This is a genomic window from Enterocloster alcoholdehydrogenati, from assembly GCF_013282095.1.
Taxonomy (GTDB): domain Bacteria; phylum Bacillota; class Clostridia; order Lachnospirales; family Lachnospiraceae; genus Enterocloster; species Enterocloster alcoholdehydrogenati.
The window spans coordinates 115343-173013 of sequence record NZ_BLTJ01000006.1; the positions used below are offsets into that span (position 1 = coordinate 115343).

Annotated in this window: 48 protein-coding genes and 1 pseudogene (2 of these 49 running past the window's edge); 38 read left to right on the forward strand and 11 right to left on the reverse strand. The window is 46.6% G+C overall.

What is annotated here, in order from left to right; translation table 11 throughout:
- The 7 genes from HW447_RS08525 to HW447_RS08555 all read left to right on the forward strand — a co-directional run.
- Positions 1-1111, forward strand: the 3' portion of a protein-coding gene (locus HW447_RS08525; RefSeq protein ID WP_176254891.1) for an O-antigen ligase family protein. 518 nt of this gene lie to the left of the window's left edge; 1111 of the gene's 1629 nt are visible here — the last part of the coding sequence; its start codon lies off the left edge, out of view; its stop codon occupies positions 1109-1111.
- Between the two features lie 32 nt (positions 1112-1143).
- The gene (locus HW447_RS08530) at positions 1144-2283 is read left to right on the forward strand and encodes a glycosyltransferase (RefSeq protein WP_176254892.1); all 1140 of its coding nucleotides are present in this window, start codon (positions 1144-1146) and stop codon (positions 2281-2283) included.
- Positions 2284-2480: 197 nt separating this feature from the next.
- Entirely contained in the window at positions 2481-3884 is a 1404-nt protein-coding gene (locus tag HW447_RS08535) for an exopolysaccharide biosynthesis polyprenyl glycosylphosphotransferase (protein WP_176254893.1), read from the forward strand.
- Between the two features lie 26 nt (positions 3885-3910).
- On the forward strand, positions 3911-5188 hold the full coding sequence (locus HW447_RS08540) for a glycosyltransferase family 4 protein (RefSeq protein WP_176254894.1): 1278 nt from the start codon (positions 3911-3913) through the stop codon (positions 5186-5188).
- Entirely contained in the window at positions 5160-6383 is a 1224-nt protein-coding gene (locus tag HW447_RS08545) for a glycosyltransferase family 4 protein (RefSeq protein WP_176254895.1), read from the forward strand. The genes HW447_RS08540 and HW447_RS08545 overlap by 29 nt, the downstream gene beginning before the upstream one ends.
- The gene (locus HW447_RS08550) at positions 6380-7156 is read left to right on the forward strand and encodes an ABC transporter permease (RefSeq protein ID WP_176254896.1); all 777 of its coding nucleotides are present in this window, start codon (positions 6380-6382) and stop codon (positions 7154-7156) included. Before HW447_RS08545 ends, HW447_RS08550 begins: the two co-directional genes overlap by 4 nt.
- Entirely contained in the window at positions 7156-8400 is a 1245-nt protein-coding gene (locus tag HW447_RS08555) for an ABC transporter ATP-binding protein (protein ID WP_176254897.1), read from the forward strand. The genes HW447_RS08550 and HW447_RS08555 overlap by 1 nt, the downstream gene beginning before the upstream one ends.
- A gap of 606 nt (positions 8401-9006) precedes the next feature.
- On the opposite strand, the gene HW447_RS17990 is transcribed toward HW447_RS08555, so the two are convergent.
- Together HW447_RS17990 and HW447_RS18385 are read right to left on the reverse strand one after the other, a co-directional pair.
- The gene (locus tag HW447_RS17990; RefSeq protein ID WP_243176251.1) at positions 9007-9240 is read right to left on the reverse strand and encodes a hypothetical protein; all 234 of its coding nucleotides are present in this window, start codon (positions 9238-9240) and stop codon (positions 9007-9009) included.
- Positions 9241-9408: 168 nt separating this feature from the next.
- Positions 9409-9864, reverse strand: coding sequence for a helix-turn-helix domain-containing protein (locus tag HW447_RS18385; protein ID WP_308464084.1), 456 nt, complete (start codon positions 9862-9864; stop codon positions 9409-9411).
- 331 nt (positions 9865-10195) lie between these two features.
- Here HW447_RS18385 and HW447_RS08565 point away from each other — a divergent pair, with 331 nt between their 5' ends.
- The 8 genes from HW447_RS08565 (at position 10196) to HW447_RS08600 (ending at position 20995) form a co-directional block, all read left to right on the forward strand.
- Positions 10196-12532, forward strand: coding sequence for a glycosyltransferase (locus HW447_RS08565; RefSeq protein ID WP_176254898.1), 2337 nt, complete (start codon positions 10196-10198; stop codon positions 12530-12532).
- A gap of 54 nt (positions 12533-12586) precedes the next feature.
- Positions 12587-14401 (forward strand): hypothetical protein, encoded by a 1815-nt coding sequence (locus HW447_RS08570; RefSeq protein WP_176254899.1) that lies wholly within the window; start codon positions 12587-12589, stop codon positions 14399-14401.
- A 47-nt stretch (positions 14402-14448) separates the two neighbouring features.
- Positions 14449-15153, forward strand: coding sequence for an acylneuraminate cytidylyltransferase family protein (locus HW447_RS08575; RefSeq protein WP_176254900.1), 705 nt, complete (start codon positions 14449-14451; stop codon positions 15151-15153).
- A 396-nt stretch (positions 15154-15549) separates the two neighbouring features.
- Positions 15550-16620 (forward strand): mannose-1-phosphate guanylyltransferase, encoded by a 1071-nt coding sequence (locus HW447_RS08580; RefSeq protein WP_176254901.1) that lies wholly within the window; start codon positions 15550-15552, stop codon positions 16618-16620.
- Between the two features lie 11 nt (positions 16621-16631).
- Positions 16632-17666 (forward strand): GDP-mannose 4,6-dehydratase, encoded by a 1035-nt coding sequence (gene gmd / locus HW447_RS08585; RefSeq protein WP_176254902.1) that lies wholly within the window; start codon positions 16632-16634, stop codon positions 17664-17666.
- 15 nt (positions 17667-17681) lie between these two features.
- Positions 17682-18626: a GDP-mannose 4,6-dehydratase gene (locus tag HW447_RS08590; protein ID WP_176254903.1), complete on the forward strand. Its 945-nt coding sequence runs from the start codon at positions 17682-17684 to the stop codon at positions 18624-18626.
- Positions 18626-20323: a phospho-sugar mutase gene (locus HW447_RS08595; RefSeq protein WP_176254904.1), complete on the forward strand. Its 1698-nt coding sequence runs from the start codon at positions 18626-18628 to the stop codon at positions 20321-20323. The genes HW447_RS08590 and HW447_RS08595 overlap by 1 nt, the downstream gene beginning before the upstream one ends.
- Positions 20324-20440: 117 nt before the next feature.
- On the forward strand, positions 20441-20995 hold the full coding sequence (locus HW447_RS08600; RefSeq protein WP_176254905.1) for an NUDIX hydrolase: 555 nt from the start codon (positions 20441-20443) through the stop codon (positions 20993-20995).
- 13 nt (positions 20996-21008) lie between these two features.
- On the opposite strand, the gene HW447_RS18000 is transcribed toward HW447_RS08600, so the two are convergent.
- Complete coding sequence (locus tag HW447_RS18000; protein ID WP_243176253.1) at positions 21009-21242, reverse strand: sigma-70 RNA polymerase sigma factor region 4 domain-containing protein; 234 nt, start codon at positions 21240-21242, stop codon at positions 21009-21011.
- 600 nt (positions 21243-21842) lie between these two features.
- On the opposite strand from HW447_RS18000, the gene HW447_RS08610 reads away from it, so the two are divergent.
- Both HW447_RS08610 and HW447_RS17875 read left to right on the forward strand, forming a co-directional pair.
- Positions 21843-23642, forward strand: coding sequence for a clostripain-related cysteine peptidase (locus HW447_RS08610; protein ID WP_243176254.1), 1800 nt, complete (start codon positions 21843-21845; stop codon positions 23640-23642).
- A 23-nt stretch (positions 23643-23665) separates the two neighbouring features.
- Positions 23666-24577 carry a glycoside hydrolase family protein gene (locus HW447_RS17875; protein WP_207714801.1) on the forward strand — a complete coding sequence of 304 codons (912 nt, stop codon included), beginning with the start codon at positions 23666-23668 and terminating at the stop codon, positions 24575-24577.
- Positions 24578-24699: 122 nt separating this feature from the next.
- Here the strand turns inward: HW447_RS17875 and HW447_RS08620 are convergent, their stop codons facing one another.
- Together HW447_RS08620 and HW447_RS08625 are read right to left on the reverse strand one after the other, a co-directional pair.
- Positions 24700-25431 (reverse strand): LytTR family DNA-binding domain-containing protein, encoded by a 732-nt coding sequence (locus HW447_RS08620; RefSeq protein ID WP_176254906.1) that lies wholly within the window; start codon positions 25429-25431, stop codon positions 24700-24702.
- Positions 25428-25991, reverse strand: a complete 564-nt coding sequence (locus tag HW447_RS08625) for a hypothetical protein (RefSeq protein ID WP_176254907.1) — start codon at positions 25989-25991, stop codon at positions 25428-25430. Before HW447_RS08625 ends, HW447_RS08620 begins: the two co-directional genes overlap by 4 nt.
- Before the next feature lie 188 nt (positions 25992-26179).
- On the opposite strand from HW447_RS08625, the gene HW447_RS08630 reads away from it, so the two are divergent.
- Positions 26180-26803 (forward strand): undecaprenyl diphosphate synthase family protein, encoded by a 624-nt coding sequence (locus tag HW447_RS08630; protein ID WP_176254908.1) that lies wholly within the window; start codon positions 26180-26182, stop codon positions 26801-26803.
- A gap of 167 nt (positions 26804-26970) precedes the next feature.
- On the opposite strand, the gene HW447_RS08635 is transcribed toward HW447_RS08630, so the two are convergent.
- From HW447_RS08635 to HW447_RS08645, 3 genes and pseudogenes are all read right to left on the reverse strand, one after another.
- Positions 26971-27285 carry a hypothetical protein gene (locus HW447_RS08635; RefSeq protein WP_176254909.1) on the reverse strand — a complete coding sequence of 105 codons (315 nt, stop codon included), beginning with the start codon at positions 27283-27285 and terminating at the stop codon, positions 26971-26973.
- A 185-nt stretch (positions 27286-27470) separates the two neighbouring features.
- Positions 27471-27839 (reverse strand): annotated as a pseudogene (locus HW447_RS08640) (hypothetical protein); the annotation flags it as partial.
- A 434-nt stretch (positions 27840-28273) separates the two neighbouring features.
- Complete coding sequence (locus HW447_RS08645) at positions 28274-29596, reverse strand: cell wall-binding protein (RefSeq protein WP_176254911.1); 1323 nt, start codon at positions 29594-29596, stop codon at positions 28274-28276.
- A 346-nt stretch (positions 29597-29942) separates the two neighbouring features.
- Between HW447_RS08645 and HW447_RS08650 the strand changes: the two genes are divergently transcribed.
- From HW447_RS08650 to clpX, 11 genes are all read left to right on the forward strand, one after another.
- Complete coding sequence (locus tag HW447_RS08650) at positions 29943-31949, forward strand: thiamine pyrophosphate-binding protein (protein ID WP_176254912.1); 2007 nt, start codon at positions 29943-29945, stop codon at positions 31947-31949.
- 20 nt (positions 31950-31969) lie between these two features.
- The gene (locus tag HW447_RS08655; RefSeq protein ID WP_176254913.1) at positions 31970-32929 is read left to right on the forward strand and encodes an NAD-dependent epimerase/dehydratase family protein; all 960 of its coding nucleotides are present in this window, start codon (positions 31970-31972) and stop codon (positions 32927-32929) included.
- Complete coding sequence (locus HW447_RS08660) at positions 32926-34059, forward strand: class I SAM-dependent methyltransferase (protein WP_176254914.1); 1134 nt, start codon at positions 32926-32928, stop codon at positions 34057-34059. Before HW447_RS08655 ends, HW447_RS08660 begins: the two co-directional genes overlap by 4 nt.
- A 9-nt stretch (positions 34060-34068) precedes the next feature.
- Entirely contained in the window at positions 34069-35001 is a 933-nt protein-coding gene (locus HW447_RS08665; RefSeq protein ID WP_176254915.1) for an NAD-dependent epimerase/dehydratase family protein, read from the forward strand.
- Positions 35002-35019: 18 nt separating this feature from the next.
- Complete coding sequence (locus HW447_RS08670; RefSeq protein WP_176254916.1) at positions 35020-35982, forward strand: glycosyltransferase family 2 protein; 963 nt, start codon at positions 35020-35022, stop codon at positions 35980-35982.
- Positions 35983-35987: 5 nt separating this feature from the next.
- Entirely contained in the window at positions 35988-38210 is a 2223-nt protein-coding gene (locus HW447_RS08675) for a glycosyltransferase family 2 protein (protein WP_176254917.1), read from the forward strand.
- Positions 38207-39196: a glycosyltransferase family 2 protein gene (locus HW447_RS08680; protein ID WP_176254918.1), complete on the forward strand. Its 990-nt coding sequence runs from the start codon at positions 38207-38209 to the stop codon at positions 39194-39196. The genes HW447_RS08675 and HW447_RS08680 overlap by 4 nt, the downstream gene beginning before the upstream one ends.
- A gap of 242 nt (positions 39197-39438) precedes the next feature.
- Positions 39439-40863 carry an undecaprenyl-phosphate glucose phosphotransferase gene (locus tag HW447_RS08685; RefSeq protein ID WP_176254919.1) on the forward strand — a complete coding sequence of 475 codons (1425 nt, stop codon included), beginning with the start codon at positions 39439-39441 and terminating at the stop codon, positions 40861-40863.
- A gap of 18 nt (positions 40864-40881) precedes the next feature.
- The gene (locus HW447_RS08690) at positions 40882-42936 is read left to right on the forward strand and encodes an LCP family protein (RefSeq protein WP_176254920.1); all 2055 of its coding nucleotides are present in this window, start codon (positions 40882-40884) and stop codon (positions 42934-42936) included.
- Between the two features lie 175 nt (positions 42937-43111).
- Positions 43112-44443 carry a S1C family serine protease gene (locus HW447_RS08695; protein ID WP_176254921.1) on the forward strand — a complete coding sequence of 444 codons (1332 nt, stop codon included), beginning with the start codon at positions 43112-43114 and terminating at the stop codon, positions 44441-44443.
- A gap of 131 nt (positions 44444-44574) precedes the next feature.
- Positions 44575-45951 carry an ATP-dependent Clp protease ATP-binding subunit ClpX gene (gene clpX / locus HW447_RS08700; RefSeq protein WP_390471207.1) on the forward strand — a complete coding sequence of 459 codons (1377 nt, stop codon included), beginning with the start codon at positions 44575-44577 and terminating at the stop codon, positions 45949-45951.
- A 23-nt stretch (positions 45952-45974) separates the two neighbouring features.
- On the opposite strand, the gene HW447_RS08705 is transcribed toward clpX, so the two are convergent.
- Positions 45975-47723, reverse strand: coding sequence for a S8 family peptidase (locus HW447_RS08705; RefSeq protein WP_176254923.1), 1749 nt, complete (start codon positions 47721-47723; stop codon positions 45975-45977).
- A gap of 220 nt (positions 47724-47943) precedes the next feature.
- Here HW447_RS08705 and HW447_RS08710 point away from each other — a divergent pair, with 220 nt between their 5' ends.
- A complete protein-coding gene (locus HW447_RS08710) occupies positions 47944-48414 on the forward strand; it encodes a signal peptidase II (RefSeq protein WP_176254924.1) in 471 nt (156 codons plus the stop codon).
- A 29-nt stretch (positions 48415-48443) separates the two neighbouring features.
- On the opposite strand, the gene HW447_RS08715 is transcribed toward HW447_RS08710, so the two are convergent.
- Positions 48444-48806, reverse strand: a complete 363-nt coding sequence (locus HW447_RS08715; RefSeq protein WP_176254925.1) for a TIGR04086 family membrane protein — start codon at positions 48804-48806, stop codon at positions 48444-48446.
- 289 nt (positions 48807-49095) lie between these two features.
- Here HW447_RS08715 and scfA point away from each other — a divergent pair, with 289 nt between their 5' ends.
- From scfA to HW447_RS08745, 6 genes are all read left to right on the forward strand, one after another.
- Positions 49096-49242, forward strand: a complete 147-nt coding sequence (gene scfA / locus HW447_RS08720) for a six-cysteine ranthipeptide SCIFF (RefSeq protein WP_066550148.1) — start codon at positions 49096-49098, stop codon at positions 49240-49242.
- A 124-nt stretch (positions 49243-49366) separates the two neighbouring features.
- Complete coding sequence (scfB, locus tag HW447_RS08725; protein ID WP_176254926.1) at positions 49367-50764, forward strand: thioether cross-link-forming SCIFF peptide maturase; 1398 nt, start codon at positions 49367-49369, stop codon at positions 50762-50764.
- A gap of 3 nt (positions 50765-50767) precedes the next feature.
- Positions 50768-51904: a tRNA guanosine(34) transglycosylase Tgt gene (tgt, locus tag HW447_RS08730; RefSeq protein ID WP_176254927.1), complete on the forward strand. Its 1137-nt coding sequence runs from the start codon at positions 50768-50770 to the stop codon at positions 51902-51904.
- 52 nt (positions 51905-51956) lie between these two features.
- Positions 51957-52235, forward strand: a complete 279-nt coding sequence (gene yajC / locus HW447_RS08735; protein WP_176254928.1) for a preprotein translocase subunit YajC — start codon at positions 51957-51959, stop codon at positions 52233-52235.
- A gap of 212 nt (positions 52236-52447) precedes the next feature.
- A complete protein-coding gene (locus HW447_RS08740) occupies positions 52448-53062 on the forward strand; it encodes an HAD family hydrolase (RefSeq protein ID WP_176254929.1) in 615 nt (204 codons plus the stop codon).
- Positions 53063-53367: 305 nt separating this feature from the next.
- Positions 53368-54258, forward strand: a complete 891-nt coding sequence (locus tag HW447_RS08745; RefSeq protein ID WP_176254930.1) for a S8 family peptidase — start codon at positions 53368-53370, stop codon at positions 54256-54258.
- Between the two features lie 77 nt (positions 54259-54335).
- On the opposite strand, the gene HW447_RS08750 is transcribed toward HW447_RS08745, so the two are convergent.
- A complete protein-coding gene (locus HW447_RS08750; protein ID WP_176254931.1) occupies positions 54336-55196 on the reverse strand; it encodes a class I SAM-dependent methyltransferase in 861 nt (286 codons plus the stop codon).
- 425 nt (positions 55197-55621) lie between these two features.
- On the opposite strand from HW447_RS08750, the gene nagE reads away from it, so the two are divergent.
- Together nagE and HW447_RS08760 are read left to right on the forward strand one after the other, a co-directional pair.
- Positions 55622-57094 (forward strand): N-acetylglucosamine-specific PTS transporter subunit IIBC, encoded by a 1473-nt coding sequence (gene nagE, locus HW447_RS08755; RefSeq protein WP_176254932.1) that lies wholly within the window; start codon positions 55622-55624, stop codon positions 57092-57094.
- Between the two features lie 225 nt (positions 57095-57319).
- Positions 57320-57671 carry the beginning of a cell wall-binding protein gene (locus HW447_RS08760; RefSeq protein WP_176254933.1) on the forward strand. Its footprint extends 1019 nt past the window's final position, so 352 of the gene's 1371 nt are visible here — the first part of the coding sequence; the start codon lies at positions 57320-57322; the stop codon falls past the right edge of the window.

Consider the following 57671-nt stretch of genomic DNA (forward strand, 5'->3'; position numbering starts at 1 on the left):
TGTTTGTTTCTTGGGAATCCTGCATTTCTTTAATTTGGATCCGCTTGGTTTTAAAAAAAATATTTCACCGGACGATTACAATATATTTGTGTCAACTTTTGGGAATATCAACACGTACACTTCTTATCTTGCGTTGCCGATAGGAGTAAGCTCTGTTTTATTTGCGATTGAAAAGAACCTAAAACGGAAAATATGGTATTATATCTGTATGACGTTGGCGTTTATGGCAATTATTATGGGAGTCAGTGACAACGCGTATCTGACATTGTTTGCGCTTTTAGGACTGCTACCGCTATACTTATTTGGGGATCGAAAGGGGATCAATGCCTACGTTGCTATTCTGTCTACATTTTTTACAGTTATTTTAACTATCGACTGGATTGAAAGCATAATGGGAGATAAAGTGCAGGAAATCAGTGGAATTTTTAATTTTTTTACCCGAATCCCGGGGCTTTGGATTGTGGTGCTGGTATTGTGGGGAATGACGGGAATTTCATATCTGCGTAATCGAAAATTGGATCAACAGGGAAAGAAAGCAAAAGCTACTAATTTATACAGATATTTATGGTTGATTTTGGTATTGGGGGGAGTATCGGCGATTCTGTTTGTACTCTATGACGCTAATTTTATGGGAAATGGAGCACGATATGGAGCGGCGGCCAATTATTTTGTATTAGATGATACCTGGGGAACCGGCCGTGGCTATGTTTGGAAACTAGCTTGGAAGATATATAAAGATTTTCCTATTGTGCACAAGCTTTTTGGCTATGGACCGGATACTTTTGGGGTAATCACTGTTCAGAATTTTTGGGAAGATATGATGAAAATTACAAATCAGAAGTACGAAAATGTTCATAATGAATATTTGCAGTACTTGGTGACGATAGGTATTATTGGTCTTATAGCCTATCTGACATTTTTGGGAACGGCTTTGGTTCGTATGATTCACATTGGACACCGAACGCCGGTAGTAATGGCTTTCGTATTTGCTGTTATTTGTTATTGTGTACAGGCTGTAGTAAATATAAGCGTTCCGATGGTAATGCCGATAGTGATGCTTTTGATTATGATGGGAATTGCGGCTGGCAGAGAAGAATGCGGTGTTTCCTAAGCTTTTTGAAACTAAAAGGAGCTTGTGTTTTTATGGATAAAATAAAAGTGCTTCAGGTAAACAAGCTATATTATCCAGAAGTTGGCGGAATTGAGAAAACATTGCAGCTTATAGCAGAAGGGCTGAATGAGAAAACAGATCTGGAAGTGCTGGTATGTCAGAAGAAGGGAAAAGGAATAACGGAACAAATTAATGGAGTACGAGTTCATCGAGCCAGCAGCTTTGGGGTTGTCGCGTCAGTTCCAATTTCAATTTCTTTTATTTGGAAGTTAAGACAAATGTCCAAAGGAGTGGATATTGTACATTATCATATGCCTTTTCCTTTGGGAGACTTGGCCTGTTTGCTGTCAGGGTATAAAGGTAAGGTAGTAGCATACTGGCACAGTGATGTTGTAAAACAGAAAAGATGGATGTTTCTGTACCGGCCGGTAATGAATGCGTTTCTAAAACGTGCGGATGTGATTTTTATTGGAGCAAAGGGAGTGGCGGATGGGTCAAAATATCTGAGACCTTATTTGGATAAATGTCATGTGGTGCCTTTTGCGGTAAGTGAAGATATTCTGCAAGATGGCAAGGTTTATTTAGAAAAAAATGGTTATTTAAGAAATAATGAAAACCTTCATATTTTATTTGTAGGTCGTCTCGTGTACTATAAGGGTATTTCTGTTCTTATTGATGCAGTAAAACAGCTTCCATACTATATAAGATTGTCCGTGGTGGGAGATGGCATTTTGGAAGAAGAGATGAAGCGGAAATGCCATGACCTCAATATAGAAAGCAGGGTGAATTTTTTTGGAAAGGTAACAAATGAACAGCTGAGGAAATGTTACAAAAATGCAGATGTGTTTGTATTGCCTTCAACTCAACGAAGTGAGGCATTTGGGCTTGTCCAGCTGGAGGCAATGGCCTATGGTATTCCCATCATAAATACAAATTTAAAAAGTGGAGTACCAGAGGTCAGTGTTCATAAGGAGACAGGATTAACAGTGAATCCGAAAGATTCAGCTCAGCTTGCAGAGGCATTACAATGGATGTCAGAACATCCGCAGGAGCGGATTGATATGGGGAAAAGAGCGAGAAAGCGTGTTGAGAAATATTATTCGGAAACAGCATTGTTTTCTAAACTGATGAAGGAATACGAAGAAGTTTTATGGTGTAAAAAACAAAGATAGGCGTAAAAAGAAAAAGGGAACCGAAGTCACTATAATACCAGGGACTGCGGTTCCTTTGACTTATGAGGAATAATATACCAAAATTAATAAATAATTAAATAAAAACCAATTTTTATTGACATTGTAAAGTTGCGCTTGAAAGAGTTAAATGCTATACTGTATTGAGGTTTATCATGTATAGAAATAGGGAGGATTCTATGAAACAGAGGGAACAGTTTAAACGTATAATTAAATTTATGTCCTCTCTTACGGTTATTGCATTGCAGATGTCTTTGTACTGGATTGTCTGGCTATATCATTATAACAGCAATATTGAACTCCCCTTCTTTAGAAAAGGCAATTGGCTTATGGTAGCTTTATATGGGGTTCTTCTGTTTTTCTTTGTTCACATTTATGGCGGACTGAAAGTTGGATATCTGAGAAAGGGAGAGATTATTTATTCGCAGATATTGGCTCTTTTTTGTGTAAATGCCGTGACATATATTCAGATCTGTCTGTTGGATCGCCATTTTGTAAATGCTGTTCCTTTGGTCGTCATGATGATATTACAGATAGTGGTTATTGTTCTGTGGGCCAGCTTGTTCCAGCGGTTCTATTCAAAAATGTTTCCGCCGAGAAAAATGCTACTGATTTATGGTGAACGTTCGGCTTTTGGACTGATGAATAAAATCAGTACAAGAGATGACAAATATAATATATGTGAAACGGTGAATGTAAAGCGTGGTATGGAATATGTGTCGGGCAGGATTAGAGAATACGATTCCGTGATTATTGGTGATATTCCTTGCCAGGCGCGAAACCACATTTTAAAATATTGCTTTGAACATTCCATACGGACTTATATTTTACCGAAAATTTCAGATATCATGCTTCGTGGAGCGGATGACATAAACTTATTTGACAGTCCCCTGCTGCTGGCGCGAAATCAGGGATTTACCTTTGAGCAAAAGGTAATGAAACGAACGATGGATCTTATACTGTCACTGATAGGTATTATAATTTCATCTCCGCTAATGCTATTGACTGCTTTTGCAATTCTAATTCAGGATGGCGCTCCAGTGATTCATAAGCAGACCCGGCTTACTATGGGAGGAAAGGAATTTTGTGTTTATAAGTTCAGAAGTATGATTAAGGATGCTGAGAAGGATGGTATTGCTAGGCTTTCAGCAGAAAAAGATGTACGGGTTACGCCAGTAGGCAGGGTAATACGCCGAGTACGTCTGGATGAATTACCGCAGTTGTTCAATATTTTGAAGGGTGATATGTCTTTGGTGGGTCCCAGACCAGAACGTCCCCAGATCGCTGCGGAATATAGGGAATATATGCCGGAGTTTGATTACCGTTTGAAAGTAAAAGGTGGTCTTACGGGTTTCGCACAGATATATGGTAAATATAACACAACACCATATGATAAGCTGAAGCTAGATCTGATGTATATTGAAAATTATTCTTTTCGTCTGGATCTAAAACTTATTTTCATGACGGTGAAAATACTTTTTATGAAGGATAGCACAGAAGGTGTGGCAGAAGGACAAACAACGGCAACATTGGTGGATGAAGGGTATACCAGAGAACGGTCAGATGGGTATGGCCGATATTAGGCATTAGGAAAGAATAGGAAAATAAAATGAGCCTGTTAAAAATAGTAGTAAATACAACGGACCACTTAAAACCGGTTCTTCTAAAAATATTTCCCCACGAGTTGCTACGCATCATGAAGGGGAGAGTGATAAAAAAAAGTCATCAAAAACTTTTGAAGGTAACATTGAAGCCTTTTGACAGAAAACGTTTTCAAGACGGCGTCAATCTCATTGGCAATATAAAGGCAGATACAGGACTGGGACAGAGTTGCCGACTGGTAGCTGCGGAACTAGATAAGAGTAGCATCCCATATTCCGTGTACCAGTATGAGCAGTTAGGAATTATGTCCAGTACAGATATGCAGTTTGCTGGAAAAATCAGTTGTGAGCTTCCGTATAATATAAATCTGATTCATATTAATCCTCATGAACTGGGGCTTGCGTTTCAGCAGTTGGGACATAGTGTGTGGGATGGACACTACAATATCGGTTTTTGGTTGTGGGAATTAGAAGAATTTCCAGAAGAATGGACCCCTTGTTTCAGATGCCTTGATGAAATCTGGACTCCGTCTGAGTTTATCAGCCAGGCAGTCCGTAAAAAAACAAGTCTTCCAGTGAAAACGGTACCATACCATGTAGAAACGAGGATGGATCAGGTTTATGAAAGAACTGAGTTTGGACTTCCAGATGATATGTTTCTCTTTCTCATGATGTATGACAGAACCAGCATGACAGAAAGAAAGAATCCTGAGGCAGTAATACAAGCTTATAAAAAGGCCTTTACCAGACAAGACAAAGCAGGACTGGTGATTAAGATTAACAACTGTACACATGAGGAAATTAATGTTCTTAAAAAAAGTCTGGAGGATTATCCTAATGTATTTTTCATCTCTCAGATCATGGACAGGAGTCATGTAAACAGTCTGATTCGTTGTGTGGATGCAGTGGTATCTTTGCATCGGGCAGAGGGATTTGGATTGGTTCTGGCAGAAGCAATGATGCTGGGAACGCCTACTATTGCAACGAACTGGTCTTCCAACACAGAATTTATGACTTCAGATACTTCCTGCTTGGTAGACTGCCAGCTGGTAGAACTAAAAAAAGATTTGGGACTTTTCAAAAAGGGAAATCGCTGGGCAGAGCCAGATGTGGAGCAAGCAGCAGACTATATGAGGTGCTTGTATCATGATCCTAAATACGCACACGAAATGGCTGAAAGAGCCAAAGCATATATTGAAGAAAGGCTTAGCATGAAGCAGATTGTAGGGATTATAGAGGAAAGAATTGGGGAGATCTATGAAGCAGCAATTAAAGAAGGTAATTAAGAGAATAGTGCCAGAATCAGTATTAGTCTGGTGGCAAACAAGGTCTTCAAGATATTTGGAACAATCTGATATAATTAAATATGATTCTCAATTTTTCAAGAGAGGAATAAATCTTATAGGCCCAATGCAACAAAATTCTGGATTGGGACAAAGTTGTCGGCTGTTGGAACGAGCTATCAATGCTAGTGGTATTATGTATGAAGTGTTTCCGTATTCATCGGAACTAAGTCCTAGAAAATTTAAGCTATTTTCCACCAAATTAGTGTATAGTATTAATATTTTTCACATAAATGCTCATGAGTTCTGCCATGCTTTTTATCAATTGAAAAAAAAATCTTGGGATAGGCATTATAATATTGTGTATTGGTTGTGGGAATTGGAGGATTTTCCAGACAGCTGGGTGCCATATACGAGAATGATTGATGAGATATGGACACCAGCAGAATTTGTCAGCAACAGCATCAGAAAAAAGGTTAAAATTCCAGTAAAGACAGTTCCATATTGGCTACAAGTAAAAATAGACAATCAAATAACTCGTAAATATTTTGGACTGCCGGAAGAAAAGTTCCTTTTTTTTGTAGCATATGATAAAAATAGTGTTGCAGAACGAAAGAATCCTCAGGGATGTATAAATGCATTTAAGATTGCTTTTAGGCCCAATAATAGAGATGTTGGCTTGGTGATAAAGATTAATCATGCAACAGAGACAGATGTAGAACAATTGAAGGAAGAACTGACCGGTTACAATGTGTATTTTATTAAGAAAACATTGTCAAAGCTAGAAATGGATACTATGATTTCACTTATGGATGTATATATATCTTTGCATAGAGCGGAAGGATTTGGTTTAATATTAGCAGAGTCCATGGCTTTGGGAACTCCGGTTGTTGCTACAGATTATTCAGCTAACACAGAATTTATGAATAGTGAAGTTGCCTGTATGATTGATTATCAGAAAGTAATATTAAAAGACGATGTATGGCCATATGAAAGGGGAAATTGCTGGGCAGAGCCAAATGTGGAGCAGGCTGCAGAATATTTGAGAAAATTGTATGAAGATTCTACCTATTACAATGAAATAAAAATAAGGGCTCAGAAATATATAACTGAGTGGTTGGGTGAGAAGAGAATCACAGAAATTATCAAGTCTAGATGTAAAGAGATATTTAACTTAGAGAGAGAGAATGAGAAATGAATACATTAAAAGAGTTGTATGCTTATAGAGAAATGATATTTAGTCTTGTGCGCCGAGATTTAAAGGGACGTTATAAAGGTTCCGTTTTAGGCTTTTTATGGACATTTTTGAGTCCTCTTTTACAATTAGTTGTTTATACATTTGTTTTTTCTACGATTATGAGAGCAGGAGTTGAAGATTATTATTTATTTTTATTTGTCGCGCTTGTTCCATGGACATTTTTCAGTGCGTCCATATCTGGGGGGGCAACTTGTATTACAGGGCAGAAAGATATGGTAAATAAAATATATTTTCCAAGGGAAGTGCTACCAATATCTCATGTAATTAGCCAGTTGATTAATATGTTACTGACATATTTGGTGGTGATAGCAGTGTTAATTGTTTCAGGAAAGGGAATTAATGTTGCTATATGGATATATTTTCCGGTTGTAGTTTTTCAAGAGGTTTTGTTAGCGTTTGGATTAACAATGCTTTGTTCAGCGATTAATGTTTATTTTAGGGATTTACAATATATTTTGAATATCGTTGTTTTAGCATGGCAATTTATGAGTCCGGTAATGTATGCTGCAGATCAAGTTCCTGAAAAATGGAGAACATTATTTTACTTAAATCCGATGACTCCTATTATTGAGGCATACAGGGATATTTTTTATTATAAGCAATCTCCTCAAATGAGTGATTTTATTTTGGGGGCTTTAATGGGATGTATCATGTTATTAGTAGGATGGATTTCTTTTGATAAACTGAAGAAACACTTTGCGGAGGTAATGTAATGCAACAGGAATATGCAATAGAGGTTAAAAATATTACTAAGTCTTTTAAGGTATACTTGGATAGAAGCAATAATTTAAAGGATTTTGCTATTCATAGCAGTAGAAGAAAATTTGAAAACAGGGAGGTATTAAAAGGAATTAGTTTTAAAGTAAAAAAGGGAGAAGCTATTGGATTAGTTGGGAGAAATGGCTGTGGTAAGAGTACAACGCTTAAGCTTTTAACCCGTATAATGTATCCCGATACAGGGGAAATAAAGATTAATGGAAGGGTATCAAGCCTAATCGAATTAGGGGCCGGATTTCATCCTGATATGAGTGGACGCGAAAATATTTATATTAACGCATCAATTTTTGGATTATCCAGAAAAGAAATAGATAAAAGAGTAAAAAAAATAATAGCCTTTTCAGAATTAGAAGATTATATTGATAACCCAGTAAGAACGTATTCTTCTGGAATGTATATGCGATTGGCATTCTCTGTAGCAATTAATGTAGATGCAGACGTTTTATTAATTGATGAAATATTAGCTGTAGGGGATGCCAATTTTCAGTCTAAATGTTTTCAAAAGTTACGCGATATTAAAGAAAGTGGAACGACGATTGTGATTGTTTCACATGCACTTGGTCAAATTGAATCAATCTGTGAAAGATCTATATGGATTGAAGATGGAAAAATCAAGGCAGAAGGTGAACCAAGAAAAGTGCATAGACAATATTTGCAGTATATGGGAATGGAACGTAGGGAAGATAAAGACGAAGAAGAAAACAATAAAAATGTAGACGTTACTATTAATAGAGAAGGTAATCATAAGGTTGTATTTGAAAAGATACAAATATTTGATTCAGATGGAAAAGTGTGTCACCAGTTTGAAAGGGGAGACGATATTATTATTGAAGCGCAGTACCGTGTATTTGAGAAAATACACAATGCGTATTTTGCATTGGATTTAATTAGAGAAGATGATAATATGTACTGTTTTGCTTCTAATACTAATTTTTCTCTAAAGAGAAAAGTAAATCTAATGTCTGATGGAAAATTGCAGATTAGACTCAACAAAGTTCCTCTTGTTCCACAAAGATATTTTATAGATTTAATTTTAAAAGAAGGTAATACAAAACCTATTGATATCGTACGTCACGCAGTCGACTTTGAAATGTTTTCATATGAAAAATGTGGTGGCATCACATATATTGATACAGAATGGGATTGGACAGATAAAGATATTGAAAATTCTTTGAACTAGTAATAAGGGCGTTTCCTGTATAATTTAAAATGTGGACGTTGAAAATTAAAAATACCTCAGAATACAATAAAACTACTGATTGGCAGGTTAGCAAAAATCTTATTGAACAGAGAGGTATCTAGAATGAAGTCTACCACACAGAACAAAAAAATACGTGAATTTCAAAAGTAAATTACGTATGCAAAACAAAAATTCCACATATGCCTTGAAAATATCATATTTCCTATATTTTAAAGATATGAAATCATGAGTTTTTGTGGTAAGATAACTACAAATCATTGAAAATAATCGTTTTTGCGATATGGCAAACAAGTCTCTGAAAGGGGATTTTTGAGACTGACTTTTACAGGCTTCTATGAAAGAATGAAAGTTTGCTGTGTCCTGCGGCGTTTTTCACTGATTGGTTTTATTTCAGCAGCTTCGGTGATAACGTTACTTCGTCAGGGGCAACGTACCGGAGCTGCAGTTTTTTCATTATCTCTTCTCCTGCCGATTCGTCTCAAGGCTTTGCGGATCATCAAATTCACCGCCGCGATCTGTTAAGACGACCAGGAGGAGAAACATAAATTCAATGCTGCGGCCCAAGGCCTTCTGCAGACGTTCAAATTACAGCTTTACAGCGCTTTCTGCACAGAGGTTCACGAGTCTGTCGATCAGAAGCTGTGTTTGAGGGAAATAGAGAGTCAGGATACATTTCGTGGATTCATGTGCAGATTTGACCGTATCCACTTCCCGAAAGTCTAGTTCGTCTGTATGAGCCCCTTTGAAATCAGCAAAGGTGCGCCCGATCAAGACCTCCCGGATCTGGGTCTGATGGGGCTTTCGCTTTTTAAACTTCACTTTCCTTTTCAGGTCGACATTCCGACTTAGGAGAATTCCATTGTCGATGTAGGAATAAAAGGTTAGACACATTGAGTTCGGGATGATTGGTCAGGATCATGTAGGGAGACTCTCCCTGTCCGATCAGAGGAGTGACAATGCGATCAATCAGATGGAGCGCCTTCCTTGTCAGGTTGATTCCTTCTCGGAAGGAAGTACGCAGTCTTCATAGAGTCGCTGTGTAGCTTTTGCGTGGTAGTCATATTTGCTGTGGATGGAGCATTTGTTTCTGGGTTTGTAACAACCGCTGCAGACAAAAGGAGCCCGTTCGATTCGTTGGCAATGTTCCGGTTCAAAACTGCTGCAAACGCGATTACATTTATGACAGGATTTGCATTTGATATCACAGACGAGCAGTTTGCTGCAGGCATTGGTCTTCTTACAATAAAAACGGTGGATACAGAAGTTATAGGAATTATTGAAACTGCCGCGATTCCAGAGTTTTTTAGAGATGGTGGAAGGATCTTTGCAAAGGAATTTTGCGATTTCTCGAAAAGATTTACCGTTATCTAAACTGTGTTCGATATAGAGCCAGTCTTTCAGGGTTAAGTGTTTGTGATGCCCAGGTATCAAATTTGGCATCATGAGCCTCCTTTAGCCGCCGCAAGGAACTAAAAGAAGGATACATGAAAAGACATGAGAATAACAAGAGATAAATGAAAGAGTAAGTTCTACATTTGCGAGACTAAGTTCTACTTGCCAGATGAATAGTAGAATTTAAATAAATAGTTCAGGAATAGATTTCTATGGAGATTTTATGCTGACGAACATAGAAATCTATGGTATTATGAACATGGATGGTACAATGACCAGATTTGCATGATTTGATTGAATGGGTTCAACGAAGTGCAACATTCTCAAGTTCTTGGAGGAGAGGAGAAACTTGAGATTACATGATTTTATATAGGAGATTAAAATGAAAAAAATTGCGTTAGTTAATCATCGATATGGTTTAGAGGTAACAGGCGGGTCTGAATTAGAGTGCCGTTTACTGGCAGAAAAGTTGAAAAAATATTATGAAGTGGAAGTGTTGACAACATGTGCAATTGATGATGGAACATGGAGCAATTTTTATCCAGAAGGCGTGCAGAACGTTGATCAAATTGTTGTCAGGCGTTTTTCGACGTCTCATGATAGAATATGGGAAAACTATGAAGAACGCTTAAATAATATGCTTGCACTAGAGTCTAATTATAAGTTTGAAGATGAAGTGCAGTGGATTATGGATCAGGGGCCATATACACCAGCATTGTTTGAGTATATTCATAGAAATTATCAAAATTATGATGTTATTATTTTTATGACATACTTATACTATACAAGTGCTATATGTATGTTAGGTATTCCTAATGCATTGTTTATCCCTACAGCACATGATGAACGAGCTATTCATTTACCATTTTATAAACGGGTCTTTGATGAGCCAAACGGGTTTTTCTTCAATGCTGAAGAGGAAAGAAAGTTTGTAGAGAGACAGTTCCCAAATGTTAAAAATAAACCAAGCACAACGGGCGTTTTTGGTTTAGACTTGGTGCAGGAGGAAACTTTACCGGACATAAGAGAAAAATTTGGCTTACAAATGCCATATATTATATATGCAGGACGGATCACGCCAGCTAAGGGTTGTGATGAAATAATAAGCAATTTTCTTACATATAAACAAAGAAACAAAAATGACTTAAAGTTAGTATTGATTGGAAAAAAAGATATGGATCTTCCAAATACAGAAGATATTTTGTTTCTGGGATTTGTTTCTGACGAGGAAAAGTTGGCACTAATGCGTGATGCACGTTTATTTGTCATTGGATCACATTTTGAAAGTTTATCTATAGTCGTATTAGAAGCATTATCTGTAAAAACTCCTGTTTTGGTTACAGCTAAATGTGAGGTATTAAAAGGCCATGTATTAAGGAGCAAAGCTGGATTTTATTATAATGATTATAATGATTTTGAAAATGCTATTAATAAAACATATCAAGATAATGCAGAATACTTGACTATGGGAGAAAGGGGAAGAAATTATGTAGAAGATAATTATTCATGGAATAAAATCCTTGAATCAATGAGACGTATTATAGATAATGTTGGTTTTTGCAAAAAAGAACTTTCGGATAAAAAAGAAGAATTACTAGATGTATCCATAATTAATAGGAAGGTATTGCCTGCGTTTCAAAAAAATAATATAGCTATTGTTTTGGCAACAGATAATAATTATGCTGCTATTTTATCGGTTGCACTTCAGTCGATAATTGAAAATTCTGCAGAAAGCAATAACTATGATATACTTATTTTATCAGATCGAATTACCGAAAATAATAAAAAAATGCTTGAGTATATGTTGACGGAAAGAGAAAATTTTTCTCTGCGCTTTATAGAAGTATCTCATATATTAGATAAGTATAGTTTTAAGTTTAATAATGCACAGTTATCGCGTGCAACGTTTATGCGCTTATTGATTCCAAAAGTGTTTTGTGAGTATTCAAGGATATTATATTTGGATTGTGATTTAGTTGTTTTAGAAGATACAGCTGAATTATATAGAGCAGAGTTAGATAATAATATAGTAGGTGCGGTAAGAGATCCCCATATAATTGAAGTCTGGAGATTTAGAGATGAAATAAAAAAACATATTATGGAAGATGTTAAACTTGATACACCAAGTGATTATTTTAACGCAGGAGTAATGCTGGTAGATGTGACAAAATGGAGAGAAATTTATACATCAGAACAATTATTAGAGATAGCAATATCCAAGAAATGGATGTGGGAGGATCAAGATGTTTTAAATTATACATTACGTAATAAGGTGAAATATTTGGATGCAAGCTGGAATGTTTTTTGGGTTCTTTGCCCTAGGGTGCAACAAATAATGGAGACTAATGTGGCATATTTTGCTGCACTTAATACTCCTAAGATTATTCATTTTGCAGCTGGTTCTATGCCCATTAAACGTTTAGGAGAAAGATATTCTTACTACTATTGGAAATATGCTAGAAACACTCCGTTTTATGAACTGTTGATTGAAATAATGAATAAAAAGGAAGTACAGATGCCTAAGGTAGTAGAGGTTAAAGGAAATGTATTAATTAGGAAGATGAGAGGGGTATGCAGGAATATTGGAGAATTTGGTTTTGTGTACACAGCTAGGTTATTTAAAATATATTTGAAATCAATATTTGTTACTAATACGCATAATCGTCATACATATATTCAATCACAAGCTATTGAACTTCAGAAAAAAGGAAATTTATAAGTATAATAGTAAAATAAAAAACTTTTATAAATAGTAAAGATCGTGAGGTGTGAGATGGGGAAGGTATACTTTTTTTGTGATTCACAAAGAAATATATTATCAGCTTATTTTCTGAAAAAAATATATTTTAATTCGGATGAATACGAAACGATATTATTAGTTTCCAACAATTCGAATAATTCGGTTGCTTGTGCACAAAGAATACTAAAAATGGGGGAATGGAAACAGGTAGAGATAATTGAGGAAGCCTTTAAAGACGAAATATATTTAAAAGAAAGAGCAGAATATTATAAGATTAATCATGGAGATATTGTAGGTGTATTTGCATTACAGAATAGATTTGCCAGGGCACTTTATCAGCAAGCTACATTAGTGGATGCATCAGTTATGTTAATTGATGAGGGCGTGATTTTGTTTCACGATTTTATAAATTGGCAGAAAAATCATAGGGATGGAATGTTTGCAGACATTGATGTGGAGAAAAGGTCTATTATAGCATGGTGTTATGATCCACAAATGTATAATTTGCCCGACAATTTTGATGTTAAAAGAATAAAAATCAGAGAGTACTTAGAGGATGTTATATTATGTAAAAAGATGCAGTCGGAAATAAAATATATTTTTAATGTACAAAATGAGAAAGCTGCACAAATTATATACTTTGATCAATATTATGCTTTAAGTGGAAGAACTAGTGCAGAAATTGAACGATATTTTCTCGAAATGATTTCCATAATATGTTCATCATTTGATTTTTTTATTAAGCCTCATCCAATGGAGAGGGGGTTTAATGAAAAATATAAAAATATTAGCGGATCCATTATGCAGTCACAAAATAGTCCTTGGGAGGCAATATATTTTGTAAATTATTATAAGCAAGAAAATAAAAAATTGATCTGCATAGCAGGAGAAAGCACAGCAATATCGTCACCACTACTTATGTTTGGAGATAATAATTATAAACTGATTATTTTGAAAGACATTTATAATAGTTTTATTTTATCCTCAACATTATGGTCTCCAGATAAATATTTCGATACATTACGAAGCTTATATAATGAAAATCTTTATATGCCAAACAGCTTTGGCCAATTGGATTATGTTATAAGAGAAATAATGGAAAGCGGGGATAAGAGAGAAAATGAACTTTTAAATAAAACAGAAATGACTTTGAGTAAATTAAGTAAAGAAGTAATTGGTTATAAGCCAACAGTAATTACCCCACAGCTCCAAGTGTTAGATAATAATATTTTGCTAGAAAGCCTTACTGTTGAATATGTTTTGAAAGATGGAACCTTTGATTTTAGCTATGAAATTCCAGAGAAAACATTTAGAAAAGAAAATAGGTTTAGATGGATACCCCATCAAAAATGTTTTATACGATTTAAAAATTTGAGAATTACTATTGTTGTAAATGGTTTGGAAGAAGAACTGATGATTGAAAACTTTATTCCAGAGCAAACAATAGTATTAACTTCAGATGGGTACGGTGAACTTAGTTCTTGCTATCCATCTTTTATAATAAAATTGGAGGAGCGGAAACCTGAAAAAATAAGAATTAGGGGAACATGGAAATTTGACTTTAATCGTGAACGAGTATTAGGCGCTTTACAATTATGTAATGAACAAAAGGTTTCTTTATTGAAATCTCAATATGAAGATAAAATCAAACAATTAAACATGAATATTGATAATTTGGAAAAAATAATTAAAAAACAGGAAGATACAATTGGAGTACTGAAAGATAATGTGCATAATTTGAAAAAAAATTATGATTTGTGGGAGCGCTTGGACAATAAGTCAGATATTTTAGAGCAAAAGATTGATAATCTGGAAAGTAGAAAAAACTTTATATTTAGGAAGAAGTAGAAGGCGTATTTGGGAATTATTTAATAGTATGTTAGGAGAAAAAGTATATGAGTTTTACGGCGATTATTCCAGTGAGAGAAGGAAGCAGACGTTTAAAAAATAAAAACATTGCACCATTTGCAGGAACAAATTTACTAATTAACAAAATAAACCAACTGAAAGAAGTAAACGAAATAGAACATATTGTAGTTTCTTCAGACTCTGATATGATGCTAAAAATGGCAGAATCTAGAGGTGTATTAACACATAAAAGATCTATAGAGTATTGTGATGAGAAAACTAAAACATTTGGGGAAGTGGTTGCATATATTTGTAATAATGTAAAAGGTGATGATATTCTTTGGGCGACTTGTACAGCGCCGTTAGTATTCCCCAAACATTATCGAGAGGCGATTAAATTATATAAAAAAGCAATTAAAGAGGGGTATGATTCGTTGGTTTCTATGGAAAAATTTAGGCGTTATTTATGGGATGACAATGGGCCTATAAACTACAGGTTGGGAATTGAACATGTTCCTTCTCAAGAACTGTCTCCGCTTTATTATGCAACAGATGGAATACTAATTGCTCCGCGTGAAAAAATGGTAGAGTGGAAATATTTTCATGGAAAACATCCATATCGTTATATATTAGATAAAAGAACCAGTATTGATATAGATGATGGTTTAGATTTGGCGTGTGCGCGGGCATGGTTAGATATGGATGAGTCAGTATCGCAGATAGATCCATATTGTATTGATGCACTACAGTAAATATTAGAAAGCATTCTACAATGCGTTGGTAAATACCAATCAGGGCGAGCAAAAGCGTTAGTTTGGAATAGCCATACTATAAGTGATAAGTAATCGTATATGAGTTTACTAGCCTGGGAAACTGTTTAAACAAAACTTGAAACGGTTTGAGTAGTAAATTCGGTCGTATATTGTATTTGCTAGAGGATTGCTAAATTCTATAATGCGAGTATGATGTTAAAAGAATTCTTAGCTACAGAGCAGTTTCAGAAGTAGCAGGAAAGTTTTAAGCGGTTAGCTCAATATTTTTGCGTAAGAAAATTGAAAGCCATTTACCAGTTGAAAAAGCCTACTAAATCTGCTAGACTAACTATAGTTTTACTATAAAATAGTTACAGTTTCAAAGAGGAGTATACCATGAAAGTTACAGCACTGATCATGGCCGGTGGACGGGGAGAGCGTTTCTGGCCGCGAAGCCGCAAAAGCCTGCCAAAGCAGTTTTTGTCTCTGACAGATGATGGAAAGACGATGATACAGCTGACAATTGAGCGCATTTTACCGTTAGTTCAGTTAGAAGATATTTATATTGCAACCAACAGAGACTATAAAAAACTTGCTCTGGAGCAGCTGCCGGGAATTCCTGAGGAAAACATCCTCTGTGAGCCCATTGGACGTAATACAGCACCTTGTATCGGGCTGGGGGCAGTTCATATGGCCAAGAAGTATGAGGATGCAGTTATGCTTGTTCTTCCATCAGACCATCAGATAAAGTTTACAAAGATGTTTCTGACTACTCTTCGGGATGCCTGTAGCCTGGCCGAGAAAAACAAGAATCTTGTTACTGTCGGTATCACCCCGGATTATCCGGAAACTGGATATGGGTATATTAAGTTTGATTCTCACGAGGTAGAAGGCAGAGCCTTTAGAGTAGATCGATTTGTGGAGAAACCTACGCTGGAGGTTGCAAAGGAATACTTGGCTACGGAGGAGTATCTCTGGAACAGCGGAATGTTTGCCTGGAAGATTTCTTCTATCTTAAAGAATATACAGCAGTTTATGCCCGATACCTATAATCGTCTGCAAAGGATTAGAGATGTTATCGGAACACCTGAGCAGGAGGTAGTGCTTGATAGGGAATTCCATGCTATGGAGTCTCAGTCCATTGATTATGGCATTATGGAGAAGGCAGAGGATATATATATTCTTCCCGGCACCTTTGGCTGGGATGATGTGGGATCCTGGCTGGCAGTGGAGCGAATCAAAAAGACAAATGAGTTTGGAAATGTGGTAAACGGGAACATTATTACAGTAAATACCAGAGACTGCATCATTCAAGGTGGAAAGAAACTGATTGCCACAGTTGGTTTGGAGGATCTGATTGTAGTGGATACGGAAGACGCTACACTGATTTGTGCCAAGGACAGCGCTGGAGATATAAAGAAGGTTTTGGAAAACCTGAAAATATGCAATAGAGATGAATATATTTAAGGAGATAAAAAATGAAAAATACATTGATTACAGGAATTACAGGACAGGACGGTTCTTATCTGGCAGAGCTTCTGCTTGAGAAGGGCTATAATGTTTATGGAATCATGAGAAGAAAGAGCGTTGTGGATTACGGAAATGTGGAGCATATTAAGGATAAAATTCATTTTATCTATGCAGATATGACAGATGTGATTTCTCTGATCAGCGCTATGAGAATTTCACAGGCAGATGAGGTTTACAATCTGGCAGCACAGTCTTTTGTGGCAACCAGTTGGGAGCAGCCGATTGCTACGGCTGACATTGATGCTGCTGGTGTCACAAATATGCTGGAGGCTATTCGAACAGTAAAACCGTCTGCTCATTTTTACCAGGCTTCTACCAGTGAGATGTTCGGGCTGGTTCAGGAGATGCCTCAGACTGAGAAGACACCATTTTATCCCAGAAGTCCCTATGGTGTTGCCAAGCTGTACGGTCACTGGATTACCAAGAATTATCGTGAGAGCTATGGGCTGTATGCCTGCAGTGGTATTTTGTTTAATCATGAGAGTGAGCGTCGGGGCAAGGAGTTTGTTACCAGAAAGATTACAGATGCAGTTGCAAGAATTAAGCAGGGCATTCAGGAATACATGGAACTTGGAAATATGGATTCCAAGCGTGACTGGGGGCATTCTAAGGACTACGTCCGTGCTATGTGGCTTATGCTGCAGCAGGAAACACCAGATGATTATGTGATCGCTACCAATGAGACTAGAACTGTCCGCGAGTTTGTGGAGACTGCATTTGCTCATGTAGGTATCCAGGTAAAGTGGCAAGGGGAAGGCGTAGACGAGGTAGGAATCAACGCTGAAAACGGCCAGGTGATTGTTAAGGTAAATAAGAAATTCTTCCGTCCGGCAGAGGTTGATGTATTGCTGGGAAATCCTGCTAAGGCAGAGGAAAAGCTTGGATGGACAAGAGAAATCCCATTTGCAGAACTGGTAACAAGAATGGTAGATAATGATATGTCTCTGGTTGCAGAGGAAATTAAGATTGCCAATTTAAAATAAATATTGAGGAAAACTATGAAGAAAGCATTGATTATAGGTGCGGCAGGCTTCGTAGGCAACTATTTGATAGACCATATACAGAAAGACTGCGTATGGTCTATTGTTGTTACTAAGATGCCGCAGGAAATGATAAAACGGGACAGCGTTGAGGTTTGTGATCTGAATATTTTGGACAGAGAGGCAGTCTCTTCGCTGCTGAATGAGAAAAGACCAGATTACATTTTCCACTTGGCAGCCCAGAGCTCAGTGGCGTTATCCTGGAAGAATCCGGGACTTACAGTAGATGTGAATGTAAAGGGCAGTTTAAATGTACTGGATGGGGTGAGAGAACTGGATTATAGTCCCAGGATACTTTTGATCGGGTCTGGTGAGGAGTATGGCCATGTAAGGTGTGATGAGATTCCTATAAAGGAGAACAATGTACTTCGTCCTGGAAATATTTATGCAGCAACAAAGGCCTGTCAGAATATGATTGGACAGATTTATGCTCAAGCATATGGAATGGATGTGATGATGGTTCGTGCATTTAATCATGTGGGACCTAACCAGACATCGGCATTTGTAGTGTCAGATTTTTGCAGACAGGCAGCAGAAATTGAGAAGGGGTTACGGGAACCGGTGATCAGTGTGGGGAATCTCAGTGCGAAACGAGATTTTTCGGATGTGCGTGATGTGGTACGGGCCTATACAGCGCTGATGGAACATGGAGTTTCTGGAGAAAGTTATAATGTAGGATCGGGTCATGCTGTAGCTATTAAGGATATATTAGATATGATTTTGCACTATGCAAATGCGGATATTACCATAAATGTGGATCCGGCTCGTCTGCGCCCTGTGGATGTACCTGTGATTGAGGCAGATGTATCCAAACTGAAGGGGTGTACGGGATGGAGACAGGAGATTTCTTTGGAAAGAACAATTGAGGAAACCCTAGAGTATTGGCGGAAGGAGCTGGCTTGATGGTTACAACAGAACAAATGCAAAAGGAATACACTCGCTGGATTGATTATGCAGTAGAGGACACAGATGTAGCAGAAGAATTGAAGCAGATGGCAGGAGATTATGCAAAGCTTGAGGATGCTTTTTACCGCAATCTTGAGTTTGGCACCGGTGGCTTGAGGGGAGTAATTGGCGCAGGAACGAATCGTATGAATATTTATACAGTGGCAAAGGCTTCTCAGGGGTTGGCAGCTTATGTGAAGAAACAGGGGGGCCACGAAAAGGGCATTGCGGTCAGCTATGATTCACGGATTAAGTCGGATCTGTTTGCGAGAGTTGTGGCTCAGGTGTTTGCCGCAAATGGGATTCAGGTATATCTTTATAATGAACTCATGCCAACACCATGTTTGTCTTTTGCGGTTCGCAAATTGGGGTGTGCAGCAGGCGTTATGGTGACTGCCTCGCATAACCCTTCTAAATATAATGGATATAAGGTATATGGTTCTGATGGTTGTCAGATTACTACCGAGGCTGCTGCTGCAATTTTGAGCGAGATTGAGGCTGTGGACGTGTTTGACGGCGTTTCACGAATGAACTTTGATGAGGCAGTGGGTAGTGGGCGAATTCACTGGATAGACTCGGAGGTTGTAACAGATTTTGTAGATTTTGTAAGGTCTCAGAGTGTGCTTGGCTCTCAGGATGTGGTTGATAGGGATGTAGCGATTGTTTATTCGCCTTTAAACGGTACAGGACTTAAACCGGTGCTTCGGACGCTTAAAGAGAGCGGATTTACCAATATTACTGTGGTGAAGGAACAGGAGAAACCGGATGGTTATTTTCCGACCTGTCCATATCCCAATCCTGAGATTCGAGAGGCTATGGATCTGGGAATTGAGTATGCCAGACGGTATAATGCAGATCTTTTGCTGGCTACGGATCCGGATTGTGATAGGGTGGGAATTGCTGTAAAGGATGAAAAGGGCAATCATGTGCTTTTAAGCGGAAATGAGACAGGTATGCTGCTTCTTGACTTTATTTGCGGGCGCAGGATGGCCAATGGTACTATGCCGGAAAATCCGGTGATGATAAAAACCATTGTAACCATCGATATGGCGGAGCGGATTGCAGATCACTATGGAGTAAGTACTAGGAATGTTCTTACAGGTTTTAAATTTATTGGTGAGCAGATTGGATTACTGGAAAAGGAAGGACAGGAACAGCGGTACATCTTTGGTTTTGAGGAGAGCTATGGTTATCTCAGCGGATCCTATGTAAGAGATAAGGATGGGGTGGATGCCGCTTTTATGATCTGTGAAATGTTTGCTTATTATAAGGCTCAGAATATCAGCTTGTGGGAAAGACTGCAAAAGCTGTATCAGACTTATGGATACTGTTTGAATACGCTTCATTCTTTTACTTTTGAGGGATCAGCTGGATTCCGAAAGATGAAGGAAATTATGGCGACTCTGCGGAAAGGCATAGAAATTATCGGAGGCAAAAAGGTATTGCGTTGTCTGGATTATTCGGAGGGGCTGGATGGTCTGCCTAAATCCGATGTGCTGAAATTCATCTTGGAGGGGAACTGCTCTGTTGTGGTACGTCCTTCCGGAACAGAACCTAAGATGAAGGTGTATGTGTCGGTGAGTGCAGAAGATATGGAAGAGGCATCCTGCGTTGAGAGGAGGATGCAGGAGAATATGAAAGGGATTTTTGAGTAAAATATTCTCACATTCCTTCTGCTTTCTCCGTATAGTAAGGCGGGCTATAGTGAGACTGCTGTCAGTAGGTCTTTAGGGGAATGTGTAAATTACAATATAAGAACAGGAGAAAAGAAAATGGAACATTCGCTGGCCTGGAAAACATTAGCTAAGAGAACAATTTTTAAGGATAAATGGGTTAATTTGGAGGCAAGTGACTGTGAGCTGCCGGATGGAAGAGTGATTGCTCCTTTTTATGTGTATCGTGCCAGTGACTTTGCAGTGGTAGTAGCTGTGACAGAGCAGGGAGAGCTTGTGATAGAGCGTCAGTATCGACATGGAATTGAAAAAGTGATCTGGGAGCTTCCTGCCGGTGCGATTGAGCCAGGAGAAGATCCTCAGGAAGCAGCAAAACGTGAGCTTTTGGAGGAAACAGGTTATAAGGCTGAAAAACTGGAGTTTTTGTTTAAGCTGGCACCAAACGCCTCATCTAACAGCAATTTTGCCTGGTGTTATTTGGCTCGAAATGTAGTGCCAGTGGGATCACTAAAATTGGATGAGTTTGAGGAACTGGAGGTAGAAAGACTGCCGTTAGAACAGATAAAAGTGATGGTAGATGCGGGAGAGTTTCCGCAGGCAGTACATACAGCAGTGCTTTATAAGGCGCTTAGTAAGTTGGAAATAACTTTTTAATTTAAGTCTATCCCTATGCCAACCACCTTTTCAGCTTCTCCAATATCTTCCTATGCCGGTAATGCAGCGTACTGAGCGCCACGCCGGTTTCCTTTGCAGCCTGTCTTAAGGACTGGTCATAGCAGTAGATGCGTCTTACTATGTCCAGTTCTTCTTTTTTTATCTTTTTCAGAGCATTTTTCAAAGCAATGCAGTCCAGCCCGGCTTCTGCGGTTTCCTCGATGCTGGGAGCGGCAGGATCAGACAAGAGATCGCAGCTGTTTGTTTCGTCAGTATCCAGAGCGTTGTAATAGACAGTCTTATTATGGATATCAGATTCACGGAAGTAGCGCTCTTTGTGCTGGCCATGGCAGTAGGCTTTGTAGATTTCTTCGGTGACAAAAACGTTTTTTTATCAATTAAGTATAAAATATTCCATGATGAACTCCTCTATTTGGAAAACGTATGTTCTGCATAATATAACATAGCACTGTATAACAGAAATGTCAACAGAAAAAGAAAACATTTGTTCTTTCTGTTTGTGTTAAAATGCAGGCCAGACAGGAGTTTCATGCCAGCCCGTCTCAGGGGCTTCAGGTGATGAGAAGCAGAAGCAGAAAGGGAATGTATGAGAAACGATTATGATAAAACAGGAGTCCATGGGCCGCATCGGGCGCAGCCCAAAGAGACAGATAAAGGAGATTTGAAAGATGGATAAGAAAAATTACGGATCAAGGGTTCGGGGATTGCAGGAACCCTGGGAGCCATACTGGCCGGGACCGCTTTTTTTACCATAAGCGGTTCCGCCCGCCAGGGAACCCTGGTACAGCAATATGAGGCGGGCGCCCCGCCAGCGGAGTACACGGTGATGGTGTATATGAATGGCAGCGACCTGGAGGAGGACTGTGGTGCGGCTACGGCGGATATCACAGAGATGATCCGCGCGCTGGACGGGATGAAGGAAGATCCGCCTTCGCTTAATCTTGTGGTGGAGATGGGAGGCGCTGCCTCCTGGCAGCTTCCACAGATGCAGGGAGAGGGGCATGAATACAGCCGTTTTCGCCTGACGGACCAGGGGGTGGAGGACATGGAATATATGTCTCTGCGCAATATGGGAGAGCCGGAGACGCTGACGGATTTTATCAACTTTGCCAGTCAGACCTACCCGGCCAGCCACTATGGCCTTGTGCTGTGGAATCATGGCGCAGGCCCGGTAGAGGGCTATGGGAGCGACAGCAATTTTGACGGTGACAGCCTGACCTTATCAGAACTCAGACAGGCAGTCAGCACCTCGTTCAGAGGACAGGAGGGCTTTGATTTTGTCTCCTTTGACGCCTGCCTGATGGGCGGGATAGAAACGGCGGCCTGTCTGGACGAAATGGCTGATTACGTCATTGCCTCCCCGGAACTGGAGCCTCAGGACGGCCTGGATTATGGCTGGCTGACGGTATTTGGGGATGAGGAATTTGGAAAAACGGAGCCTGTGGGAAAGATGGCAGGAGAGGCGATCCTGGATTCCTATGAAAACTGGTATCAGGAAAAGGGGCAGGATGTGCTGGTAACAATGACGCTGATAGATATGGAGGTTTATGACAGCTTTCACGAGGCATTTCACCCGTTTCTGGCAGCACTTCCCCCGGATCAGCGAGAGGAGCTGTTTGAAAAGCTGGGGCGGGAGCGCCAGAGCCTGCGGGTCTTTGGAAGCCGACGGGCAGACACATTTTCGGAAATGGTGGATCTGATGGATCTGATGGATGCCTGCCGCATGGTTCCAGAGCAGGATGCCCTTTATATGGAGTTGCAGGACGCTGTTAAAAGGCTGGCGGCAGATACGGCAGCCTCAGGCAAAATGGAGGGTACCAGCGGACTTTCCATTTACCTGCCAAGCGGCTCAAACGTGCAGCTGGAAGAGGATATGGGGATTTATGAGCACGCAGGATTCTGCAGCGCCTATCAGGAACTGATGATGGATTATGCAGCTTACCTGGCTTATGATGAGGAAATTTTCTGGGAAAATGTGGAAAACGGCAAAGATGGAACGGTGTGTCTGGAAATATCCCCGGAGGAGCTTACGGAGGTGGCAGGAGCGTATCTGGCTGTGTTCTGCGACAGCGGAAATGGAACGGATTATTATATGCTCAGTACCGACAGTGATGTGGAGATCCGGGCGGACGGAAAGTTGCAGGCCGTGCCGGAGAAGTCCTACCCTGGCCTGAAGGGAGAAATCCTGTGCCTGATCGAGACCATAAACCTGGAGTCCTATACGGAATACATGGCTCCCATCCTGTATAACGGGAGGCTGTGCACCATGGAGATCAGCTTTGATGACGAGCATGAGGACGGGGAAATCCGCTCGATTGTTCCTGTGGAGAATTCCAGACAGGGGACAAAGGAGGTCTATACACTGAAGGAGGGCGACAGGATCTGTCCGCTGTATCCGTTTGAAGCCATGGAGGAGGCTTCAGAAACCTCTCAGACAGAAAATATGCCCGCAGATGCAGAGATTGATCTGGATAAGCATTACTACAGAGGGAAAGAGATTGTAATGGAAACACCGGAGGATATGAGGCTGGAACTGGTTGAGCCTGAGACAGACCGCTGTGTCTATGGATATATGCTGGTGGATCTGCGTCAGAAGATATATTTTACAGAATTTACAGAACTTTAGGATATCAGGAGGAAAATATACACATGAATAATAAATGCACAGAAATCAACAACACAGAGAGAGAGTTAAAAGGCTGGGTAAAGGAGGAAGGCGGACTGCGTTTTTATCTGGAACCGGGGCATTGGGTGACAGACGACTGGTATCAGGATGAGGGAAAACGGTACTGGTTTAACAACGCAGGCTATGCCGTTCGGGAGGTATGGTATTTCTATAAGGAAAACTGGTACTATTTTGGAACGGACTATGCCATGGTGAAGGGCGTGCAGGTCATCGAAGGAAAGGCATATGTTTTTGATGAAAACGGGGCCATGGTGAAGGAAGGAACAGCTCTAAGGGGAACTGTGGGCGAGAAAGGCGTTCTTATGCTGGAGGGGATCCCTCAGGGAGAAGCGCCGGGATCCGGACCGAAACTGGCTGCAGACCTGACCGCGGTGGGAGCGGAGCAGAAGGCGCAGAAGGAATCCGGGGAAAAGCAGCCGGTAACAGACGGCGCCCAGACAGCGGGGCCAACCTCCATTTCCGACCGCGGAATCGCTCTCATTAAAGAGTTTGAAGGCTGCCGCCTTACAGCCTACCTCTGTGCGGCCGGGATCCCTACCATCGGCTATGGCCATACGGCCGGAGTTGTGATGGGAACGTCCATTGATCAGGCCCAGGCAGAGGAACTGCTCAGAAAGGATCTGAGGAAATTCGAGCAGGGGGTCCTTGGCTGCCTTTCCCATCCGGTGACCCAGAGCCAGTTTGATGCCCTTGTAAGCTTTGCCTACAACCTGGGAGTCGGAGCATTGAAAAAGAGTACGCTGATAAAGCTTCTCAACGCAGGGCAGACACAGGCCGCGGCAGGAGAATTTCTTAAATGGAACAGGGCCGGAGGCAGGGCTCTGAACGGGCTGACCAGAAGACGGCAGAGGGAAAAGGAACTGTTTTTATCCTGAGACAGGAGGGGACAGGCTGCAATGGTGTTATAAATAAAAAGAGGCGTCCTGCCGGTGAAATTGCCCGGCAGGGCGTCTCTTTTTCAGTAGAATGAAATGCAAGGAGCAGGCAGTGGCAGACATCATCCCCCATGGTTTAGTTTATGAAAAACCTCTCCCTTCATCCTGCGGGAGCAGCAGCAGCTTAGCCCGCGGGGCAGGTTAAGAATTCCGGATCCCGGTTCCGCTGTTTGAATGAGGGTCAGATTCACAATAGCAGATGCCCGCACCTGACAGAAATCCTGGTTCAGTTCCCTTAGAAGTTCCTGGATAGAGGCGCGAACGGAATATTCCCCAAAGGTGCACCAGATTTTTGAAAAATGGCTTCCTTTTTCCGTCTCAATCATGCAGATGTCTTTATAGGGGATCCGAAGCTCCTGCCCGCAGCTGCGGATCATAAGAGTCTGTTCCAGACTTGAGATCCGACGGGTGAGGAAGGAAATGAGGTTTTTGCACTGACGGTCCAGGTCATCCTCCTCCGGGTGAATGTAGCCCGCGATCCCGCGCAGAATCCTCTGCTGCAGAAGCTCGCCGGCCCTGCGGTAGTCCCTGCTCACAAGGCAGACCATGATATGGCTGTTGGCTTCGGTCATATATTTCACATCCAGAAGCCAGTTTTCACAGGTGTCACCGTCCAGAAATATAAGCCACCACTCCTTCGGGTTCTTGGCCGCCTTTAGTACCTGACCAGGCGAAAGGGGATGAAAGGAGTAGTGCTCTGCAAAACGCTGCCCTTTGACTGTGCAGGCCTGCTCTGCGGCCTGATAGAGCCTGTGAAACAGGCCGTTGTCTTTGGTTATGATTCCAATATTCACAGTTGTCCCCTCCTCTCTGCCGGAAGAAAGCCGGCCATCATAAGAGCGCACTGTTTCCAGAGAAGGGCTGTCTGCGGGCTGTCCATTTCCCTTATATAGGCAGCTGCCGTTTTCTGGTCTGAATAGACGGCTTCGCTGAGAAAAAACAGATCCCGCAGTCCGGGGTCTGTAAGGCTTTGCCTGTCCGCCCGGAGCCTCTCGTCCGCTGTCTGCAGACATCCGAGACAGCGGTGGCGGAACAGCTCCAGAAACATAAAAAATTCTGTCAGCTGGGCCTGTGCGGGAAGATACATTCCCATTCTGCGGGAAACATCATAAAACCGGGGGCTATGTTCTGTCCTTAACGCTTCTTTAAAGGGCAGAATACGGTTTTTGGAGGCGTCGCCCCAGTTCTCAAGCCGCCGCTTTGCCTCCTGGGCCAGGGGGAAGATCTGTTCTGTCAATTCCGTCTTCAGCTTCATATCTTTTTTTAAATATAAATAAAACTCCTCAAAATCGTCCTCTTTTATATAAGGAATCCGAACCAGAGAAAATAGGTGTCTGATCTGTAATGTATACATAAATGTAAAATCACTCCTTCGTCCTTTTGTTTAAGGGGATATTCCCCTCACCCCTTATCCGACAAAGGGAACGTACGTTCGATAAAATTTCGTTACGTATCATTGACAGCAGGCTGGACGCCTGGTGAATATCCCGCCGTTTCCCGTCTATACTTTCACTATCACCTCAGGAAAGGATGGACAAATGTATGAGGCTTCCAAAACATATCGGGATTATTCCTGACGGCAACCGCCGCTGGGCGGTAAGAGAGGGAATGGAAAAAGCAGACGGCTATGACCATGGGATTTCTCCGGGAATGGAGCTGTATCGGATGTGCTGTGAAATGGGGATCGAAGAAATGACCTTTTACGGCTTTACTGCGGATAATACAAAACGCCCCTCTGCTCAGCGCCAGGCATTTACAAAGGCCTGTGTGGCTGCGGTAGAGGAGCTTTCAGGGGAGGATGCCAGCCTTCTGGTGCTTGGGAACACGAATTCTGCTGTATTTCCGGCAGAACTTCTTCCATACACCGCCCGTCATGATTTCGGGAAAGGAGGCATGAAGATCAATTTTCTTGTCAATTACAGCTGGCAGTGGGATCTGGGACTGAAAAACGGAATCATCGGCCCCTGCCTTAAAACAAAAGAAGTGCCGCGGATCGACCTGATCATCCGCTGGGGCGGAAGGAGCCGCCTTTCAGGCTTTCTGCCGGTGCAGTCGGTCTACTCAGATCTGTATGTGGTGGAGGACTACTGGCCGGATTTTAAGCGGGAGCACGTAGAGGCGGCGCTTGCGTGGTATGATGCTCAGGATGTGACGCTGGGCGGGTAAGGGGACGCCCGGCGCTTATCCGATGGTATAAAGCAGTTCATCCGGTTCATGGTAATTCCACCCCTTGTCATTGAAAGGGAGGGGATTCGTATCGCCTTTGAGTTCTCAGCCGGCAGCGTCTGCCAGGCGGCAGAAATCTCCGTCTTTGGGAGGAAAGTACGGAAAAATCAGTCAAAAAGAGATCCGACCAGCATTTTCAGCATGGAGTCCGCTGTGCGGATACGCAGTTCGTTTGCCCCGCAGCACTGGATGGTAGTAGCCATCAGAGTGTCCTTTAACTCCGGCTCGCAGATGCTGACCATGTTGGCGCAGGATTCCACAATGGCGCTCATACGTCCCGCTTTCTCGATAATACGGGAAATATGATCCTCGGTGAGCCAAAGGGAAAACTGGATGAGCGGTTCTCCGGGAAGAGCGGTCCACTCTGCCTTTGAAAATCCGTAGGTTTCTTTGAGACTGTTCATCAGTTGATTCATATCCATTTCATACTCCTCATTCGTGTAAAATCCGGCCTTTGAAAGGCCGGCTTACACTACTATATGACATACAGGGGGATATTTCAAGTGAAAACAGGCAAAATATTTGACGGCTTAAGTGGTCCCGGCTTTTATCCTTTGCCTCCGTAAACGCATGGTTATAAAAGGTGAGCCTACTTTCCAGTCCGCTCCGCCTTTTTCTGTTCCCGGATCATTTCCCATATGGTGTCGTGCATCCATTTGATGGTGTCGCTTAAGACCTTATTTTCCGTATCCAGGCGCATGATTTCCATATTCATTTCTGCTATGATCTCACGGCTGTTGTATTTTTTATGGGGTTCAGTGAGACGCTCCATCAGGGATGGATTGTGCTTTAAAATCTCATTTCCCAGATAATCGTCCCGCTCCTGGCAGCTCATGTCCATAAATTCTTTATAATGCATCCGTACCATATGCATGGTTTCCTGGGAATGGCATCTGGGGCACTGTGGGTGGCGGGATGTCTGGTAATAAGCATAGTACCCGCATCTGGGGCAGTAAAAAGCAGCAAGTTCTCTCATCTGTATCCTCCATGTTCTGACCAAACTTATCCGGTCTATAATAAATAACGCATGAGAACGTAAAATATACCACATTTTTTCGATTTATTTTAAAATAGTCATAGTGTACAAAAAAACTAATATAAGTTGTGCAATATGATGAATGAAATATGTAAAATGGCCTGACAGACTTACAAAAAATGTAAAAGACTGTCAGGCCAGTGTAACACGCAATGTCTCTTTTGTAAATGGAATCCGCGGTTTGTTACCAAAATTGTAACTGTACGGCAAATGGCTGCGCTACATCCCGGCATCTGCTCCCGGCTGCCCTGTAATTTGTTATTATAGAAGAAACGGATGAGATGGCAGCCGGGAAACAGGAAACGCTGCCGCCGCGAAGCTGTAACATGGAGCGGTATTTGTGCAGGAAGGATACGCCTGCTTTTATGCGGGGATTACTGGATCACGCCGCTTGTGTTTACGGTCCAGACGGTGTCATTTTCGTCTGTAAAATCCTTATATCCGGCTCCAAGCTCCGGCCTGGAATTGGATTTGGAACTGGAACCCGCCTTCTGGATGGCTCCGTTTGCGTTGATCAGATAGCGGGTGCCGTCTAACTCGGCAGGGGCAAGACGAAGGTCGGGATCGGCCTCTGCACGCAGTCCCTGGATATAGAGAGTGTTATCTTTGATGCCGTGGTATCCCTGGCCCTTTTTGGAGCCGTCGGTGTGGAAGAACCAGTTCTGGGTCTCTCCAAGATCCTCATCATAGATAACCTGCTTGCCGGTTTTCATCACGCCTTCCCCGTCAAAGTAGAAATTAGCCGCAGCGCCGTCGCCGATGTTTACGGACTGTTTGCCGGTCTGCATCTCACCTCTGGTGTTGAAGGCGTATTTCTTGGAATCAATGGTGAAAAGCTCTAAGCCGCTTTCTGCATGATAGGGAGCGCCGTTTTTAAAGTAGAACTTATAAACCTCGGCCTCCTCGCTGATGCCCTCAGCGCCTTCGATGGTTCTCCAGCCGGAAGCGCGCTTGCCGTCTTCGTCATAATACTGATAGGAAGCGATGGCGGGAATTTCTGCCTTTGATGCCTCAGAGCCGGTAGCGGTATCAGCCGTTTCCTGTGCGGGAAGCTTAAACCATCCGGTCTGCATCTTTCCGTCTACAAAGGTGTAGTAGGAGCCGTCGATCTTCTTGTCGATCTCATTTTCAATGCGCTTTCCGCTGTTGTCGAAATAGTACCAGGACTCAATGATCTCCGGGTCGTCTGTCTCTTCCTCCAGGAGCACCCAGCCGGTCTTGCGGCTGCCGTCCTCGCCCAGATAGTAGTTATGGCCGTCCACCTCAATGGATCCGGTCTCCATGATGGAGTCCTCATTGAAATAATACCACTGGCCGTTGATGGAGGCCCAGGTGGAAGTCAGGGCTCTTCCGTCTCTTCCATAGTAATAATAAAGAAATTCGGGAGCGTCCTCCTCGGACCAGAAATCCTCATTTTCAATGGAAACCCATTCCATGGAAACGCGCTTTCCATCTTCATCTACATAGTATTCGTCGATCTGCGCAGAGGTGGCGCGGATGCCGTCAGAATCCAGGTAATACCAGTCATCGCCGGATTTCTTCCAGGTGTCCGTCAGGGGCTCCCCGTAGGAATCGTAATAGTACCAGTTGCCGTTTTCCTGGGCCCAGCCTGCATTCTTTGCGTAAGCCGGGAAGGACAGCGCTGCAGTCAGGACTGCGGTGGATAATACAGCCAGAAACTTGATCTGTTTTTTCATAATAAATGTCTCTCCTTTTGAAATATGTGAGTCGGCCGAACATCCGTCGTTGCATTACGAGGCTCATTATAGCGGGTGAGAGGGGAGATTTCCAGTGAGGCTTACTGGAAAGGCTGGAAGGTCTTTCCCGCAGGCCGGGGACCCCTGCGGGGATACGGGGAAAGCCGGGCAGGAAAATGGTAGTAGGCTTTTTAAGGGTTTTATGATATACTCACCATATGTTTCAGAACGTATTTAAAAACGATGTATGCGTTCGCGGCATTTTTGTCTGCAGAAGCCGGAGGGGAACGCCTGGGCGCGTCACTGTTTAAAAAGGCGCAAAGCGCCGCAGCAAAGGAGAAGATGTATGAGGATAAAGGTTTCAAATTATATTTCGGGAAAACTCACAGAGGCTGGGATCCATCAGGCATTTATGGTAACCGGAGGCGGAGCCATGCACTTAGATGACGCTCTGGGCCATCAGGAGGGCCTTCACTGCATCTACAACCACCATGAGCAGGCCTGTGCCATCGCGGCAGAGGCCTATGCCCGGATCCACAATGAGATCGCGGCTCTCTGCGTTACCACCGGCCCCGGAGGCACTAACGCCATCACCGGAGTGCTGGGAGGCTGGCTGGATTCCATTCCCATGCTGGTACTTTCCGGTCAGGTGCGCTATGACACCACCGCCCGCTGGTCAGGCACCGGGATCCGGGCCATGGGTGATCAGGAATTTGACATCTGTAAATCCATTGACTGTATGACAAAGTATTCAGAAATGGTGATTGATCCCATGCGGATCCGCTACTGCCTGGAAAAGGCGCTGTATCTGGCCGTATCCAGCCGTCCCGGCCCCTGCTGGCTGGACATCCCATTAAACGTCCAGGGGGCGTTTGTGGAGACGGAGGATCTCATCGGCTTTGATCCCGAGGATTACGAAAGGGGAGGAGACGGCTGGGCCGGGAGTGGAACGGTTCATGGAATCCCTGAGGATGAGGCGGGAAAGGGTGAGAAGCGTCAGATTCTTCCCGGCCGGGTGACGGCCCAGACCGCACGGGAGATCCTCTCAAGGATCCGGGCTGCGAGACGTCCGGTGATCAATGCCGGAAACGGGATCCGTATTGCCGGGGCACATGATATTTTCATGAAGGTGGCCGAAAAGCTGGGGATTCCCGTGATCACAGGCTGGGACAGCGAGGACTGTATTTGGGATGCGCATCCCCTGTATACAGGCCGCGCCGGGAACATGGGCGACCGGGCCGGAAATTTTGCGGTTCAAAACAGCGATCTGGTGCTGTCGATCGGCAGCCGCTTGAGCATCCGCCAGGTGGGATATAATTATAAGACCTGGGCCAGAGCCGCCTTTGTAATCGTAAATGATATTGACTGCGAGGAGCTTAAAAAGCCCTCTGTCCATGTGGATATGGCTGTTCACGCAGACGCCGGAGATCTTCTGGAGCGGCTGGACGGGGAGCTGGATGCCATTTTTGCGGAGGAGGGGGAGAAACTGCCGGAAAGTATCAGCCGGCCGGGGCTAAAACAGCTCTTTGAGGGCGGAGAAGGCCTTCCGGGCATGAACTGGAGCGAAACCTGCCGGATGTGGAAGGAGACGTATCCGGTAGTGCAGCCAAAGCATTGGGCGTCCGGTGAGATGGAACCGGCCAATGTGTATGCGGCCATTGAGGCTATCAGCAGCCGTTTAAAGGAAAACCAGATCACCGTAGTGGGAAATGGTTCTGCCTGCGTGGTAGGGGGCCATGGATATGTGATCAAAAAAGGGCAGAGATTTATCACCAATTCCGCTGTTGCGGCCATGGGCTATGACCTTCCTGCGGCCATCGGGGCCTGGACGGCGTCCAGAGAGAACCGTTTCTACAGTCAGGGCACAGACCGTGGGGGGGAGGATCTGGTTCTGGTGACAGGGGACGGAAGCATCCAGATGAACCTTCAGGAGCTGCAGACCATCATCCATCATAAAATGGGCATCAAGATTTTTCTCATCAATAACGGAGGATATCACTCCATCCGCCAGACACAGAAGAATTTCTTCGGCGAGCCCCTTATCGGCATCGGAGTGGACAGCGGGGACTTAAGCTTCCCGGATATGGAGAAGCTGGCGGCGGCTTACGGATACCCTTATGTGAAGGCGGAGCACAATAGAGAACTGGCAGAAGCGGTGGAAAAGACGCTGAATACAGAGGGGCCGGTGATCTGCGAGATCTTCGTGTCCATGGATCAGAATTTCGAGCCGAAATCCTCGGCCAAGAGACTGCCGGACGGAACGCTGGTATCTCCGCCGTTAGAAGATATGGCTCCATTCCTTTCGGATGAGGAGATGGACCGGAATATGATTATTCCCAGAATAAGGGAATAGCAGTGAAAGGAGACAGCCGTATGGCAGTGATTGTCACAGGAGCCACCAGCTTTATCGGAAAGGCGGCCGTAGAGGAATGTTTAAGACAGGGACATAAGGTATATGCAGTGGCAAGGCCGGGATCAGCCGGAATAGAAAGGTTAAGGGCGATAAAGGCCGGGAACGGGGCAGAGGATCCGGCCGGAGCGGGGGACGGCAAGCTGAAGCTTCTGGAGTGCAGTCTGCAGGAGATCGAAACCTTACAGTCCCTTTCCATCCCCGACGCCTCCGCCTGGCTGCATCTGGGATGGGAGGGAGCGGGGAGCGCCAACCGCCAGGATCCCGCCCTTCAGGCAAAAAATATCGGTTATGCCATTTCAGCCCTTAAGACGGCCGCCGCCCTGGGCTGCACCCGTTTCCTCTTCTCCGGCTCTCAGGCCGAATACGGGATCTGCCATTCCCCTATGAAGGAGGATCAGCCCTGCCATCCCGTATCAGAATACGGCAAGAACAAGGTGCTGGTGTGGGAACAGGCAAAGGAACTGTCCGTGCAGCTTCGCATCGATTATATCCACACCCGCATTTTCAGCGTATACGGTCCCGGCGATCATCCCTGGTCGCTGATTTCTGCCTGCCTGGATACCTTTTTAAAGGGCGGCCATATGGAAATGGGGCCATGCACCCAGCAGTGGAATTTCCTTTATGTCACTGAGGCAGCGGCTCTTCTGACAAAACTTCTTCTTGGCAAAGCCCCGGCCGGCGTGTATAATGTGGCGGGGGATGACACCCGCCCTCTGCGGGATTATATAGAAGAACTGCACCGTCTCTGCGGCAGTCAGGGCACTTATCATTTTGGAGACAGGCCCCCTAACGCAGAGGGAATGGTATCGCTGATGCCGGATCTTTCCAGACTGAAAGAGGTCACCGGCTTTACCCAGCAGATCCCGTTTGCAGAAGGGATCCGCCGACTGGTGCAGGAGAAGGAAGGAGAATATAGATGAAACGTTGTATCGCCTGCGGTGCGCCACTCTGGGAGACACCGCTTCTAACCCTGGACAATATGCCTGCGTCCGCCCAGCATATGCCGGATAAAGATCATGTAGATAAAGATCAGGGCCTGACGCTGGATCTGTGCCAGTGTATGGGCTGCGGCCTGGTGCAGTTTGACTGTGAGCCTGTGGATTACTACCGGGATGTGATCCGGGCCGGCGGATATTCCACCACCATGGCAGAGCTCCGCAGAAAGCAGTACAGCCACCTGATTGATACCTATCACCTTGAGGGAAAGCGATTTATCGAGGTTGGCTGCGGTCAGGGGGAATTTTTAAAGGTTTTAAAGGAATTTCCCGTTGAGGGGTTCGGCATCGAGCACGATCCCGCTCTGGCAGAGCTTGCGAGGGCCCAGGGGCTGAATGTGGAGCAGGGCTTTACAGAGACAGCCGATACCGTGATTCCCGGCGGCCTCTATGATGTGTTCCTTTCTTTTAATTTTCTGGAGCATCAGCCGGATCCGGCGGCGATGCTGCGCTGTATTTACAACAATCTGGAGGACGATGGGATGGGACTGCTTACCGTCCCAAGCTTTGAATATATTATGGATCACAGCAGCTACTATGAGCTGATCCGCGACCATATTGCCTACTATACTTTTGAGACACTGACCTCCCTTCTGGAACGCACTGGCTTTGTGGTTCTGGAGGCAGAGGTCATTAACCGGGATACACTTTCTGTGGTCGTCCGCAAACGGCCCCAGATGGAGACGGAAAATCTTCTGGACTGCTATGTGAACCTGCGCAGAGAGATGGATACCTATATGAAATATCTGGAAGTCTGGAATAAAAAGGCAGCCATCTGGGGAGCCAGCCATCAGGGCTTTACCCTGGCAGCCACTACCAGTCTGGGAAAGAAGGCGGCTTATATCATCGACTCCGCCCCCTTTAAGCAGGGAAAATTTGCTCCGGCCTCCCATCTGCCTATTGTGGCTCCCTCTTATTTTGAGGAACACCCGGTAGATGCCATTGTGATCACCGCTCCCGGCTACACCGACGAGATTGCGGCTGTGATCCGGGAGAAGTTCGGCTCTGAGGTGGAGATACGGGCCATGCGCTCCAACCATCTGGAAATGGTTTAGGAGGCGCCTATGAGAATCGTGATTACAGGGGCCACGGGCTTTATTGGCAGCCATCTGGCCTGTAAATTTCTGGAAGAGGGCGGGGAGGTATTCGCTCTGGTGCGCCCCGGCTCCAGCCATCTGGAAGCGCTTCCTGTCCATGACAACCTTCATATCATCTGGTGCGACCTGGAGCACACGACAGACTGTATTTCGCAGATCGGCTCTGCAGATGCCTTTTTCCATTTTGCCTGGGGCGGCGTCAACCGTCAGGAGATCGATTCCCCAGAGGTTCAGGCAAAAAATGTAGCCGGTTCCCTGGACTGCGTGCGCACGGCGGGGGAGCTGTCCTGCCGCATATTCATGGATGCGGGTTCCAGGGTAGAATATGGACTGACAGATGGGATCATGTCTGAGGACAGAGAGTGCCATCCCATCAACCAGTATGGAAAGGCCAAGTGGGAGTTTTACCAGAAGGCGGCCCCTTTATGTAAAGAACTGGGGATGCACTACCTCCATCTTCGCTTTTTCAGTGTCTATGGCTGCGGGGATCACCCCTGGTCCATCATATCGACTCTGGTACGGGAACTGCCTCAGGGAAAGACCGTACCTTTAAGCGCCTGCCTGCATCACTGGAATTTTATGTATATAGACGATGCAGTACAGGCAGTATATGAACTGTACCGCCATCTTCCCAATCAAACGGATGCTCCCGCTTTCAGTGAGATCGTCAACGTGGCCAGCGCCGATACGCGGGTGCTGCGTTCCTTTGTAGAGGAGATCCGCCATCTTGCGGGAGACAAAGGACAGCTGGAATACGGCGCGTTTGTCCAGGCGAAGGAAGGGGCGCTCTCCATACGGCCTGATGTGACAAAGCTTCAGGCGCTTACCGGAGGCTGGAGGGAGGCTTATACCTTTGGCCGCGGGATTGAGCAGATGCGAAAGAAACAAATACAACCTTAGAAAGAGAAGTACACCCAAATGAAAAAGATCAGCATATTGATCCCCTGTTACAATGAGGTCGAAAACGTAGGCCCCATCAGCCAGGCGGTGACGGATATCCTGAAACACGAACTTCCCCAGTACGATTACGAACTGGTCTTTATTGACAATGATTCCACCGACGGCACAAGAGACGTACTCCGCGCCCTCTGCAGCAGCGATCCCAAGATCAAGGCCATTTTCAACGCCCGCAACTTCGGGCAGTTTAATTCTCCCTACTACGGGATGCTCCAGGTGACCGGTGACTGCGTCATTGAGATGGTGGCCGATTTCCAGGATCCGGTGGAAATGATTCCTAAATACGTGCACGAATGGGAAAAGGGCTACAAGATCGTCATCGGGATCAAGACCAGCAGCAAGGAAAACAAGTTCATGTACTGGCTGCGCACCTGCTACTACAAGACCATCAAGAAACTGTCCGATGTGGAGCAGATCGAGCATTTTACCGGCTCCGGCCTCTATGACAGGGAGTTTATCGAGATCCTGCGCCGGCTGGATGATCCCACGCCCTTTTTACGGGGGATCGTGGCGGAGTTGGGCTACAAGCGAAAGGAAATCCCCTACGAGCAGCCAAAGCGCCGGGCGGGAAAGACCCACAATAACTTTTACCGTCTGTATGACGCGGCCATGTTAAGCGTTACCTCCTATACGAAAGAGGGTCTGCGCCTTGCCACCATCTTTGGCGGCATCTGCGCCGCTGTGAGCATGGTCATCGCCCTGGTTTACCTGGTGATGAAGCTGATCTGGTGGGAGCGTTTTCCCGCAGGCATGGCTCCTATGCTCATTGGTATGCTGTTTCTTGGTTCTATCCAGCTGTTTTTTATCGGTTTTCTGGGCGAGTATATCATGAGCATCAACCAGAGGGTAATGAAGCGTCCTCTGGTTATTGAGGAAGAGCGGCTGAATTTTGATGAAGCGCCGGAAGCAAAAAAGGAAGGATAAAAAGGATGAAGTATAAGATAGACATTGTGCGGATCCGTGAAAATTCCATTACATTAAACGGCTGGGTTCTTGGAAAATCCCCGGAGAGCAGGGCTACCTTCCGGGTGGAGGATGAACGCCATACCCCGGTGAAATATAAGCTGGTAACTACAAGAAGAGATGATGTAAGCCAGATTTACTTTAAACAGACCTATGATAAGGACTTTGGCTTTGATATCCAGTTCCCCTATGAGCGGGGAAAGACCTACTGGCTTTTGATCCGCTGCGAGGGCCGTCAGGCAAAGATCAAGTACAACGAGGAACTGATTGCCAAACGCTCCAGCGTAGCCCACAAGCGGATGGAAAAGATCAAAGATCTGATGAACATGGAAACCGTTCGGGTGGCGGCTGATTTCTGGAAGGAAAACGGGCTGAGAGCCCTGATAAAGAAGTCCTGCCACAAGCTTCAGGGCATTGACAATGACTACGATTACAGCGAGTGGTATGAGCTGACAAAGCCGACCCAGGAGGAGTTAAAGGCACAGAGAGAGACGCATTTTCCCTATGAGCCGCTGCTGTCCGTGGTAATCCCCGTATACCGGACACCGGAGCATTATCTGCGGGAGATGATCGATTCCATTGTAAACCAGACCTACACCAACTGGGAGCTTTGCATTGCAGACGGAAGCCCCAGAGGCCAGAGCGTGGAGCGCGTCTTAAAGCGCTACGCCCAGAAGGATCCCAGGGTGCGCTATGTGATTCTGGGAGGCAACCGGGGCATTTCCGGCAACACAAACGCGGCTTTGGAAATGGCTGCCGGTGATTTTGTGCTCTTGGCTGACCATGATGATACGCTGCCGGAGCACGCTTTTTACGAGGTGGTGAAGGCACTCAACGAGCATCGGGACTGCGACGTCCTCTATTCCGATGAGGATAAGCTGGATATGGATGGAAAGGCGCTGTTTGATCCTCATTTTAAGCCGGATTTTAACCCGGATCTCCTTACCAGCGTTAATTATATCTGCCATCTGTTTGTGGTGAAGAAGAGTATTCTGGATCAGGTGGGCGGTTTCCGCCAGGAGTTTGACGGCGCTCAGGACTATGATTTTATCTTCCGGTGCACCGAAAAAGCAAAAGAGATCGTCCATATACCAAAGGTATTGTATCACTGGCGCTGTCATCAGAATTCCACGGCCAGCAACCCTGAGAGCAAGCTGTACGCTTTTGAGGCCGGATCCCGCGCCATTATGGCTCACTATGAGCGCATGGGTATCCAGGCTGAGGGTGTGGAAAAGGGCGTGGATTACGGCATTTACCATACCCGTTTTAAGATCAAGGGAGAGCCGTTGGTATCTGTGATCATACCCAACAAGGATCACAGCAGGGATCTGGACACCTGCGTCCGTTCTATTTTAGAGCGGTCCTCCTACCGAAATCTGGAATTTATCATTGTGGAAAATAACAGTACCCAGCAGGAGACCTTTGACTATTATAGGAAAATGGAAGAGGCCCATCCATGTTTTCGGGTAGTGACCTGGAAGGAAGGCTTTAATTACTCAGCTATCAACAATTTCGGCGCGTCCTTTGCAAAGGGAGAGTACCTGCTTCTGTTAAATAATGACACAGAGCTTTTAGAGCCGGACAGCATCAGAGAACTGCTGGGGTTCTGTCAGAGAGAGGATGTGGGGATCGCAGGGGCGAGACTGCTCTACGGCGACGACACCATCCAGCACGCCGGTGTGGTGGTCGGCTTTGGAGGAATTGCAGGCCATACCTTTATCGGCCTTCACAAGGCGGAAAACAGTTATTTCCACCGGGCTATGTGTGCCCAGGATTACAGCGCCGTCACGGCCGCCTGCCTGATGACAAAGAAGTCCGTCTTTGACGCTGTGGGCGGATTAAGCCCGGAGCTTGCGGTGGCCTTTAATGATATTGATTACTGCATGAAAGTGCGGGCGCTGGGAAAACTGGTAGTATATGCTCCCTATGCCTGCCTTTACCACTATGAGTCCAAGTCCAGAGGGCTGGAGGATACACCGGAAAAGGTAGCGCGCTTCAACCGTGAGGTCGCCATATTCCACCGGAAATGGCCTGATATTTTGAAGAACGGCGATCCCTATTACAATCCTAATCTGACCCTTCGCAAGTCAAATTTTGCCCTGAGGGATCTTTTGAAGGAGAAAATAGGAGAGCCTTACGATTTGTCTGTCTATGACGCCTACGCGCCGGAGGAAAAGGAAGGAAAATGAGCGACCGAAGTAAAGTCACTGTGATCATACCCAATTATAATGGCCTTAAATTCATGGAGCCCTGTTTTCGGGCGCTGGAACTGCAGATCTGCCACAAATTTCAGATCCTGGTAGTGGATAACGGCTCCACCGACGGAAGTGTGGAGTGGTTAAAGGAGCGGGGGATTCCCACGATTTTCCTGGATTCCAATACCGGCTTTTCCGGAGCGGTGAACGTGGGAATCCGGGCTGCAAAAACCCCTTATGTGATCCTTTTAAATAACGATACAGAGCCGGACTGCCACTATATCGGCGAGATGATAAAGGCCATTGAGCGTTCCCCGAAAATATTTTCCGTCAGCAGCAAGATGATCCAGCTCTACCGCAAGGACAGGATGGACGATGCCGGAGATATGTACAGCCTTCTTGGCTGGGCCTACCAAAGAGGCGTAGGGCGGCCCTCCAAGGGATATAATCATCCCTGCCGGATCTTTTCAGCCTGCGCCGGAGCGGCCATCTACCGCAGGGAGGTATTTGAAGAGATCGGGTATTTCGATGAAATGCACTTCGCGTATCTGGAGGATATCGACGTGGGCTACCGGGCCATGATTGCGGGGTATGACAATATCTACTGCCCCCACGCAGTGGTGTACCATGTAGGAAGCGGCACCAGCGGCTCTAAATATAATTCCTTTAAGGTACGTCTGGCTGCCCGGAACAACATCTACTTAAACTACAAAAATATGCCTCTTCCCCAGCTGGCCCTGAATGTTCTGCCCATCGCTGCGGGAATGGCGGTAAAGTATATGTTCTTTAAGAAGCGGGGCTTTGGGCCGGATTATATTGCTGGTGTGAAGGAAGGACTTTCCACAGTGAAGAAATGTAAAAAAGTGGAATATAAGCCGGAGCATTTCAAAAACTATCTGGCCATTGAATGGGAACTTTTGACAGGAACCTTCCTTTATATCTACGAATTTGCCTTAAGACAACTGGAAAAGCGGAAATAAAAGGCGAACTTTATCATATTTTAAGATAAATGTTATAGAATATTGAGATTAAATAAGATATAATGAGCGTTAGCGAGCCGGGGCCTGCAGGGCCTGCCTGGAGCAGGCGGCGAAGAAGGGGCACGGCAGCTGCGTCGGCAGTGACCAGCACCGAAGGTGCGGACTGTGAGAGAATAGGAACACCTGCGGAAATCCTGAAAAGGGGATTCCGTATGGTGAAAATCAATATCAGGTGATTATCCATGATAAAAGACAATCAGAAGAGGCTGAACCATATCCACGTCCTTCTGGACGCTGTGATGACGGTGCTTGCCTATTCACTTGCGTGGTTCATCGTAGTCAGCGGTCAGGTGATCCCCCTGGGACACAATGTCAAAACCCTGAATCCGCCGGTCTACTTTGCGGCCCTAATATTTATTGTACCGGTCTATCTGGTACTCAACGCCATATTCCACCTCTATGTGCCCAAGCGCATCCAGGGCAGGAGGTCTGAATTTGCAAATATCTGTAAGGCCAATGTGATTGGCCTTATGTTCTTTACGCTGATCCTGTTTGGAGGAAGAAATATCAGTACCTATTTCGGTTATTTCTCTACCAGGATGCTGCTTTGCTTCTTTGCCCTGAACACCCTCCTGTTAGAAGCGGAGCGGATGGCGATCCGCCTGTTTTTGCGCTCTCTGCGCACCAACGGCTACAACCAGAAGCACATTCTTCTGGTGGGCTACAGCCGGGCGGCAGAAGGGTTTATCGACCGGGTAGCCTTAAATCCCGAATGGGGCTATCACATCCAGGGTATACTGGATGACCATAAACGGGAAGGCTATACCTATAAGAACGTTCGGGTTCTGGGGAAGATCGCACAGCTGGAAAGCTTTCTTGAGGAGAATATGCTGGATGAGATTGCCATTACCCTGGGGCTTGGCGAATACGCCAATCTGGAGCAGATTGTTGCCGTCTGTGAGAAATCAGGCGTCCACACCAAGTTTATTCCGGATTACAACAATATTATCCCCACAATCCCCTATATGGAGGATCTTCAGGGGCTGCCGGTGATCCATATCCGCCATGTGCCGCTGACAAATGTGTTCAATGCTACAGTAAAACGGATGGTAGACATATTGGGCGCGCTGGTGGGACTGCTTCTTTTTTCGCCGCTTATGCTTTTGACTGCCGGGCTGATAAAGCTCACCTCGCCAGGGCCTGTTTTTTTCAGTCAGGAGCGGATCGGTCTTCACAACCGGCCTTTTAAGATGTACAAGTTCCGTTCCATGGAGGTGCAGGATCCAGGCAAGGAAAAGTCCCGCTGGACTACACCCCATGATCCAAGGGTGACGCCGGTAGGCCGTTTTATACGAAAGACAAGTATTGATGAGATGCCCCAGTTTTTCAATATCCTCATTGGGGATATGAGCCTTGTGGGGCCAAGGCCGGAGCGGCCGCTGTTTGTAGAAAAGTTTAAGGAGGAGATTCCTCGCTATATGATCAAGCATCAGGTGCGGCCGGGACTGACCGGCTGGGCGCAGGTCAACGGTTACCGGGGAGACACTTCCATTACCAAGCGGATCGAGCACGATCTGTATTACATTGAAAACTGGAGCCTTGGCTTTGACTTTAAGATCATGTTTTTAACGATCTTTAAAGGCTTTATCAATAAAAACGCATACTGATGCAGTGAGGATGAACGTATGAATCGCGATGAATTTGATTACGGATTTGAACCGGAAGAGGAAAAGGCAGGCCGCGGGCAGCAGGCAGGGAACACAGGCCACACCTTTGTACCTGCCTTCCGTCAGGCCGCAAACGAGGGAAACCGCCAGAGGCGCAATACGGCCTTTCACAGAGATCAGGGGGATGAACCTGGTTTTGACGGGGATTTCGACGGAGACTATGAGGATGTGGATATGAGCCGTGCCGTGGAGAGGCAGCCGGGCAGTTCCCGGAGAGTCCAGGCCGGTTCGGGCCGTGCCCTTAAGGATGAGGGCCTCCAGGGCCGCGCTGCAGCCCGACAGGGAGCGGATGCGGGGGCAGGAAGATCCCGCCGCAATACCGGTTCTGGCCGGGGGAGCGCAGGAAACACGGGACGTACCGGAGCCGGAGGGGGACGGGGAGGCCGCCAGGGAGGAAACGGCGGTTCCAAAAAGGTGTTTGCCGGTCTGACCCTTCGCGGCCTGGTTCTTCTCATCGCGGCCCAGCTGACAGCCTTCGCCATCATCGGCTGCGTCTGGTGGGGAAAGCGAATGCTGTCCCTGATGCAGACGGATACGGAGTTCAACAAAGAGGACATAACAAACCCCTATATCTCTGTGGACAAGGAACAGCAGATGAGCGGCTACTGGACCGTGGCTCTTTTTGGTGTGGACAGCCGCAACAATTCCGTAGGCAAAGGAAATATGTCCGATGTTATCATTATCTGCAACATCAATCAGGAAAATGGAGAGATCAAGCTGGTCAGCGTGTTCCGTGACACCTACCTGAACATTGATGAGAAGAATACCTATAATAAGATCAACATGGCGTATGCCAAAGGAGGCCCCAAGCAGGCAGTAGAGGCCCTGAACCGGAATCTGGATCTGGAGATTGACGATTACGCTACCTTTAACTGGAAGGCCGTGGCGGATGCCATCAATATTTTGGGCGGCGTAGATGTAGAACTGAGCAAGGCAGAGTTCTACTATATCAATGCCTACATCACGGAAACCGTAAAATCCACCGGTATCGGCTCCCATCAGCTAAAGAGCGCGGGCCCCAACCACCTGGACGGCGTTCAGGCCGTAGCCTACGCCAGACTGCGGAAGATGGATACGGACTTTGCCCGCACGGAGCGCCAGAGAAAGATTATTGAACTTTGCTTTGAGAAGCTCAAAAAAGCGGATTTTGCTGTGGTCAATAACGTAATGGAAGTGGTATTCCCTCAGATTCTGAGCAGTATCACTTTAAACGATGTGATTCCTGCCGCAAAGAACCTGAGCAAATATCACATTGCAGCAACAGCCGGTTTCCCGGAGGCCAGAAGCGATGCGATCTTAGGCAAGAAGGGTGACTGTGTAATTCCTCAGACGCTGGAGAGCAACGTCATCACGCTTCATAAGTTCCTCTTTGACGATGAAAATTACGTTCCCAGTGAGATGGTAAAGAAGATCAGTTCCAAGATCTCCTCCGATACTGGTATGTACAAGGAAGGAAAGCCGGTAGAGAGCGTGGGTACGGACGGAGGATATGTTCCGAAGGCCACGACGGCGGCCAAGGAGAAGGAGACAAAAGAAAGTGAGTCCCAGTCCTCAGAAAAGAGCAGCGAAAGCACACATTCCACGGATGAGAGTATCATAGACGGCGAATATCCGGACGGGCTTGAGACGGATGCCAACGGCAATGTCATCGATCCGCCGGAGAATTATGGGCCAGGCATCGTGCCCTCTGAGTCAGATGGAACTACCCAGGGAAGCCAGTCCGGTCCGGGAGCATCCACGGAATCTTCAGGCAGCCTGAAGCCTACCGTTCCCAGCGGGACGCTTTCGCCGGGAACCACAGAGACGTCTGCAGAAGCGTCTAAGGGAAATAATAGTTCTTCTAACGGGCCAGGCGGAGTTTCGGGCTCAGATGACGTTTCCAACGGGCCGGGAGCGGCTTCTCAGCCCAGCCAGACCCAGCCGTCCTCCAGCGGGGGAACGGTGCCCGGAGCAGGGAATGTGATCCAGGGAGAAAGCCAGGGCAATGATGTGATCATTGGCCCGGGAGCGTAAAAACACATAAAAATACCAAGATGCTGCCGGGAAGCGAGTCTGCTTTTCCCGGCGGCTTTATTTATATCAGCCGGTTTATCAATTATTTATTTGATATTTTCAGTATTTCATTATAAGATAGTCACATAGGCCTTTGCCTGTGCAGCGGAGGAGATAAGGAAAGGAGATACAGATCATGTACCAGGAAGATCAGGGTCATAATTGGGATAGAGAACCCGGCAGGGAGGAAGAAACGCCCAGGCGGGGAGGTATTTTAAAGAAGGCAGCCTGGATCACGGCAGGCGCCCTTCTGTTCGGAATGATTGCGGGAGGCGTGATGGTAGGCGTGCAGGTGGCTTCTTCAGACCTGTTTAAGGAACTTTATACCGTAGTGGCAGGCGATCAGGCGGCAGGAGCAGTGAAAGCGCCGGCGCCCGGCGGCCCCATGGGGCAGGGAGAGAATGGCCCAGGGCTGGCTACGCCTTCCTATATTGCTGCGCCTGTCACGGATGTGTCTGTCATTGTAGAGCAGGCGATGCCTTCGGTGGTATCCATTACCAGCACGGCTGTGTACCAGAGCCGTGATTTTGGGTACGACTGGTTCTTTGGAGGCACGCCGGAGGGACAGACCTATGAGGTGCCAAGCAGCGGTTCCGGGATTATCATAGGAGAAAATGACACAGAGCTGCTGATCGTGACCAACAATCATGTGGTAGAAGATGCCACGTCGCTGAAGGTTACTTTTATTGATCAGGAGACTGTGGATGCGGTGATCAAGGGGACGGATCCGGAGACGGATCTGGCAGTCATTGCCATTTCTCTGGATCAGATTAAGGATGGTACAAAATCCCAGATCAGGCCTGCAACTCTGGGCAACTCAGATGATCTGAAGCCCGGTCAGGGTGTGATTGCCATTGGAAACGCCCTTGGCTACGGCCAGTCCGTTACAGTGGGCTATATCAGCGCTGTAAACCGGGAGGTACAGACGGAGGAGGGTAATACCCGGCTGCTCCTTCAGACCGATGCGGCCATCAATCCCGGCAACAGCGGCGGTGCCCTTCTGAACATGAAGGGGGAGCTGGTGGGAATCAACGCGGCCAAATATGCTTCCACGGAGGTGGAAGGCATCGGCTACGCCATTCCCATTTCCAAATCAGAGGATATCATCAATCAGCTTATGACACGAAAAAGCAGGACTTCCGTGCCGGAGGAGGAGAGAGGCTATCTTGGCATCCAGGGAACCAACGTGGACGAGAATGCCGCCAGAACCTTTGGTATGCCAAAGGGCGCGTATATTTACAGAATCCTGGAAAATGGAGCAGCAGCGGCTTCTGAACTGCGGGAAAAGGATATTATCACAAAGGTAGACGGCCAGACGGTTCGGAGTATGGAAGGGCTTCAGGAGATCCTGGCAGGCTACCGGTCCGGTGAACAGGCAGAACTGACGGTTCAAAGACAGGTGGACGGCAGCTATCAGGAGCTTACGGTGACGCTGGCCGGTATGCCTCAGGAAGATCAGGGAAGATAAAACCTGATACAGTCTGCGCCGGGCGGTTTGCGCCGGAAACGCCGGAACGCATCGCCGCCTTAAGAATGCAGACGGGAAACGACAGGCGTCAGGCCTGTCAGGAGAGGAGAATCACATTGGAAGATAAAGATATGGAAAAAAATGACGTTTCACAGTCAAGGGATAAGGAAAAAGACGGGGACAGTTACGAAAAGGTCTGCTATATGTGCCGCAGGCCGGAGAGCAAGGCCGGCCCCATGATCTCAATGCCGGGAGGTATGAACCTCTGCCATGACTGTATGCAGAAGGCCTTTGACTCGGTGATGAAAAACGGTATGGATCTCTCACAGATCCCTAATATGCCCTATATGAACCTGAATTTTAACGATCTGTCTCAGACGCCCCGTCAGACGGAGATCCCAAAGAAACAGAAACTGCGCAAACAGAAAGAGCCACAGCCCCAGCTTACCATGAAGGACATTCCGGCCCCCCATGTGATCAAAGAAAAACTGGACGAATACGTCATCGGCCAGGAACGGGCCAAAAAGGTCATGTCAGTGGCAGTGTATAACCACTATAAGAGAGCGTTTCTTGAGAAGGACGATGCCGACGGCATTGTCATCGAGAAATCCAACATCCTGATGATCGGTCCCACAGGAAGTGGAAAGACCTATCTGGTAAAAACGCTGGCAAAGCTGCTGGATGTGCCGCTGGCCATTGCCGATGCCACCTCATTAACCGAGGCGGGTTATATCGGCGATGATATTGAGAGCGTGGTATCAAAGCTTCTGGCTGCCGCCGGGAACGATGTAGAGAGGGCCCAGAAGGGAATTATCTTCATTGATGAGATCGATAAGATCGCAAAAAAGAAACAGACCAATACAAGAGATGTCAGCGGTGAGTCGGTGCAGCAGGAGCTGTTAAAGCTGCTGGAGGGCAGTACCGTAGAGGTGCCGGTGGGATCCAACCAGAAAAATGCCATGACGCCTATGGCAACGGTGAATACAGATAATATCCTTTTTATCTGCGGCGGCGCATTCCCGGATCTGGAAGGAATCATCAGGGAACGGCTGATGAAGAAATCCGCCATGGGATTCGGAGCCGTGCTGAGGGACAGCTTTGACAATGACCCGGATCTTTTAAGCCATGTGACCAATGAGGATCTGAGGACCTTCGGCATGATTCCTGAGTTTCTGGGCCGTCTCCCCATGACCGTTACCTTAAAGGGGCTGGATCGGGACCTGATGGTCCGTATTTTACGAGAACCGAAAAATGCCATTATACGCCAGTATGAAAAGCTGCTGGCTCTGGATGAGGTAAAGCTGGTCTTTGAGGATGACGCTCTGGACTGGATCGCCGAAGAAGCCATCAAGCGGGGAACGGGAGCCAGAGCGCTGCGGGCGATTCTGGAGGAGTTCATGCTGGATATCATGTACGAAATTCCAAAGGATCCCAATATTGGTTCTGTGGTAGTGACCCGTCCTTATCTGGAAAAAAATGGAGGACCTCTGGTACGGATGCGTGGATAGGCAGCCGCTGGCTGAAGCAGCAGCTACTCCCTCAGCCTTAAAAATGTCTGAAACAGATCCAGCGTTCCATATCCGAACTCCCGGTTCGGGTAGGTGAGCGCTGGATTTCTCTGTGCCCCCCGGATGAGATAGCTTTTCAACGAGGCCTCGCTCATTGTAGGGTAATTGCCTTCCACAATCCCCCAGCTGAGCAGATTAGCCGCTGCTCCCGCTGTGATGGCCGCGGCAGCCGAGGTGCCTGTGCGGGTGGTCATAGGCAGCTCAGTTCCGGGTCTGCGAAGCACTGAGGGGCCAAGGATATCTACGCCGGGTGCCGCCAGTTCCGGCTTGATATAGCCGTTGGGAGTAAAGCCCCGGCTGGAATGGATGTAGATCCCGCCGTTAGCTGCATCATAGGCACCTACGGTAATAGGAAGCCTGGAATTGCCCGGTACTGTGATGGTACTGTATGGATCGGGGCGCAGAAAGACTGTTTCATCAGAGATCATCCCTGTGACCGGCAGCCACATATGGAAGGTTCCGGTAAAACGCTGTGTATTGTATACACGCACGGTCCAGATCCCTGCGGCCGGCGTTTCAAAGCGCATGAAGATAAGCTGACTGCCGGATTCCGCCTCGATGAGCTGGTAGTTTACTGTTATGGTGGAGGCGTCCAGAAGAAATGGGATAGAAGTTTCATTATTGGCGATAATAGGGATACGGCTGATCCGTTCGCCGCTGGGTGAGATAAAGCCTACCGTATAGGTGTCTGCATCAGCAGTCCAAAGCTCCAGTACGAAGCCGCGCGCGGCTTCCTCCTGTCCCACCCGGATTTCAACATCCTCCCATTCCTGATCCGCCGGTATGGTTCCGGAAAAATGATGGGCCATACCCGTTTCATTGCCTCCGGCGATCACTGTTACGATGCCGAAAAAGCCTCCGTAGTTCTGAGCCACCTGGCTTAAGGGTGAGGTTCCCAGGTGGCTGCCGGAATTGGAGCCTAAGGCCAAAAGGATCACCAGGGGCTTTCGCAGGCGATCCGCCATCATACGGAGATATTTAATGCCCATCATAATATCATTTTCCTGGAAAGCCGTGGCAGAGGGAGGAATCAGATAGAAATCCCGCAGATACTGCTTTGCCGGCTTAAGCTTCACTACTGCCAGTTCCGCCCTTGGAGCCGCTCCGGTGAAATCCTCCTGGGGCGCGGAATTTCCTGCCGCCAGACCGGCTAAGAAGGTGCCGTGGCCTTCTGTGTCTGCAGTAGGAACCACAGAGAGGGGATCCTCTGCGGCCAAAGCTTCATTGATCTGCTCTCTGGTGTACTCTGTGCCGTAGGAGGCTCCGCCCATGGGATAGTAATCTGGAACGCCAGGAGGAAGGATATCGGGATCTGTGGGAACAGACTGATCCCAGATCCCGGCGATCCGGGTAGTGCCGTCCGAATTTTTGAATAGGGGAGAGCGGTAATCGATGCCCGTGTCCACCAGGCCGATGAGCACTCCCTCGCCCCGGTTCCCAAGAGCCGGGGAGTTGAAGGCAGAGAGGATCCCGGCCGCTTCCATGGCGTCGTAATCCAGAGGCGTAAAAAGAGAAGGGATCATATAGTAGGGATGGGTCCGCATGGAAACAGCCTCCGGCGTCAGAGGTACATGAAAGATCACATAGTCGCTGCTCACATAATCCATACAGATGGATGGAGCATTGACCCATTTTTCGTACTGCAGGGAACCGAAACGGTAAATCAGATCCGCCACATTCTCAGCGGCCGGATTGAAGGGGCAGTCAGCCATGAGCGGCCTCCCGAAAGATTGGATTTGGTTACAGTATATGCGGGAAACGGGGAAACATTCAGAAGGGGCAAACGGAAAGTGGGAAAAAACAGACGCAGCAGTGGAAAAAGGCTCCATATACTGGACGGATGGTGGAAAACATAGTAAAATGATCATGATACCGGCCCTCTGGCCATGGTATCGCGAATTGAAAACCCATAACAAACAAGGAGGGAGCGCCATGAAAGGACTTATCTGGCTTGGCTGTGCCATCGCAGCCCTGGACCAGGGAATGAAAAGCGAGATCGAACAGGAAGAGGGCGGCGAATTTCCGCGGGATCTGCCGGGAGCCAGAGGTATGATCCGGGTTCACAGGAATCACAACTATGGTTTCCCGTTCGGTTTTTTAAAGGAAAAGCCCAGGATGGTTACGGCGGTTCCGCTGGCAGTGGCCTCCGCTGTGGCGGGAGCCCTTTCCATGCTTCTTGCAAGAAAAGGCTCCGCGGCTCAGAAAATCGGCCTTACCATGGTTTTGGGAGGGGCGGTCAGCAACCTCTATGACCGGTTTAAACGGGGCTATGTGGTGGATTATTTCTCATTTTCTGTAAAAGGGATCCAAAAGGTCGTTTTTAATCTGGGGGATATAGCTGTATTTTTGGGAAGCGCACTCTTCCTCATCGGAGAGATGATAGAAGAATACAAAAGCAGATAGGAGGCTTTGGACATTGGGGCAGCCGGGGCCTAACCGCTGAACATCCCGCCGAGCATTCCGCCAAGAGCGCAGATCCCCATCACGGTCACGGCCCGTTCTGTGTCAAGGGCAGACCAGGGATTCATGGCCCAGGAGACTGCAAAAAGGACGACAAAATAAAACAATCCCGACAAAAGCCCCCAGAAAAAACGTCTCTGGCGCAGGGAGCGGCCTGCCAGCGCCCCTCCTGTGAGACAGGCGGTCAGATAGACCACATATACCATCAGGTTTACCTGTCCCTCCTTCAGCCGCAGCTTAAACAGCGCAAAGGCCAGAGCGCCTAAAAGCAGGCCGGAGAGAACATAGGAGATAAGCAGGGAGCGAAGCAGCGGCTTTACGATCCCGTTTTCCATAGGAATACCTCCGAACTTGTTTGGTTTGGTGTAAATATATACGTCGGAGAGGGAAAATATGACAGGCTGGCGGACGGTGCAAACGGTTATAAATCCAAAAAGGGGCGTACGCCCTGAATCCCGAATGAAGTGAATTGCGTATTGCAAGGGATGAAAAGCTGTGCTATAATCACTACGATAACAATTCGGACGGCATAAAAAGCGGTGTGAAACGGCTGCCAAGTCTGCTTGCCAGGCCGTTTTTCCTGTTTGTTATACCGGAGCGATCATAAAAAGGAGGTACTCTAAAATGAAGCACGTTAAGACTTTGAATACCAATACCTTAAAGGATACAATGAAGAAGGGCGGATGCGGCGAGTGCCAGACTTCCTGTCAGTCTGCTTGTAAGACTTCCTGCACAGTCGGCAATCAGAGCTGTGAGAACGCTGACCGCTAATCAGAGCATCAGACGTATTTTAAGGAACAGGTAAGAAAAGCCCCTATGGTCCCGGGATTATAGGGGCTTTCCTCTGCTATGTACAGATACCGGGCCAAGGCCCTTAGAAAGAGAGAGTATAGACTTGATTCATCAGTATATCAATAATGGTTACCATATTGTCCTGGACGTAAACAGCGGTTCCGTCCACGTAGTAGATCCGGTGGTCTATGACGCCGTCAAGGCCGTATCAGATCAGATCCCGGAGCTGGAAAAGCCAATGCCCCTTCCAGCAGAGGTGACTGCAAAGGTTCATGAGGCGCTGGATGCTTCCTACAGCGAAAAAGAAGTTGCAGAAGCGCTGGAGGACATTCAGCAGCTCATTGACGCGGAACAGCTTCTGACTCAGGACATTTACAAAAACTTTGTGGTGGACTTTAAGAAGAGAAAAACCGTAGTCAAGGCCCTGTGCCTGCATATCGCCCATGACTGTAACCTGGCCTGTCGCTACTGCTTTGCCGACGAAGGAGAGTACCATGGCCGCCGCGCACTTATGAGCTTTGATGTAGGAAAGAAAGCCCTTGATTTCCTTGTTGCCAATTCCGGCGGCCGCCGCAATCTGGAGGTAGATTTCTTCGGCGGCGAACCACTGTTAAACTGGAATGTGGTCAAGCAGCTGGTAGAATACGGCCGTTCCCTGGAAGAAACCCATAACAAGAAGTTCCGTTTCACCCTGACAACCAACGGCGTCCTCTTAAATGACGAGATCATGGAGTTCTGCAATCGTGAGATGAGCAATGTGGTATTGAGCCTGGACGGCCGTCCTGAGGTCAACGACAGGATGCGTCCTTTCAGGGGCGGAGCCGGCAGCTATGACCGCATCGTACCGAAATTCCAGAAGTTTGCCGATAGCAGAGACCAGATGAACTACTATGTCCGCGGCACCTTTACCAGAAACAACCTGGATTTCTCAAAAGATGTGATCCACTATGCGGACCTGGGCTTTAAGCAGATGTCCATGGAGCCGGTGGTAGCGGAGCCAGAGATGGATTATGCCATCCGCGAGGAGGATATTCCCCAGATTCTGGAAGAATATGACAGATTGGCCGTTGAGTACATCAAGCGCAAAAAAGAGGGAAGAGGCTTTAATTTCTTTCATTTTATGATCGACTTAAATGCAGGCCCCTGCGTGGCAAAGCGTATGGCAGGCTGCGGTTCCGGCACGGAGTATCTGGCAGTCACCCCCTGGGGCGATCTCTACCCTTGCCATCAGTTCGTGGGAAATGAAAAGTACCTTCTTGGAAATGTAGACGACGGCATTGTAAATGAGGAAATCCGCAGCGAGTTTAAGCTCTGCAATGTATACGCCAAGGAAGGCTGCAAGGACTGCTTTGCCAGATTCTACTGCAGCGGCGGATGCAGCGCTAACTCCTACAATTTCAGCGGCTCCATTAACGGCTCTTACGAGATCGGCTGTCAGATGCAGAAGAAGCGGATCGAGTGTGCCATCATGATCAAGGCTGCCCTGGCAGATGAGGAATAATCTATGAAATATCAGGTAATAACAAAAGACGGCCGCGCCAAGCGGGCTTCGATGGAAACGGTTCACGGAACGATCCAGACACCGGTCTTTATGAATGTAGGCACCGTAGGCGCTATCAAGGGAGCTGTGTCCACCGATGACCTGCGCCAGATCGGCACTCAGGTGGAACTGTCCAATACATATCACCTCCATGTGCGCACCGGCGATAAGCTGATCCGCGAATTTGGCGGTCTGCACAGGTTTATGAACTGGGACAGGCCTATCCTGACGGATTCCGGCGGCTTTCAGGTATTTTCGCTGACTGATTTGCGCAAAATTAAGGAAGAGGGCGTATATTTCAGCTCTCATATCGATGGACACAAGATCTTCATGGGGCCTGAGGAGAGTATGCAGATCCAGTCCAACCTGGGCTCTACCATTGCCATGGCATTTGACGAATGTCCTCCAAGCCACGCCGATTACGACTACATCCGCAAGTCCGTAGACCGCACTACACGCTGGCTGGCGCGCTGTAAGACAGAGATGTCCCGTTTAAATTCTCTTTGTGACACCGTAAACAGAGAGCAGCTTTTATTTGGTATTAACCAGGGCGGCGTCATTGACGAGATCCGTATCGAGCACGCACAGACGATCCGGGAGATGAATCTGGACGGTTATGCTATCGGCGGACTCGCGGTAGGAGAGACCCATGAGGAAATGTACCATATCCTGGATGTGACGGTTCCACATCTGCCGGAAGAAAAGCCGGTTTATCTTATGGGCGTGGGAACGCCTGCCAACATTTTGGAGGCAGTAGACCGGGGCGTTGATTTCTTTGACTGTGTATACCCGTCCAGAAACGGCCGCCACGGCCATGTATACACCAACCAGGGCAAGCTCAACCTCTTTAACCAGAAGTACGAGCTGGATCACCGCCCCATTGAGGAAGGCTGTCAGTGTCCTGCCTGCCGTTCCTACAGCCGGGCTTACATCCGTCATTTGCTCAAGGCCAAAGAAATGCTGGGAATGAGATTATGCACCTTGCATAATTTGTATTTTTATAATAAAATGATGGAAGAGATCCGGGAAGCCATCGAAGAACACCGCTACAGCGAGTACAAAGCCGCTAAGCTGGCCGGCATGGCAGGTCAGAAGGATTGATAAAAAGAAACTGCTGGGGCAATGTAGCAGCAGGTATGAAGGAGGAAACACAATGGCTGGAATGGGAGGAATTATTCTCTATATCGTATTTCTGGGAGCGATCGTTTACTTTATGGCGATTCGTCCGCAGAATAAGGAGAGAAAAAAACAGCAGGAACTGCTTGCGAGCGTTGCTGTTGGCGATACGATCCTGACAAGCAGCGGATTCTACGGCGTGATTATCGATATGACCGACGATACAGTGATCGTAGAGTTCGGCAGCAACAAAAACTGCCGTATTCCGATGCAGAAAGCTGCCATCATCCAGGTTGAAAAACCGGAGTCAAAGTAAAATGCACATAGGTTTCCCTGCCGTGGGTGCTCTGGCAGACAGAGCCGGTCTATACAGGGATATGTGAGTGCACGGAAAATGGTATGAAGGGCGTCAGAAAGCGGAGTTTATGCTTTCCGGCGCCCTTCTTTGCATCAGAGGAGTACAGACAGAAAAGCTGCGGGTGTGGCGGCCCACGCCTGCAGAAATCTATAAGGAAAAGGAGAGCACAGATGATCAAAAACATCGTATTTGATATGGGAAAGGTACTGGTGGATTATAAGGAGGACCCTGTCTGCCGCCGCTTTTGTGCAGATGAGGCTCTGATCCGCAGGGTCTGCACGGCGGTATTTATCTCTCCGGAATGGCTGATGCTGGATATGGGCATCATTTCTGAAGAAGAGGGGCTTTGCGGGATGGAGACCCGATTAGACACAAAAGAGGAGAAAGAACTTGCAAAAAAATGCTTTCTTCACTGGCATGAGTACAATATGCAGCCGAAAAAGGGAATGGGGGAAGTAGTGCGCGCGTTAAAAGAGGAGGGCTACCGCATCTATCTTTGCTCCAATGCCTCCGTCCGGCTTTTGACCTGCTATAAAGATGTGATCCCGGCCATTGACTGCTTTGACGGTGTGCTTTTTTCCGCTGAAGTAAAATGTATGAAGCCCCAGAAAGAAATGTACAACCATTTTTTTGAACGTTTCTCCTTAAAGCCGGAAGAATGCTTCTTTATTGATGACTTAAATCGAAACATAGAAGGGGCCAGAGCCTGCGGCATGGACGGCTACTGCTTTGCGGACGGAGATATTGGACGTTTGAAAAAGCGTCTGTCCGGTTTGAACGGATGAAAAAGGACAGGGATGATTACGATTCTGTCATATCCCTTACATCTATAGTCTCACTAATTTTAAGATTTTCTTAATAATCTATTCAAAGAACATTCAAACATTTCCGAGGAAGGCATGATATACTATGTACATAAGAGATGCACGAATGTTTAACAACTATCCTTCAACCCTTTTTGAAAATCCTAAATCCTAAGAAAAAAGCTCCGTACGGTTGTACGGAGTTTTTTTCTGCGTGAAAATAGCCCTGGCCTGCGCACAGGCTTGGGGGAGTCTGAATAATTTAATAAAAAAGAGGTATTTCAGATGTGAATCGGGCCAGAAGTGAGATCCACTGTGAAGAAGCGTATTCCATGGGAATCACCGGCCGCGGAATCGGCGTTGCGGTGCTGGATACGGGAATCTACCTCCACAGGGATTTAAAAGATAGAGTAAAAGGATTTGCAGATTTTGTCCGCAGAAGGGATCGGCCCTATGATGACAACGGCCACGGAACCCATATTGCGGCTATGATTGGGGGAAACGGAGAATGTTCGGAAGGGAATTACCGGGGAGTGGCTCCGGGATGTTCCATCATTGCCGTAAAAGTCCTGGATCATCGGGGGAACGGCTATGCCTCGGATGTTTTGATGGGGCTGCGCTGGATCCGGGCGCACAGGGACTGCCTTGGGATTCGGATTGTCAATATTTCCGTAGGGTCTCTTTCCAGAAAGGATATGACTGAAAACTCCGCCCTGGTAAAGGGGGTAAATGCAGCCTGGGATGACGGGCTGGTAGTGGTGGTAGCCGCAGGCAATCACGGCCCCGGTCCCATGACGGTTACCACTCCGGGAATCAGCCGTAAGGTGATCACAGTGGGAAGCTCCGATGACCACAAGGAAGTGGACGTGATGGGAAGCACTATGGTAGACTACTCCGGCCGGGGGCCTACCTCATCTTGTGTCTGCAAACCGGATGTAGTGGCTCCGGGCTCTGCCATCATCAGCTGCAAAAATGAAGAAAACGAATATTCCGCCAAATCCGGCACCAGTATGTCCACGCCGCTGGTGGCCGGGGCGATTGCGCTGCTTCTGGAGAAATATCCCGATATGACGAATCGGGATGTAAAGCTCAGACTGAGAGAACGGGCAGTGGATCTGGGGCTGCCGAAAAATCAGCAGGGATGGGGGATGGTAGATGTGGGGGAACTGCTGCGGTAGAGAAACAGAGGCCAGAAGGCTCCGGCACAGTCCCGGAGCCTTCTGGAGGAAAAGGGTAAAAATGCGCGTCCCTGCCTTTATTTCTCCCATCTGCCGGAAGCGCCGCAGGGCAGTGTTAGTCCGCTCTGGGTTACGGGAAGGCCGACCTCATCTGCACGAACCTGCCCGCCGTGTTTTGGCACAATTTCTGTTCCCATCATATAGGAAAGTACGGCAGGGGCCAGACCGGTGGTGTAGGAATTGATGAGGAAGAAAAGGGGATCATCGGAAAGCAGCTGGGTACAGAGCTTTACCAGAGGGTGGATCGCATCCTCGATCTTCCAGATCTCGCCTTTAGGGCCGCGGCCGTAGGAAGGGGGATCCATGATGATGGCGTCATAATGATTGCCTCGGCGGATTTCACGTTCTGCGAATTTTACGCAGTCGTCTACGATCCAGCGGATCGGGGCGTCTGCCAGGCCGGAGGAGCCGGCGTTTTCCTTAGCCCAGGTCACCATTCCCTTAGAGGCGTCTACATGGGTCACGCTGGCGCCTGCCCTGGCGGCTGCCAGTGTGGCCCCGCCAGTGTAGGCGAAGAGATTGAGTACCTTCACCGGCCTTCCCGCGGTGCGGATCTTTTCCCCGAACCAGTCCCAGTTTGCGGCCTGCTCTGGAAACAGGCCGGTATGCTTAAAGCTGAAGGGTTTTAGATTAAAGGTAAGTCCCTTATAGCCAATGGACCACTGCTGGGGAAGATCAAAGAACTCCCACTCGCCGCCGCCCTTGCTGCTGCGGTGATAGTGGCCGTTCATCTTCTTCCAGCCTCTGTGGTTTTTTGGCGTATCCCAGATTACCTGGGGATCGGGGCGGACTAAAAGATAGTCTCCCCAGCGCTCCAGCTTTTCACCTTTGGAGCAGTCGATCACTTCATAATCTTTCCATCCATCTGCAAGCCACATAAATTGATTAACCTCATTTCTTTCTGAATATATAGTCCCCGTGCAGGCGCACGGTACTGTTTTTGTTTTAGATTCTTATTGAGTATAGTCTAAACAGAGGCATGGCGTCAAGCGTTCCTGAACAGCGGGGGGTTATAACTGGAAAAATCTGTACAAATTATAAAAAAAGTATAAAATCAGATTGACTTTTTTATTAAATGTTGGTATTATGTCTATATAGATGAAAATATCTAGTAAAAACAATTGTATAAAAAGAAATTTTTTTCAATAAAAAAGACCGTATTTGTCGAGGGATTATAAAGGTTCTGCCAGAAATGTCCGTTTATCAGACAATGCGGTTTTTGCTTTTACCTGTATTTTCATGATGTAAATATGAGCGGCTTTTAGAGGGAAGGGCAGCTCATAAAAGAAAGGAGATACATATTATGAAGTATTTGCAAAAACTGGGTAAAGCTCTGATGCTGCCGGTAGCCTGTCTGCCGATCTGCGGTATCCTGATGGGAATTGGTTATTATCTGTGCCCATCTACCATGCAGGGCGGTGATATTGTGGGGCTTAAGGAGCAGATCGGTTTCGTGCTTGTAAAGGCGGGCGGTGCTCTGATCGACAATATGGCGATCCTGTTTGTAATCGGCGTAGGTGTGGGAATGTCGGAGGATCACGACGGTACCGGCGGTCTTGCCGCTCTGGCCTCCTGGCTGATGATTACTTCTCTGCTGTCGCCGGCAGTGGTAACCACTCTGATGCCTTCTATCGCTGAAAATCAGCAGACGACATTGGCATTCAGCAAGATCGCAAACCCCTTTATCGGTATCCTCTCCGGTATTATTGGTTCTACCTGCTACAATAAATTTAAAAGCACACAGCTTCCTGACTGGCTTTCCTTCTTCAGCGGCAAGCGCTGTGTTACCATCATAGCGGGCGTAGTCGCCATTATTACGTCAGTTATCCTGCTTTTTGTATGGCCGGTCCTGTTCGGCGGTCTGGTTTCCCTTGGCAAGGGCATTGCGGGTATGGGTGCATTAGGCGCAGGTATTTACGCATTCCTGAACCGTCTGCTGATTCCTACAGGTCTGCACCATGCACTTAATAATGTATTCTGGTTTGATACTATTGGTCTTGGCGACCTGTCCCATTTCTGGGCAGGTGATACATCGGCAGACGTATCCTGGAGCCTTGGTATGTATATGTCCGGCTTCTTCCCATGTATGATGTTCGGTATTCCTGGCGCAGCTCTGGCTATGATCCAAACCGCCAAGTCCAACAGGAGAAAGGTTGCCATCGGTCTGGTAGCATCCGCGGCCATCAGTGCATTTGTCTGCGGTGTTACAGAACCCTTTGAGTTTGGCTTCATGTTCCTGGCTCCCGGCCTGTATGTGATCTACGCACTGCTGTACGGCATTTTCACTTTTGTTACAACGCTGGTTGGTTTCCGTGCAGGTTTCAGTTTCTCCGCCGGCGCTACGGATCTGTTTTTCTCCGCCGCCCTTCCGGCAGCTCAGAAAACATACCTGATTATTCCTCTGGGTATTGCGGCATTTATCGTATTCTACGTGGTATTCCGTTTTGCTATCACAAAGTTTGACTTAAAGACTCCCGGCCGTGAGGATGACGACGATATGGAGGCTGAAAAGTCGGTGGTTCTGGCAAATAATAACTACACACAGGTCGCTTCCATTATTCTGGAAGGCCTGGGCGGTAAGGAAAATGTAAAATCTCTGGAAAACTGCATTACCAGACTGAGACTTGAGATCAAGGATCAGAGTGCAGTGGACGAGAAAAAGATTAAATCTGCAGGGATTGCCGGCGTGATCCGCCCTGGAAAAAATTCGATCCAGGTGATCGTAGGCACAAAGGTACAGTTTGTTGCGGATGAGATGAAGAAGATGCTGAAATAGTTCAGCCATCGGGCTGTCTTTTCTGTAATGTAAGGTAGGATCGGTTCTTTCTTTAAAGAGAGCCGGTCCTATTTTGCTGCAGAAACTTCCTGGAAGCTGTAATAGAATTGAAAGATAAAATCGGTTGAAAGATAGTGAAAGCCTTGATACAATAGAAAAAAGACGAGAGCCCTGCAGGCGGTATTTCCTGATGGGAAAAGCGGCGGCAGGGAGAAAGAGGCGTATATGAAGAGGAAGATAACAGCGGTGTGGGCGGCGGCGCTGCTGCTGTCAGCCGGGGCGGCCAATGTGACGGCTCTGGCTGAAGGCTGGGCGCAGTCCAACGGCAGCTGGGTCTACTATGACAGCAATGGAAATAAGATACATAACGAGTGGAGAAAGGGTGCGGATGGTAAATGGCGCTATCTGGACGGAGACGGCAGCATGGCGGTCAATGTCTGGATAGACGGCGATTACTATGTGGACAGCGATGGCATCATGGTTACTGAAAAGTGGCTCCATGTACCGGAAGATGAAGGAGAGGATGAGTGGTATTATTTTACCGAGTCCGGCAGGAAGGTAGAGGATACCTGGAAGA

Bases quoted from the DNA above. Each gene is read 5' to 3' on its own strand.
- HW447_RS08740 (WP_176254929.1), top strand. From the start codon at position 52,448: ATGATCAAAAACATCGTATTTGATATGGGAAAGGTACTGGTGGATTAT.
- HW447_RS08660 (WP_176254914.1), top strand. From the start codon at position 32,926: ATGAAACGTTGTATCGCCTGCGGTGCGCCACTCTGGGAGACACCGCTT.
- tgt (WP_176254927.1), top strand. From the start codon at position 50,768: ATGAAATATCAGGTAATAACAAAAGACGGCCGCGCCAAGCGGGCTTCG.
- HW447_RS08565 (WP_176254898.1), top strand. From the start codon at position 10,196: ATGAAAAAAATTGCGTTAGTTAATCATCGATATGGTTTAGAGGTAACA.
- HW447_RS08555 (WP_176254897.1), top strand. From the start codon at position 7,156: ATGCAACAGGAATATGCAATAGAGGTTAAAAATATTACTAAGTCTTTT.
- HW447_RS08750 (WP_176254931.1), bottom strand. From the start codon at position 55,196: ATGTGGCTTGCAGATGGATGGAAAGATTATGAAGTGATCGACTGCTCC.
- scfA (WP_066550148.1), top strand. From the start codon at position 49,096: ATGAAGCACGTTAAGACTTTGAATACCAATACCTTAAAGGATACAATG.
- HW447_RS08715 (WP_176254925.1), bottom strand. From the start codon at position 48,806: ATGGAAAACGGGATCGTAAAGCCGCTGCTTCGCTCCCTGCTTATCTCC.
- HW447_RS08530 (WP_176254892.1), top strand. From the start codon at position 1,144: ATGGATAAAATAAAAGTGCTTCAGGTAAACAAGCTATATTATCCAGAA.
- HW447_RS08695 (WP_176254921.1), top strand. From the start codon at position 43,112: ATGTACCAGGAAGATCAGGGTCATAATTGGGATAGAGAACCCGGCAGG.
- HW447_RS08595 (WP_176254904.1), top strand. From the start codon at position 18,626: ATGGTTACAACAGAACAAATGCAAAAGGAATACACTCGCTGGATTGAT.
- HW447_RS08675 (WP_176254917.1), top strand. From the start codon at position 35,988: ATGAAGTATAAGATAGACATTGTGCGGATCCGTGAAAATTCCATTACA.
- HW447_RS08535 (WP_176254893.1), top strand. From the start codon at position 2,481: ATGAAACAGAGGGAACAGTTTAAACGTATAATTAAATTTATGTCCTCT.
- HW447_RS08690 (WP_176254920.1), top strand. From the start codon at position 40,882: ATGAATCGCGATGAATTTGATTACGGATTTGAACCGGAAGAGGAAAAG.
- nagE (WP_176254932.1), top strand. From the start codon at position 55,622: ATGAAGTATTTGCAAAAACTGGGTAAAGCTCTGATGCTGCCGGTAGCC.
- gmd (WP_176254902.1), top strand. From the start codon at position 16,632: ATGAAAAATACATTGATTACAGGAATTACAGGACAGGACGGTTCTTAT.
- yajC (WP_176254928.1), top strand. From the start codon at position 51,957: ATGGCTGGAATGGGAGGAATTATTCTCTATATCGTATTTCTGGGAGCG.
- HW447_RS08570 (WP_176254899.1), top strand. From the start codon at position 12,587: ATGGGGAAGGTATACTTTTTTTGTGATTCACAAAGAAATATATTATCA.
- HW447_RS08650 (WP_176254912.1), top strand. From the start codon at position 29,943: ATGAGGATAAAGGTTTCAAATTATATTTCGGGAAAACTCACAGAGGCT.
- HW447_RS08590 (WP_176254903.1), top strand. From the start codon at position 17,682: ATGAAGAAAGCATTGATTATAGGTGCGGCAGGCTTCGTAGGCAACTAT.
- HW447_RS08550 (WP_176254896.1), top strand. From the start codon at position 6,380: ATGAATACATTAAAAGAGTTGTATGCTTATAGAGAAATGATATTTAGT.
- HW447_RS08705 (WP_176254923.1), bottom strand. From the start codon at position 47,723: ATGGCTGACTGCCCCTTCAATCCGGCCGCTGAGAATGTGGCGGATCTG.
- HW447_RS08680 (WP_176254918.1), top strand. From the start codon at position 38,207: ATGAGCGACCGAAGTAAAGTCACTGTGATCATACCCAATTATAATGGC.
- HW447_RS08575 (WP_176254900.1), top strand. From the start codon at position 14,449: ATGAGTTTTACGGCGATTATTCCAGTGAGAGAAGGAAGCAGACGTTTA.
- HW447_RS17875 (WP_207714801.1), top strand. From the start codon at position 23,666: ATGAATAATAAATGCACAGAAATCAACAACACAGAGAGAGAGTTAAAA.
- HW447_RS08625 (WP_176254907.1), bottom strand. From the start codon at position 25,991: ATGTATACATTACAGATCAGACACCTATTTTCTCTGGTTCGGATTCCT.
- clpX (WP_390471207.1), top strand. From the start codon at position 44,575: ATGGAAAAAAATGACGTTTCACAGTCAAGGGATAAGGAAAAAGACGGG.
- HW447_RS08655 (WP_176254913.1), top strand. From the start codon at position 31,970: ATGGCAGTGATTGTCACAGGAGCCACCAGCTTTATCGGAAAGGCGGCC.
- HW447_RS08665 (WP_176254915.1), top strand. From the start codon at position 34,069: ATGAGAATCGTGATTACAGGGGCCACGGGCTTTATTGGCAGCCATCTG.
- HW447_RS08545 (WP_176254895.1), top strand. From the start codon at position 5,160: ATGAAGCAGCAATTAAAGAAGGTAATTAAGAGAATAGTGCCAGAATCA.
- HW447_RS08635 (WP_176254909.1), bottom strand. From the start codon at position 27,285: ATGGATATGAATCAACTGATGAACAGTCTCAAAGAAACCTACGGATTT.
- HW447_RS08600 (WP_176254905.1), top strand. From the start codon at position 20,441: ATGGAACATTCGCTGGCCTGGAAAACATTAGCTAAGAGAACAATTTTT.
- HW447_RS08580 (WP_176254901.1), top strand. From the start codon at position 15,550: ATGAAAGTTACAGCACTGATCATGGCCGGTGGACGGGGAGAGCGTTTC.
- HW447_RS08630 (WP_176254908.1), top strand. From the start codon at position 26,180: ATGAGGCTTCCAAAACATATCGGGATTATTCCTGACGGCAACCGCCGC.
- HW447_RS18385 (WP_308464084.1), bottom strand. From the start codon at position 9,864: ATGATGCCAAATTTGATACCTGGGCATCACAAACACTTAACCCTGAAA.
- HW447_RS08610 (WP_243176254.1), top strand. From the start codon at position 21,843: ATGGTGTATATGAATGGCAGCGACCTGGAGGAGGACTGTGGTGCGGCT.
- HW447_RS08645 (WP_176254911.1), bottom strand. From the start codon at position 29,596: ATGAAAAAACAGATCAAGTTTCTGGCTGTATTATCCACCGCAGTCCTG.
- HW447_RS08670 (WP_176254916.1), top strand. From the start codon at position 35,020: ATGAAAAAGATCAGCATATTGATCCCCTGTTACAATGAGGTCGAAAAC.
- HW447_RS08710 (WP_176254924.1), top strand. From the start codon at position 47,944: ATGAAAGGACTTATCTGGCTTGGCTGTGCCATCGCAGCCCTGGACCAG.
- HW447_RS08540 (WP_176254894.1), top strand. From the start codon at position 3,911: ATGAGCCTGTTAAAAATAGTAGTAAATACAACGGACCACTTAAAACCG.
- HW447_RS08685 (WP_176254919.1), top strand. From the start codon at position 39,439: ATGATAAAAGACAATCAGAAGAGGCTGAACCATATCCACGTCCTTCTG.